Origin of the sequence: Niallia endozanthoxylica (assembly GCF_008710145.1) — a bacterium.
GTDB classification, from domain to species: Bacteria; Bacillota; Bacilli; order Bacillales; family Cytobacillaceae; genus Bacillus_BD; species Bacillus_BD endozanthoxylica.
This window is the reverse complement of record NZ_VYKL01000037.1, coordinates 57,672-115,342: the sequence shown is the minus strand read 5'-3', so window position 1 is coordinate 115,342 and position 57,671 is coordinate 57,672. Positions and strand designations below refer to the sequence as shown.

Below are 57,671 nucleotides of genomic sequence, written 5' to 3'. Positions count from 1 at the left end.
GATTCATTGTTCCACAGCCAATCATGCCAAGCCCGCCAGCTTCTGAAACAGCAGTACTTAAGACCTTATAGGTAATATTTCCTATCTCTCCTTGAACAGTTGGATACTGTATTTTTAATTGTTCACAGACTTAGTTCATTACAATTTCCACCTTATCAAGAATATTTTGTTATGTTATAATAATATGAAAATTATAATAATTAAAAAGGAGATTTTGTTATGCTTATTCCCTTTAAAGAAAAAAAACCGACTGTACACGAAACTGCATTCTTAGCTCCAGGTTCTTATTTAATTGGCGATGTTCAAGTTGGTAAAGAGACCTCTATTTGGTTCAACGCTGTTTTACGCGGTGACGAAGATGTAATTATTATTGGCGACCGCTGCAGTATTCAAGATAATACAACCATCCATTTATTTGAAGGCGCCCCGGTTGTTGTTGAAGATGAAGTGACTGTCGGTCACAATGTAATTCTTCACGGATGTACGATTAAAAAAAGATGCATTATCGGAATGGGCTCCACTATTTTAGATGGTGCTGTTATTGGGGAAGAATGTATCATCGGAGCAAATACACTAATACCATCTGGTAAAGTCATTCCACCACGATCGCTTGTCATGGGTTCTCCAGGAAAAGTTGTTCGAGAATTAGCCGATAAAGATTTAGAACTTATCCAACTATCAATCGATACTTACGTTGAAAAAAGTTACATGTACAATGATATTCTCAAATAAACTACTTACACAAATGATTGTAGTTTAACTAGTACTTTATACTACCATTAGTTCTATTAGTTTTTGATGCTATTAAGGTCTCGATACCATCATTTTCCCCCGCTATTCTTGACCTTTAGCGCTATCAGCAACCTCATTGCTTTTTAAAAAATTAAGGCATCCATAACACTACCCTTTATCTAGTATTATGATGCCTACTCAATCTATTTTCACAAAGCTTGTGCTTGTGATTCTGTTCCCCAATCCCACTAATAGAAAGAAATTCTTCTCCATTATAATCTGTATCCTTTTTTCCTAGATTATTATCTTCCTGAAAAACCGCTTAAAAGAAACGGCTAGTAGACTCCGCTAACAGTTTATAATATTGATTAAATATTTGTCTCTTCTCCTCGGGGATGTTATACATAATGGCTCTCTACTTTCCATCCCATTCATGTGGATCCAATTTATAAATTCTTTTCGCTGCCCCGTTGATTCGACTTACCCCTCTTTCCGTGAGCACAATAGCTTTTATTTCCTTTTCTCTCGTATTGAAGTAAACCTTATTTCATCATCCACGAAACCGCAATCGCAAAGTCACACAAGCAGATTAGGGGTAAGTGGCCATCTATTTGATACTCTTTTTCGCACTCCTATATATGATGGGCAATTACTTTTACATCCTCATCAAAAGTCAAATTTTATATTATTCATAAAATTTAAAATATTATTTACATCAATTTCCGCATATGCTATATTCATATCTATATTACACTTTTAAAACGAAACTTTATAATTGTGTATTATAAATTTTATAAATGGAGGTTAGATATATAATTTTTTTATTCAATCGTAATGGGCATCATAGAAATATACATAACTGATTGTCAGAAACAAAAATCAAAGTGTTATAGGGAGAGGGGATATGTATGAAAAGCCCAATTCAAGAATTATCTGTACCACTAAAAGAAAAAGGTATTCCTTACAACAGCATAATCCAAACAAATGAGTTTAAGGAATTATTACAAAAGAAAAGATCATTCATTATTCCAACAACTATCTTTTTTCTAATCTTTTATTTTTCATTACCATTACTAGCTGCATACTCCAAGGTATTACACACAGAAGTCGTTGGTCCTATTCCAGGCGCTTGGCTATTTGCCGCTTTACAGTTCTTAATTGTCTGGGTTTGTGGTTTTATTTACATCAAAAAGTCGGAACAATATGATAATTTATCTAAAGATATTTTGCAAAAATATAAAAAGGAGCTAAGTGAATGAGTACTATTTCAATCCTGCTTTTCATAGGTATTATTGCATTAACCCTGATTATCACATACCTCTCTTCAAAAAAGACAAAAAGCACCAGTGATTTTTATACAGCAGGGGGAGGACTTACCGCTACTCAAAATGGTTTGGCAGTTGCAGGTGATTTTATGTCTGCCGCTTCCTTTTTAGGAATAACAGGAGCGATTTCATTAATTGGATTTGATGGGTTTTATATGAGTATTGGAAATCTATTAGGTTTTCTATTTTTACTTTATTTAATTGCAGAACCTATGCGAAATTTAGGAAAATACACACTAGCCGATATGATTACATCTCGTTTTCCATCTAATAAAGTTCGTGGTACGGCAGCAGCTAGTACACTTGTCATATCCATTTTTTATATGATTGCTCAATTGGTTGGCGGCGGCGGTTTGATAAGTTTAATGTTGGGAATAGATTATTGGGTGGCTGTTGTCATTGTCGGTGTTTTAATGACTGTGTATGTTATTTTTGGAGGAATGACTGCAACAAGCTGGGTTCAAATCACAAAGGCGGTACTTTTACTTGGAGGATCCTTTATCTTAACCTTTTTAGTTTTTGCTAAATTTGATTTCAGTATCATACAAATGTTTGAACAAATCAAGTCAGCAAGTCCATTTGGAGCTGATTTAGCAAACCCAGGAAACAAGTATAGTAATAATTTAGATATGATTTCCCTTAATATGGCTCTTGTTCTTGGAGTAGCAGGATTACCTCATCTACTTATCCGCTTTTTCACTGTAAAAGATGCCGTAACAGCAAGAAAGTCTGTTTTCTACTCTACATGGTTTATTGGTGCTTTTTTCCTTATGGTTGTCTTCCTTGGATTTGGGGCTACCGCTTTTGTAGGATGGGACAATATCGTAGCTGCTAATCCAGCTGGAAATATGGCTGCTCCGATGCTGGCGCTAGCAGTTGGTGGCGATTTTTTATTTGCCTTTATATCAGCAGTTGCCTTTGCAACCATTCTTGCCGTCGTTTCAGCTCTAGTCTTAACATCCGCATCTGCTTTCGCACATGACATTTATGGACAAATCATCAAAAAAGGAAATATCACGGAAAAGCAGCAAATGAAGGTAGCCCGTATTTCTTCCATTGTTGTCGCAGTTACATCTATCGTTTTAGCATTAGCGGCCCAGAATTTAAACGTTGCGTTTTTATCCGTGCTTGCTTTAGGAATTGCAGCAAGTGCAAATCTCCCAGTCATGTTATTCACAATCTATTGGAAGCGATTTAATGCCACAGGTGCGGTAACAGGAATGTTAGTTGGATTAATTAGTTCAGTTATTCTTGTAATGCTAAGTCCAAATGTATGGAATCCTGAACCAGGTTTAGGCATTTTCACGGGAAATCCACTTTTCCCATTAGCAAATCCGACTATACTTACAGTTCCATTAGGTTTTATCGGAGCATATGTAGGAACAGTCCTATCTTCTAAGAAAAGTGTTAATACAGGCCGTTATGAAGAGGTCCTGTTTAAATCCAATACCGGTTTTGGAATAAGTGCCCCTGAGGAACATTAATACTTTTAACTTCATTCACCAATCTACTTCGGCAGGGAGAATCTGATTAAAGGCGGGAATAAACATGATTAAAGATTTAACAGAACAAGAAATACACCAGAAATACTATAATGAAATCTATCAGCATTTTGAACAAGAACCTTATGCACAATTTCTTGGTATTAAACTTCTAGAGCTTAAGGAAGGAACCGCAATGGCTGAATTAGAGATAAAAGACCATATGTTAAACACACACGGAACCGTGCATGGAGCGATTATCTTCGCCTTAGCTGATTATGTATTTGCCGCTGCTTGTAATTCATATGGAAAAACGGCTGTCGGTTTGAATACTGTGGTTAATTTCATGGCTGCAGGGATGAAAGGTTCCCGAATAAAAGCAATTGCGGTAGAAGAAAAGAAAAATAACCGTACATCATGGTATAAAATCCGCGTGGAAAGTAACGGAGAACTATTAGCTTCCATGGAAGCATTAGCCTATCGTAAAAACTCTTATTTTGTTCCGGTAGAATAGTAAACTAGTATCATAAAAGTGACCCGTTAAGTCAAAACTTAACGGGTCATCTATTACTATTATGGTTCGATTCTATAAAACTAACCCCTATTCAATGCTGCAAGACTTTGCATCGCATGATCCATTTGTGACTTTGCTTCTTCGATCATACTAGTAAACAATTCCTTGACGGTTGGAATCGTCGTGACTAGACCTGCAACTTGTCCGCTATTCATATAGCCATTCTCCATATCCCCGAAAACAGCTCCTTTAATATGGTGATCTTCTGAAGTCAACCTATTAAACTCTTCTAAACTTAGGCCATCATTTTCTGCTTGTCTGATTTTTTCTGCATAATCAGTATGCAGGACTCTCCTCACACGCCCGACAGATCGCCCTACCACTCTTGTATCGGTATCGCTTGCCTTGAGAATCCTTTCTTTATATATATCATGCAGCTGAGCTTCTTTCGTAGCAATTAAACGCGTCCCCAGTTGAACACCGGTTGCCCCAAGCATGAGAGCCGCAGCCAGCCCTTTCCCATCACCAATTCCACCTGCTGCAATGACTGGAATGGATACAGAATTCGTAATTTGCGGGATTAATGTAAATGTAGTTAATTCAAGATTTGAATTAATTCCAGCCGCCTCAAACCCTTCAGCTGCTAGTACATCTGCTCCTGCTGCTTCTGCTTTTTGGGCATGTTTCACAGAAGCAACTACCGCAATCACTTTGATTCCGTATTGATGTAGCAGCTGTATGAATGGAGCTGGATTGCCAGCAGATAAAGAAACAACAGGTATACAATGTTTAATCGCTAACTGAATTAATTCAGTTACATAGGGATTCACCGTTAATGCAATATTTAACGCAAAGGGTCGCTTAGTCTTTTCCTTTGTTTCCAAAATAATGGTTTCTACTTGTTGAGGGTCCATGGTTCCACAGCCGATTGTGCCCAGCCCGCCTGCTTCAGAAACAGCCGCCGTTAGCGCCGCATGGCTGATATTGCCCATTCCCCCTTGTATAATCGGGTACTTTATCGAAAACTGTTCACATATAGATTTCATTCCCATCTCTCCTCCTTTTAAGCGTTATGAAACAACAATAAACAACTATTAAATTACCAATTTTCAAACAAATAAAAGTCTGCGATTCTTTTAAATACTAAAATCCTAGGACAAATTGTCCTAGGGTGTTCTATCTTGATAACTAATTATAGAAGATTCTTCAGCATTATAGTCTTTATCTTTCATTCCTAAATCATGCTCTTCCTGAAAAATCGCTTCAAAGTAACGACTAGCCGGCTCTGAAAGCACTTTATAATATTGGTTAAACAATAATGCCGCATGGTTTCCAATCCAACGTTCAGGCAATAATTCTTTCGGAAGAAAAGGATCAATAAATAGAAACTTTCGATAAACATGAACCAAATTCGCTCTTTCGATAAAACATTCTTCATCAGTCATCTCACCGCTTTGAATAACGCTTTGATGAACAATATAATTTTTACTATATTTATCAATAAATTCTTCATATTTTTCTCCAATTTCATCCAGATGCCAACATTTCTCCACTAATTGGGAATCCGGCTGTGGACCAATATGTTGGGAAAGAAAAAGATGAACGTATTCTTCTATTTTATATTTACTGACTAATAAATGAATTTCTTTTTCAAAGTTATTAGGCGATACCCAGCAACCACTCGATAGATTACCAAAACCGCTCCATTGCAACTCTTTTCTAAAATCATCACGGACTTGTCTTTTTTCTTCGGGAATATTATACATGACGACTCTCCACTTACCGTCCCATTCGTGTGGATCCAATTTATAAATTCTTCTAGCGGCCTCATCTACACGACTTATCCCTCTTTCAGTAAGCTCATAATAACTCTTATTCCCTTTTCGTTCTGATTGAAGCAGCCCTTGTTTCATCATTCGCGAAACCTGCACACGTACAGCCTGCTCATTGTAGCCAAAGGGTTTTAATAGTTGAATTAAGCTGCCAATCCAAATTTGACTTCCATAATGGCGTATGTAATCACCATATAGAGTTAGGATCATTGATTGTGTCTTACTCATTTAACTCACTCTTTTCTATTCGCCTCTTTGTACAAACTGACAATGAAGCACAAAGAATTCTAACCCCCCTTTAGGAGCAACTCTTACGCTTACTCTTCGGAGTTACTCCTATCATATCTAACTTTTCAATAGTCTAGCAACTACTTCCCTATAAAAACCGGCGTTCTTTTTTCACTGAATGCGGCCAATGCCTCTAGACGATCTTCCGTAGGAATCGTTAGTTCATATGCTTTAGACTCAATCGCTAAGCCCGTTTGAATATCAACATTCATTCCATTATGGATTGCATATTTAGCCTGTTTTAACGCAACCGGTCCATTTTTCAGCATTTCGCCAGCAAATGATTTACAAGCTTCCACTACATTCTCATTACTTACGACTCTTGTTAAAATTCCCCACTCATATGCTTCCTGTGCAGTCAGTTTTTTGGCAGTGAAAATAAGTTCTTTTGCTTTCATTTCCCCGATTAATCTTGGCAAACGCTGGGTTCCGCCCGCACCAGGAATAATCGCCCAGCTAGTCTCTGTAAGACCTACTTTAGCATCCGGAACAGAGATGGCAAAGTCACAAGCCAAGATTAATTCAAACCCTCCTCCAAACGCGTATCCATTAACGGCCGCAATGGTCGGCTGCGGGAGCTCAGCAATATGATTAAAAACATCTCTTATTGCTTTTACATTTCTACGAACTTCCTGTTGTGATAATGTTTTGCGTTCCTTTAAATCTGCCCCCGCACTAAAAGCTTTGTCACCAGCACCTGTAAAAATAACGACTCGAACTTCTGGGTCCAATTCAATTCTATCTACGGTTTCTGCCAGTTGGTGTAACGTATCATAATCGAAACAATTTAACACCTCCGGACGATTGATTGTAACTAAAGCAATATGGTCTTCAACGCTGTATAATACTTTTGACATTCTTTAAAACTCCTTTCATACTTAATCGTTTTACGCTATAAAAATACCCTTATCCGACATCAGTCAAATAAGGGATATCAAATTCGCCCATCGAATTTGCGTCCGGATTTTTATCGAGCGAGCTCGATAAATTACCCTAAAAAAATCCGAGACATCCGCTGGAGACTTAACTTCATTCAGCCGGGGTTTGGCCCCCCACTGAATCGGAGAACTTTTTGCATTCCCTCCCCACTTATAGAAGTGAGGGACTTCTGTACCTACCGCAAGCTTTCGGTACAAAAAACATTTGCTGAATGAAGTTAAATTAGTCAGCAATATTTTCCACAATTGCAGCTATACCTTGACCTACCCCAATACACATGGTCGCAAGTCCGTATTGAACATCCCGTTTTTTCATTTCGTAGATTAAAGTGGTTAAAATTCTAGCACCACTTGCACCTAGCGGATGGCCGAATGCTATTGCTCCCCCATTTACATTGACCTTCGATTGATCAAGTTCTAATTGACGAATACACTCTAGCGATTGCGAAGCAAAAGCCTCATTTAATTCAACTAAACCTAAATCATTAACGGACAAATTAGCTCTTTGTAACGCTTTTCTTGAGGCAAAGATCGGGCCAAGCCCCATGACTCTCGGCTCTAGACCAGCGGTCGCACCGACAACATATTTGACTAACGGCTTTAGATTCAACTCTTTCGCTTTCTCAGCACTCATTATTAAAAGAACTGATGCACCATCATTAACCCCGGAAGCATTTCCTGCTGTCACGGTTCCACCTTCAAAAATAGGCCTTAATTTGCCTAAGGTTTCTAATGTAGTATCTGGTCGCGGATGTTCATCTTTATCAATAACGGTTTCATTTCCTTTGCGGTCTTTCACAACGACTGGAACGATTTCCTCCGCAAAGCGATTTTCTTCCATTGCTCTTTTGGCTCTTTGCTGGCTTTCAAAGGCAAATTGGTCTTGCGCACTCCGAGAAATCTGATAATCTTGCGCCACATTTTCAGCTGTTTTCGGCATTGTTTCAGCACCATACATTTTCTCTAATGCAGGATTGGTAAATCTCCATCCAATGGTAGTGTCCTGAAGTTCCATAGAGCCGCGCGGATAATCAATTTCAGGTTTTCCCATGACATAAGGAGCACGTGTCATGCTTTCCGTACCACCGGCAATATAAATGTCGCCTTCACCAATGGCAATCGCTCTTGCGGCATACATGACTGCATCAAGACCTGAACCACATAGACGGTTAACCGTCGTTCCTCCAACTGTAATAGGCAGACCTGCTAATAGAGCGGACATTCTCGCTACATTTCGATTATCTTCGCCTGCTTGATTCGCATTTCCTAATACCACTTCTTCAATTTCATCAGCCGGAAGATTTGGATTTCTTTCTAATAGTGCCTTAATGGCAACCGCTCCTAAATCATCCGGACGTACATTTTTGAATACACCTTTATATCTTCCAATCGGTGTACGAACCGCATCAACAATTACAACTTCTCTCATTTTGTCGCCACCTCTTTTTCCTTTACGCTGTAATCATATACCCCTTTACCTGATTTACGTCCAAGTCGTCCTGCCTTCACATATTGTTCCAGCAATGGAGCCGGGCGATATTTTTCACCTAATTTTTCATGCAAATATTTTAAATTATTTAAGCGGGCGTCTAATCCAACTAAATCTACCAGCTCAAAAGGACCCATTGGATAATTCAAGCCTAATTTAATTGCCTTATCAATCTCTTCCGGTGTTCCTAAACCCTCTTGCAGCATGTAGAACGCTTCATTTCCTACAAGGGCAGAAATTCGACTTGTTACAAAGCCAGGGAATTCATTAATCACAACTGTTTCTTTTCCCATTTTCTCTGCTACTTCCCTAATAGCCTGTGCTGTTTCATCACTTGTTTCAAGGCCGCGAACAATTTCCACAAGCGGCATTTTATGAACAGGATTAAAGAAATGCATAGCGATTGTTTTTTCAGGACGCTTTCCATACGATCCAATTTCTGTTGGACTCATCGTTGACGTATTCGTTGCAAATAAACACTGTTCCGGTACAATTTCTTCCAATGATTCGAATACAACCCTCTTAATCTCGGCCTTCTCCGGAACCGCTTCAATTACAAGATCTGCATCGCCAGCTGCTTCTTTCACCTGCGATGCAAAGAAAAGTTTACTCTTCGCAACTTCGACTTGTTCTGCCGTCATTTTCCCCCGGGCTAACCCCTTATCAAAAATTAGATATAGTTCTCTTTGAGCATTTTCTAACGCCTTTTCGTTTGTATCATATAGGGTAGTTTGAAACCCACCAACTGCAGCCACATAAGCGATACCTCTTCCCATCACACCGGACCCAACTACTACAATGTTATTAATCATCAGTCTTCCGCTCCTCTTCCAATTATGTAAAGGAGAGACTGTTCCCCAATGTCGTCGGTTACTGCCATCGCAGCAGCACCCGACTTTTTCATTAGTAACAGACTCTCTGGACGTTATGATCTTACAGACCTAGTGGATTTAATGGACGACTACCGTAGTAAGACACAATACTCTTCGTCTCTGTATATAAGTCTAATGTTTCAATACAAAGCTCTCTTCCAAAGCCGGATTGCTTATAACCTCCAAAAGGAGTTCCCGGCATAGCTGAAAATGGGCAGTTCACCATGACAATACCCGCTTGAATTTGACCCGCTACACGTTGCGCACGTGCTCCATCTTTCGTCCAAACAGCAGAGCCTAAACCAAATTCTGTATCATTTGCTAATTTAATTGCTTCTTTTTCATCTTTAAACTTCATAATCACGACTACAGGTCCAAAGATCTCCTCTTTTACCACTTTCATATCATGATTTACATTTGCAATGACAGTAGGCTCATACCAGAAGCCGTTTTCAAATCCCTCGACTACCGCCTTCTTGCCCCCTGCTAGAATTTCCGCTCCATCTTCAATCGCAGATTTTACATAACCATCGATAACCTCTACTTGGTTCTGATCAATAATCGCACCTACATGTGTTGCTTTATCAAATGGATCGCCCAGCTTTATTTTCTTTGTTTTCTCAACGAATTTGCTGACAAATTCATCGTAAATATCTTCATGAACATATAGACGAGAACGCGCTTCACAAGATTGACCTGTATTATAGAAAATTCCATATAATGAGCCATCTACTGCAGCATCAATATCAGCATCTTCAAATACTAGATTAGGAGATTTACCTCCAAGCTCTAATGTTACACGCTTCAACGTTTCTGACGCTCTTGCCATAATGTTCTTCCCAATTGGCGTAGAGCCAGTAAACGCTACCTTATCTACTTGCTTATGTTCTACTAAATAATTCCCTACTTCTGAGCCTGAGCCAGGAACGATATTGACAACACCTTCAGGTACGCCAGCTTCAAGACAAATTTCACCTAGAATAATAGCAGTTAGCGGAGTTAATGAAGCAGGTTTTACAACGATTGAACATCCTACTGCAATGGCAGGAGCAACTTTCCATGCTGCCATCATTAATGGATAGTTCCAAGGTATAATTTGCGCACAAACCCCAACTGGCTCTTTTTCTGTGTAGTTATGGAATTGCCCCGGCATTGGATTCACTCGACCGCCGTGCGAAACAATCGCACCAGCGTAGAATTCAAAGTCTTCAATCGCTTGGTTTACTTGACCTTGAGCTGTTTCTAAAGATTTACCTGTATCCAGTATTTCTAACTCTACTAATTCATTGAATCTTGAACGCATAATTGCCGCAATCTTGTTTAAAACGCGTGAACGCTTATTAACAGGGAACTTTCTCCATTTACCGTAATCAAATGCATGACGTGCGGCTTGAACTGCTTTTTCGGCATCTTCTTGTGTAGCTTTAGCAACCTCTGCAATTAACTCGCCTGTAGCTGGATTATACGTTTTAATTGTCGCTCCGTTGCTGCTTTCTACTTTTTCTCCATTTATAATTAAGTGATAGAAATCTCTTTTCAATGTATTCTTTTCTGTAATAGTTTGTTGAGTTGACATATTTTTCCGCTCCTTTTCGTATCCTGAATTAATTGCCCGTAAAAACGGGTTTTCTTTTTTCAATAAAGGCCTGAACGCCTTCCTGGTGGTCCTTTGTCAAACCGGCAATTCTTTGCCCTTGTGCTTCTACTTCTAAAAACTCTTCAAACGAAAGGGTATCGGCGTGTTTTAAATTTCGCTTGATTAAACCAATTGCTTTCGTCGGTAACTTCGCTAAATACCCAGTAAACTGAGAAACCTCTTCCTCCCAGTTTTCTGTTTGAATAACCTTTGTGACTAGCCCTAACTCTTTCGCCTTTTCAGCTGAGATTTTCTCTCCTAAGACGGAAATTTCCACAGCTTTCGCATAGCCAACAAGGTTTTGCAAGAAATAAAGATTCCCAGAGTCAGGAATTAAACCTATATTTATAAAAGCATTTATATAGCTTGATTTTTCGGAAGCAAGCCTGAAATCGCATGCTAGGGCTAAACTGAATCCAGCTCCTGCTGCTACCCCGTTTACTGCTGCTACAACTGGTTTTTCCAGGCTCATAATACTTTTCATCATTGGACCATATTGTTCTCGTAATACTTGGCCATGGTCCATATTTTCATCGACATCAGCTAAGTCCTGGCCTGAACTAAAGCCGCGTCCTGCCCCTGTAAACATAAGGCATCTTACATTATTGTCTTTTCCTGCTTCTTTCACTGCCGCTGTAATTTCGGCGATCATCGTTCGATTAAAGGCATTTAATTTATCTGGTCTTGATAACTCAATCGTTGCTACTCCATCTACAACCAAGTATTGAATCGTTTCGTACATTTCTCGCTGCCTCCCTATCTTCCTCTAAATTCTGCTTTTCTCTTTTCGATAAAAGCCTGCATTCCTTCCTTTTGATCTTGAGATGAAAACAATAGATAGAAGTTTTTCCTTTCATACTGCATTCCTTCGTATAAGGAATAGTCAACAGCTTTATTGATCGAGTCTTTAATTAGTCTTAAAGATAAAGGAGGCTGCTTTGCTAATCGTTTTGCGAATTTCATACTTTCTTCCATTAATAATTCTTCTGACACAATTTGGTTAATAATCCCATATCGCAAAGCCATTTCGGCTGGAATGCGATCACCTGTCCATACCCACTCTAACGCTTTTGCCCGGCCAACTATTTTAGTTAACCGCTGTGTACCGCCTGCTCCTGGCATCACACCAAGCTGAACCTCTGGGAAAGAAAATTGTGTTCCGTTTGCAGCGATGAGAATATCTAAACTTAAGGCCAACTCAAATCCCCCGCCAAATACAAATCCCTTAACAGCTCCAATAATTGGTTTTTTGATAAGAGAGATTCGGTCCCAATCGGCAAATTGGTTTAATAATTCCATTTGAACGGAATCATTCCCAGCCATTTCGTCAATATCTGCCCCTGCGGAAAAAGCTCGGCCCTTTCCAGTCACTAAAATGGAAACCACTTCATCATTTTGATCAAATTGTTCAAGGGCGGTCACAATTTCCCGAATCATTTTTCGATTTAAAGCATTTAACTGCCTAGGACGATTTAGTTGAATGACACCTACACCATCCTCTATAAATCTTTCAATATATTCAAACGTGTTCATTCTAAATCCTCACCGATCATAAAGGAGACAAGATCACCTGCAAAACTCATCACATCTTTTCCTGATGCCTTACCTTCAGGAGATTTCATTCCAGCCTTTAAATCCTCCAGACTGTCATAATACATTTCACAAATTAAATAATATTTCGCCTCTCCTCCCATTGGAGAACCAGTTCCTTTTGTCACTTTCATTTTGCGAAGACCAGGAATTTTTTCTGTGATTGGCACATGGACATTGAAATAGTGCTCATCAAATGCTGCTTTGTTTTCCGGTTGTTTATAAAATGCAATTAGTTTTATCATTGTAGTTCCCTCTTTTCACATCGTAGTTGAGATCAGCTTCATTGCTTCAAATGGATTTTTACAGCTTTTACAATAAAGGATGCTGCGACATGCTGTCGGTCCGAATATATTTTCTAATGTTACATACGTTGAGCCGCAATATGGACAATCCACATGCCATGACCCGTCTTCCTTCATATGTTTAGGCGGAGCGGCGATACCAAACTCTTTTAGACCTTGTACCCCTTTTTCCGTGATTCGCTCGGAAGTCCATGGAGGAGAGTTAATGAACGTCACCGTTGTCTCCTCCACACCCTCTAATTCATTGACAGCCTTTACAATATTTCCTCGAATGATTTCCAGAGCAGGGCACCCAACAAATGTTGGCAGAATCTCAATCTTCACCGTATGATTTTCGATTGTGATATCTTCTACCATTCCTAAATCGATAATGCTCACTGTATCAATTTCAGGATCTTTGACATAGGCTAATACTTGTAACACATCTTCTTTTGAACATTGAATAGTTGCGTACATGGTGTGACCCCTCTTTTCTTTATCCCTTACCAAGCAACCGCAGGATTTATATCGTACACTTCACTTAGGATAGAAAGTGCTCCCTGTAGATCTTTGGTGTGGTCCCCGTTTCTACCATTTAATTTGCCGGTATCAAAGGTCTCAGGTATTTCTAATTGAACGGATTCCAATACAGGAGTAATCGTATCAATCCATTTTTGTTTTAATACACTTTCTGTATCAATTAAGTTATAAATTTTTATTAATTCCGCATCTTTCCCAAAGGAAAAGACATCAGTGAAATCATTCATCACTTGCACATATGCATCTTTCATACGCGCTTTCGCTTCATCCGTTGAACTAAGTAATTGAATAAACCAAGTCTTCCAGTGCAGTAAATGATAATGTAATTCCATATCAACCTTTACAGCTACGTCAGCTAAAGGCTGATATGAGCTTTGTTTTAATGATTGTATTTTTACTTTTTTAGCCGTTGTATAAAGATAATTCCGAACAACCGCATATGCCCAATCATATTGTGCATTTTCCATATAATGTCCCGGCCCGTTTACTCTTTCTACTAAAATACAATTCTTTCTTTCATGAGATTGACGAGCATGGGCAAGATCATCAGCATTTCCTTCCCCTAACTCTTCAAGCAAACGATAAAACATCGCTGCGTGCCCCATGCTGTCCTGGGCAATGGAGGATGATGCCACATCTTCTTCAATATGAGGTGCCAGCCCTAACCATTCAGATCCACGATAGGCATAAAGAAAATCGTCGTCTGCTAATTGGTATAGAAGCTTAATAATTGCTTTTTTATTTTCTGGATTTAATGTAGTTACACTCATTTACTTTGCTCCTTTCCCCAGGACAGAATTTCTTTTTCATCAAACATTTTTTGCTCATAATGACGCCATTTTTTCTTTAAATAACCATACCCTTTTGTATTACGATACTCTTTGTTATCCAGTCGGTTTAAGATTTGCTTTTCCTCTTGATCTAACCCGCGGATATTTGTACGATTCACAACCCAAATATCATAAACCGGTTCTCTTCTCATAAAGTTTTCTTGTGCCATCACTAGTGCCATTTCTTCATTTGGTGCAAGAAGACTGAATTGGTGTTGAAATGAAGCGGTAGGCGTTCTTTTGCTGAATACTTCATATTCTTGGTAAAATGTTTTCGTTTCGTTTGCCATTTCTTGGTCCCCCTCCCGTTTTATCAGTTAATCACTGCCGCTAATGCATCTCGAACCCAAGCATTGTTTTCATAGGATGTACGACGCAGATTTAATCTTTCCTGAGAACGCGGCCCTTTATTTTTAATGATTTGCTTAAATTCGTTCCAATCAGGCTGCTGATAAATCCATGTTTGTTTTTCCTCATCAAAATGAATAGTCGGATCAGGAATGGTAAGCCCTAGCGATAAAATTCTTGGTATATATTTCGTGAAGAAGTCTTGACGAAGTTCTTCATTTGATTTTGGACGAATCTTATATCTAATTGTTACATCCTGTTTAGATGTCCCTGTCGTATCACTGCTTGCTGGACCGAAGAACATAAGAAGTGCCGGCCACCATCTGTTTAGCGCATCCTGGATCATTTCTTTTTGTGCCTCTGTTCCTTCCGCAAGCGCCATAATGATTGCTTCCCCGTGTTGAGCATGAAACACTTCTTCTGCACATATACGATGCAAGGCTCTGGCGTATGGGCCGTATGAAGCATTTAACATATTTGTTTGAGTAATAATCGCTGCCCCGTCCACAAGCCATCCAATTAAGCCTGCGTCACCCCAAGTCTTTGTTGCCATATGGAAGACATTATGGAATTTTAAATCTCCTTTAAATAAATCATCCATTAAATCTCCTCTGTTTTTTCCGTAAGGTTTTAATAAATCTTCTGCTACACGTAATAATAATTGTCCATGTCCCATCTCATCCTGTACTTTTGCCATAATGCCAAGCTTACGTTGTAGGGAAGGAGCTTTTGGAACCCACTCTTTTTCAGGCAGAGCTCCCATAATTTCACTAATTCCATGCATAGAGATTAATTTAATCAATGCTATTCTATATTCCTCAGGCATCCAGTCATCTACTTCGATCTTCTCACCATTTTCAATTCGCTGCATAAATTGTTCTAGTTTTTCAGATTCGTCAACAACCGAAGATATATTTATCATTTTTATTGCCTCCTTATCTATATAACAACTTTATAACGTAATTATAATTTATTGTTATATTAAATGCAACCATTTTCTGATAATTTTATATATTTAAAAATTGAAGCCGTTATATCCAGTGATATCAAGTGTTTGTCAGCCCTTATACCCCATTATATTTAGTCTTTATATACAAACTAAACAACAATACATAACCTATGTATTCCACATTTTCTACTTATTTGTTATACATTTTAGGACATAAGAGAGTCCTCATTTCAAAGAAAACTCTTGGACTTCTTATTTTGGGATTATCTCCTCGATAACTGGCCTATACTGATTTCACTTAGACAAAAAGAAAACAGGCATAACTCCATTGTTGTAGGAATTATGCCTGTTTAAGCGCAGTATATTTATTTCACATTATTACCAATGTTCGAAATTACTGAAATACTATTATTGCTATTATTTACTTAACTCTCATTTTCCCACTTAAAAGTCCTATTCTATACCAGTAATGCTTCTTCTCTCCGGTCAATGACACGTATAGCTTTCCCATCAGATCTTGGAATGCTTTTTGGAGATAACACTTTTACATTCATACTTACTAAACAATGGTTTTTCATTGAATGTTGAACCGCTTTCTTAATTAATGCAATAGATTCATGATCCATATTTCTATTTACTTGTTCATAGATTCTTTCAGTAATTTCTACATGAAGTTCTACAATATCAAGATTGTCATTTCTTTTCAGCTGCACTTGATAATGCGGGGCAATCTCATCCATTTGAATTAAATAATGTTCAATTTCCGACGGGAATACATTGACACCACGAATAATCAACATGTCATCTATACGACCTTTTACACGTGACATTCTTGTAGTGGTTCTGCCACATTTACACTTTTCTCTAGTAATTGATGCAATATCACCCGTACGATAACGTATAACAGGAAACGCTTCCTTCGTTAAACTAGTGAAAACTAATTCTCCTTCTTCCCCATCAGGAACTGGTTCAAGAGTATCTGGATTTATGACCTCTACGATAAAGTGGTCTTCTGCAATATGCAGACCATCTTGTGCTTCATGACATTCCATTGCCACACCTGGTCCCATGACTTCACTTAAACCATAAATATCACATGCTTTTATATTAAGTGATTCTTCCAATAATTTTCTCATTTCCTCTGACCATGGCTCCGCTCCAAAAATACCGAACTTTAATGAACTTTCGCGAGGATTTTGACCTTGAGCACTCATTTCTTCAGCCACTTTTAAAATATAAGATGGTGTTCCAGCAATAACTGTTGGTTTAAAATCCTCAATAACCGTTATTTGACGCTCTGTATTTCCTCCTGATATTGGAACGGTTGCCATTCCAAGTTTTTCTGCACCGTAATGAATCCCCAAACCGCCGGTAAACAACCCATATCCATAGGCATTTTGGAAGACTCCATCGGGCTCCCCGCCTGCAATGGCAATAGCTCGTGCAACTATACTTGCCCAGTTTTCAATATCATTTTGGGTGTATGCAACAACGGTTGGTTTTCCGCTTGTACCCGATGAAGCGTGAATTCGAACAATATCCTTCATATCAACAGCAAATAAGCCATAAGGATAGTTATCTCGCAGAGCCTTTTTCTTTGTAAAAGGAAGTTTCTTTAAATCTTCAATAGATTGGATGCTCTCAGGTGATAGATTTCTTTCTTTAAACTGATCTTGATAAAATGGTACTTTGTTATAGACCCTCTCAACTGTTTCTTTTAAGCGTTTTAACTGAAGCGCTTCCATCTCCTTACGCAAATAAGTTTCCTCTCTGTGGATAATCATCTTCTTCTCTCCTTCTCATAATTATTTCAATTTTCTAAAATATAATATAACAAGAATTTATGTATTTTAGTTTTTCTTGTTATATTTCGTATTAATAAAGTATCACACATCAAAATAGTTGTAAATATATTATGATTTTTCTAATAATTTAAAACCAATTACAAGCTTCTATTTTAGTATATTTATTTTCACATAAAAACCACTGTTTTATTAATATTTTAAATATTAAAAATAAATAACACAATAATATTTTACTAACTTTTCAATACGTTAATAGTGAAAAATAATTAAATTTTTTTATTTTTTTTTTGCAACTTGATTTGTTATTTAGTTGTTCTAAGCACATTTTCCCTCTGTAACATTAACCAAATGCTTTCCGTTATTTCAGTATTGTCACTGTCCGTCCAACAATAAAGCAAACCCGTCACAGGTTTGCCCTTTGAATTTTATTTTTTTTCTCTGGTCTGTCTATTCATTTTCCTCTTAAACTGTTACTTGCCCCTTTTTATTGGAGAAACCAAAACCTCCTTGTTTTTCACATCATATAAACCACTTGGGGTTAATCTAATATATGGTAAATGAGTGGCAGAGAAGAATAATAAGGAAAAGGCAGGGTCGTTATACTTATAGCCTCTTTCTTTTAGTAACTCTATCATTTTTTTCTCCTGTTTAATCAAAGAGCTCATATCAAGATTAGACATAATCCCCGTTAAAGGTAACGAAATTTCGTGTAGTATATGATTTTCTTCTGCCAAAACCATGCCGCCACCGATTGCTTTCATTCTTTCAAAAGCAATTAACATATCTGTTTTTCTTTTACCTATAATTAATATATCTCCCGTACCAGAATAGGAACTTGCAAATCCACCCAAATATTGAGCAAACCCTTTCAGTAACGTATTTATTCTCCAAGATCCATTTCGATCAACCATCATAAGAAAAGATTCGTCATGTTCAAGCGATAATTCCTCACTATCCAAATCGATACTACTTTCATACGGTTTGGTAATTACATTATTTATTAAATGAATTCCATTTGAGGTCGAAAATATCAAATCATCTTCAAGTAAAGTCCATTTTAAATGAAGGGGGGACATTTGATACTTTCCCCAATTGAGGGATGAAAACTCGTTAGTATCAATGCCATCTTGCTTAATCCACTTACCTTTTGCTAATACACTGATAGGCGTTGGGTTATTTTTGCTCTCCAAAAAATTAATATTAGCTATTCTCCCTGTAGCAATGGATCCATGTAAATGTTCCATATTATAGTAACGGGCAATATTATAACTTGCCATATTGTAAGCATCAATTAATGGTATTCCATAATTAATGGCCATTTTTATCAGTTCATCCGTCATTCCATTTTCATAAAAAAAAGGATGTGAACCGTCGGTAGTAAAGAAAAATCGATCAAATTTTTGGACACCTAACTCTATTAACTCTTTTATAAGAATGTCTAAATCAGGTCGAATAGATGAATGCCTAAGAGATACAGTATAACCCTGCATTAAACGTGTAAGTGCTTCCTGACCCGTCATTGCTTCATGATCACAATCCGCGCCCATTAACATTAATTTTGCTAAAGTACGTTCAGAGGCTCCTGGAAAATGCCCTTCTACTTTTTTATTTAACCTCTTTGTCTCTTGTACCCAGGATAGCATTTGGTTATCGCCATTTAATAATTTCGGCCACCCTGTTAGCTCTCCAGCTTGCAGTACTGATTCATGTTTGAGCCAAGAAATTACATCTTCATTATTAAAAATATTATGATTACTTTCCAGCTCAGTTTGTCCGTCAAAACGACACCACCAGTACATACTTGATGGAATGTTTTTAAATTCATTTAATAATTCAAATGCTGCTTTGATAGGGAGCTCAAGGAAAATGGTTAAGTTATCATTAATTAAAGTCGTTGTGCCGAATTGCCCCGCATGTTTTGCTAATGTAAGAGGGTTATATAGCTGATCTGGGTGGGCATGCGGTTCAATATATCCAGGGACTAAATATTGTCCCTGACAATCAATCTCTTCATATTCATTTGAATTCTCAGGAAGATTCTCCCCTACATACACAATACGATCTTCATATATCCAAATATTCGCAACTAACCATTGATGTAGATAAGTATTTAAATAGGTTGCGTTTTTTAGAATAATATGAGGTTTTTTATCTTCATTAAGTACCTGTACATGATTTCTGATTTGTTTGTTGCTCCATCTATAATTTGTATTATCCACTTGTAAACCCCCATATATGATATTAAATATAAGTTCTATTACCACAATAAAATGGCTGCCATCGCATTTATTGGATTCATTACAAAAAAAATGCTTCTACTACATCAAGATGATGCTGAGATCATTTCCTTCACCATATGTATCCAGCTCTAATAAATACTTATTATATCATTTCGTGTACGCTCACTAAAGTAGTTGATATATATATATTTCTGAAAACTTATATATCTCTTTTACATAATCCCTAGAATAGTTAAGCTGCTGGTTCTTAAACATCTCTATAATTTACCGGATAGATATATTGGGATTAGTTGTGACAATAGCAATATTTTTACTTGGTGTTTCTATAAAGTTACGCACATCTTTTGGACTTTGACTTGTCTTGGAGTCTCATCCCTTTATAAAGCCTTAATATCAGATTTCTGTACGGCGAGCCAAGATTTTATTCCACGATTCCTCCAGCCCCTACCTCACGATAAGTACCTTGCGCTTCCTTAGTGGTTGGCCGATGTGTACCCCCACAGTGGACTTTCACCACCAAGATAGTTGCCATGCCTGGCACACAAGAAAAGGTGAGCCATAGGGACAGGTCCTTTGTCCCACACAAGAAAGGCACCGTGACCCAGTTTTTCTCAACCAACTGGGGCACGGTGCCTGACACCAATTTTTATGGATTTATCTATTAAACTATTCTATGATAATACTAACAATCCATATTAATAGGTTGGGGGTTTGGATATTCATGTATATTAAACTCGATAAGAAGGATAAGAGAACACTTTGGTTACAGATTGTGGATCAAGTGATTGAATATATAACAAATGGACAGCTTTCACCGGGGGATCCGCTCGTTCCTACGCGGCAGCTGGCACAGGAGCTTTCGATTTCCAGGTCAAGTGTGCAGATTGCCTATGAGGAGCTGCAATCGCGCGGATATGTTATAACCTCTCGACGAGGCGGAACCCGCGTGTGTGATATTATGCCTGACAAGGATGAATCTACTGAACATACTGTTCCAGCCATTCCGTCAAAACCTTTTCTTGAGGAAAAAACAGAGGGTGTAGACCACTGGCCTGAAGTAGCTCAAGAGGAAAAAGCCGAAATCGATTTTCGTCTGCATGTGCCTTATATTGATCCAATCTTTCAAAAGCTATGGAGGCGTGCTTCCAATACAGCGATGAGGGAGGAAAATGTTTTTGACTGGGGCTACAGCTCTTCTTACGGCTTGTATTCTGTTCGGGAACAAATCAGCCGCTATTTAGCCATTGAAAGAGGCATTCATGTTCAGCCCAATCAAATTCTTCTCACCTTAGGAGCAAGGCAGACAATGGATATTATTGCTCAAGCTCTCTTACAGGAAGGTGATTTAGTTTCTGTTGAAGATCCAGGATTCCCGGTTGCCTGGACATCGATGCGCTACCGTAATATGCAGATTGAACCTATTCCCATTGATAATCAAGGAATATGTGTAGGAGAAATCTCACCTCATACAAAAATGATTTTTACAACGCCCTCACACCAATTTCCAAGCGGTGTGTTGATGACGGCGAACCGCAGACAAGAATTGATTCAGTTTGCTCAACAAAATCAAACATGGATTATTGAAGATGACTATGACGGAGAATTCCGCTATCGGGGCGGTCCTATCCCAAGCTTATATTCACAATTACCAACAAATATTTTATATTTATTAAGCTTCACAAAGCTGCTCGCTCCAGGAATACGTTTAGCTGCGGTCATTGGACCAGAGGAAGCTATTGCTCGAATGGCGAAAGTACAGGAGTTTGTTTGTCGTCACTTACCTGTTATGGAGCAGCTTGCACTGGGGCAATTTTTCGAAACGGGTGACCTTTTAAAGCATGTCAGAAGAATGCGCTCGATCTATCATAAACGTCATCGCCATATTATTCAGACCTTAACGGCTTCCGGTTTAGCTGAGAAATTTCATATTCTTGGAACAGAATCAGGACTCCATGTATTATTGGAAAGTCATGACCAATTTGATGAATACGAGGCAGTCAACGCTGCTTTAAAAGCAGGTGTGGGTGTTTTCCCGCTCAGCCCTTATTGCTTGGAAAGCTCTCGGAAAGGGTTGCTGCTTGGCTTTGCCCATCTTGAATCTACAAGAATTATTGAGGGAATTAAAAGATTAGCAAATATCCTGATTTAGACAGACAATGATCTAAAAAAAGGAATTCATCACCTTATGTCAAAAAAAGCGATGAATTCCTTTTTTAGACTCTATTCCGCCGCTCTGTAATATATATTCCCATTTATTTCCTCGGACTTTACCTTTCCAATGGACTCTAGGTAAATGAATCGTGTAATAGTAGCCATTAATTGAGGAGGCCCTTTCAATGCCTTTCCCTTGGCATAAATCTCCTGGGTAACGGTGAAAGAGGTTTTCTTCTCATCCTTTACGGCATGAACCATTTCCTCCAAACGGTGATGATGTCCAGACCTAATTTCTTCCATTCGTTTATTTACATTTTCAATGATATTCCCATGACCAGGCAGTGCAATAGAAACAGGATGCTTCTTCACTCTTTCAAAAGAAGCAAAATACTCCTTTAGAGGATTGACATCATGATGGGACTCAATTAACACAATCGGAGATATCTTATTCAATATAAGATCACCAACAATCATCATCTGTTTCCCGTGATGGTAAAAACAAAAATGATCGGCAGAGTGGCCAGGCGTCCATAGAGCTTCATATATTTCATCACCCAACTTAATCTGCTCACCATCTTCAAATAGGCCATCCGGTTCAAAATTATAAATGTATGAATCAAATTTTGTTTCAGGTTTTGAATACTCCAAGCAGCCATGCTGCTTAAATAAGCTAATAACATAATCCGCATAATCGTCTTTTTGCCGTTTTTTCATTTCTCGGTACCCGAGCTTAGAAATATAAACAGGTACTTTATACTTCTCTTGAAACCATCTGGCAAGTCCTAAATGGTCAATATGATAATGAGTCAAAACAATCTTTTCAAAGGTTACTCCCGTTTCCACAATTTTATCCCAAATATTCATTGATTCTTTTGAATACATACCGGTATCAACTACTGTGAAACCTTTTTCTCCCCGCAGTAAATAGCAATTTACTTGCACCATTCCAAAAGGAACAGGTAAGGATACCAAATAGATATCTTCTGTAATTTTTGTTACCATCGATAATTGATTAAGATTTTCTAAACATTTATTCATTAGACATTGCTTCCTTTTACCGGATTTATGAATCTTCTGATAATGATTTTAGCATATGCTATCCGAGCATACCATCAACTTGCGTGGATAGAAATCATTCTACCTAAATATCCCCTACATGAAAAAGCAGGGTTAACCCTGCTCCTGCATTCCTTCTTGCTGTTTTCTCGCTTTCTAACTTAACAAAATAAGTTAACGATTAAGATAACTCTAACGGTTTTTTTAAAGCACTCATTGTTATCTTCCGGACATATCTCATCGTTTCTGCTGCAGCATCTTCGGGATTACAATCTCGGCGATTATTTAGAAAAGTTGTTAGCATTCCACGCCATATCAAAATAGTCATATTAACAATATCTTCACTCTCTTCATTATCTAGATAACCTTCTTCCACAGCTTTTTGCAAAACCGCTTTACTTCTTTTCGTAATATTATGTTCAAAGATTAAAGGTTTCACTTCTTCAGATAGTCCTGTTAAATCGTCCTGATAAACTTCGAAATAACGAGCTAGTAGTTCTTCTGGTTTGCTTCCTAAATCAGCATTAAAAATAGCATTATAAATCTGTGGATTATTAAAAGAATGTTTACAAAAACATTCCCAGCTTAATATATATTTTTCTATTGTATTTTTTCCTGTAGTCATGTAAAAAGATAGTTCCTTAATATACTCATTAAGATATCTCATCGAAGCGAAAAAAATCAGATGGGATAGTTCTTCAAAATAATTATATATAGTTGAACTAGTATACCCGGCAATATCGGCAATTTTCCTTATTGTAACGTTTTCCACGCCTTCTTCTTCAATTATTTGAGCTGTTGCATCCACAAAATATTTCCACATACGATTCATCTGTATCTTTTTACGACTCATAAAAATCTCCCCCTTGTCCTAAATTTTCACAGTCTTAAATAAATAGTTATTTTACCTATAATTCCCCATTTATAAACCTATAATATTTATAAAATTCGGTCAATTTAAATATTGAAAATGATAAGATGTTTTTTCTTTTACCTTTTTAAAATTAAAAAATTTCACTAATATTTAACACTTATATTATAATATAAAATAAGATTATGAACAAATTCATATTATGAATGTGATTTTTAATAAGAATATCTACTCTACTGATTAGCTAAAGGTCCCTTCAAAAAAGTAGAACCTTTCTTGGATATAGCCATATCTATTAAAGGAATTGGGGATTATAGCAAATCTAAGCTCTCAATAGGAAATATTTCTCTAGCCATTACAAAAGACGGCCCAGAGAAAATGTCTGTATTAAGACGATTTCCTTGAGCCGTCAGTTCGCATATAAAACCTTCACTTTCCAATTTTTACCTAGTGTCCCTCGAATTCTATAAATGACATTCCCTAATGTTTTTTGATGGTCCGATTTACTCATGGCATATTCATTTGGCGGTCTATAACAGAAATAAGATTAGGTGATTGAGTAAGCATATGTAAAGCGTCTGAAACTTCAACTCGGCGATATGTCTCCATCACACGACCTTTAGAAAATAAGGCATGCCGACTCTTCCGTAATTGTTCCCTTACTTCTTCTGTTAACTCTTCCGACATCTCTAATGATGCAAGGACACAATCTTCTGCAGCAGCGCAACTCATAATACTCACATCCCCTTGATTAACTCGACCTGTCGGTGAATATGCTAGAGCACTAACAAGCCGATGTTGTGCACTACTAATTGTTTCGCGTAAAAAAGTCGCTGGTGATGATGGAATGTCCTCCACAAGCAAGCGAGTTATACCACGATCATTAATAGCCTCCAATATATGCTCAGGATTGTTCTCAACTATAACCTCTTTATGAGAAGGCCATACATCCATCCAGTAATGATTCATATGGCTCTTTCCCACGTGGAATATAAAAAAATCAGGGTAGATTCTCAGTTTGCCACTTTCATTACCTAGCTGTGGACGATAAAAATCATAGAACCTCGTTATAGCAGCCATGATTAAAGCACTCGCACCAATACCTCCCGCAGACTTTCGTACCACAATTCCAATCCGATCTTTCTCATTAAACTCTGGAAATACAGCATCAAAGGAGGCCTTGCTCCCATCAATATTGAATACAAAGTCATTCGAATTCAGCATTTTAGTAGTGTGCACCTATTACTAGCTCCTCTCTATTAGTCGGATTGTTTTTTACTTTATAATCTGAAAGGAAGAAGATTTCTTACTAATTGAATCTCAGAAGATTAATGAAATGATTGCTCCTTACTAAGCGGCGAACCAGCAATAATAGTAGCCCGATACCATGCTAAAAATAAACAGAAGCCAGTAGTAACGCTATATTTAATATTCGTTACATCCTGACTCCCACTTATTTACTCTTTTCATATTACTCTACAGACTGGCTGCTAGCTCCAAACCTTCAAGAATAGCTTCTTCCACTGTTCGCGGAATAAGACTATCCCCAATACGGTGTAAATTAGGTACATATTCTTTTAGCTGATGATAGAGATCATTCTCTTGAAGGAGACCATAGGCTAGGACAACCGTATCAATATTATCACGTCGAAGTTCTTGACCCGTGTAAATATTCGCAAAAGAAACTGAGGTTGTATCGACTCCCGAAAGCTTATATTGTGAAGTCATCTCAATCTCCTTTAAGAACAATTGAGTTAAAGCAAATGTTCTGACCTTTTCCTGAAGAGAGTGTCCTACTTGATAACAAGAAGTAACTAATTCAACATCACAGCCCAGTTCCTTTAAATATAGAGCAACTCCAACCCCTGTCATATCTCCCTTCCAATCGGCAACCACTACCTTTTTCCCGGCTTCCTTCCTGCGTGTCAGGATATCCCAGGCTGTTACAACATGAGGAAAATCTATCCCTTTCATATGAGGAATATATGGATTGGCACCTGTAGCAATAATGACTTCATCCGGCTTCATAGCAAGAACCATTTCTTTTGTTACTTCCTTATTCAAATGAACTTGAACACGATAGTAATCCAAATCACGTTTCAAATTGGAGACAAGTTCCCCAAACTCCTCTCTTCCAGGAATTTTACGGGCCATTTTGACTTGTCCACCCAATTCATCGCTCTTTTCCAAAAGTGTCACTTGATGACCACGTTCCGCAGCAATAACTGCCGCCTTCATTCCAGCTGGCCCTCCGCCAACCACCACGACACGCTTCATTTTCTTTGCTTTCGGCATTTCGGCGTATTGAAGTTCTCGTCCTGTAACTGGATTTTGTAAGCAGCTAATTGGAATATCTAGCTGCATATGTCCGATACAAGCCTGATTACAACCGATACAAACTCGAATGCGTTCCATTTCCCCACGCAATGCCTTGTTAGGCATGTGCGGGTCGCAAATCATGGCTCGTGTCATACCAACCATATCTGCTTGACCATTTGCGAGAACATTCTCTGCAATGACAGGATCATTGATACGCCCTGCTACAAAAATAGGCACAGATACTTGTTTTCTTATTTTCGCGGCATGTGAAGCGAAATGCGCAGGCGGGATTGGAGCAGGAGGAACGATAAAAGCTGAACTTGCATAGGTTGCCGAACTCCCACCGGTTAAATTGAAATAATCAAAGCCTCCAATGTGTTTATCGATATACTGCAAAATTTCTTGTATTTCTCCATACTCTGCCCCTTCATCTTCTAAATCATCGACACTAAGACGTAATCCAACGACAAAGTCTGGCCCGACCTTCTCACGAACAGCTTCCACAATTTCCTTTAAAAAACGTAACCGATTTTCAATAGATTGCCCACCATACTCATCTTTTCTTAAGTTCAAGCGCGGCGACCAAAATTGACTTGGCAAATAGCCATGAGAAGCGACGACTTCTACACCATCTAGCCCTCCTGTCTTTACCCTTACTGCTGTATCTGCATATCCTTTAATGATGTCTTTAATCTCTTCCCTCTCGAGCTCCTTTGGAATAATTCGGAAGCGATCTGCCGGAACAGCGGATGGCGCTACCGCCACTGAAGTTCCTGAAGGGAATACCTCTCTTCCTGGATGAAAGAGCTGAACAAACATTTTCGTATCGTACTCATGAACCGCTTCCGCTAGTTTTTTATAATATGGAATGACCTCATCTTTAAACGCACAAATCGTATCCGCTGTAAAAAAGGCTGTTGGATGGACAGCATTCGCTTCAACGATGATTAATCCTGCTCCTCCTTTTGCTCTTTCTTTATGGTAAGCGATTAGGCGGTCTGTAGGGATTCCATTTTCCACATAAGAAGTCATGTGACCAGTACTTAAAATTCGATTTTTTATCCAAGTAGATCCAATTTTCTTTGGTGTAAACAAATATTTGAATGTTGTCACGTTCTATCCCTCCTTTTCATCATTTGCTTCCACTTTCTACTAACGAGTTAACCACTTCAGCAATATCCCTTGTGGCTACATTAGAACCACTTGTCTGGTTTAGCGATCCTATCGCTTCTTCCATCATCACGAGGCAAAAAGGACACGCAGTCATTGTCGTGCAGGCTCCAGTTTTGACAGCCTCTTCCCCGCGAATAGAGTTAATCTTTTCTCCACGTTGAGTCGTTTCAAACATGGCGCCTCCACCGGCACCACAGCAGAAAGACGTTTCTTTGCTTCGTTCCATTTCAACAATTTGGTATCCAAGCATTTCCAAAATATCCCTTGGTGCTTCAAAGATTCCGTTTTGACGTCCTAAGTAGCAAGGATCATGATACGTAACAATTTCTCTTTCCTGTTTTTCCGGTATTTTCAACCGTCCGTCGCGTATAAGATTATAAATAAATGTGGTATAATGTGTGACCTCATAATTACCGCCAAGAACAGGATATTCATTTTTGAACATATTAAAACAGTGTGGACAAGTGGTGACAATGGATTTCACTTCATGTTCATTGAGTGTTTTAATATTATGCTGAGCCAATTCCTGGAATAGATTTTCATCCCCCATTCGACGGGCAACATCTCCTGTACATCTTTCTTTTGTACCCAAGATTGCATAATCAACATTCGCTTTATTCATAATATCTGAAAACGCACGAGCTATCGCTTGAAGTCTTAAATCATAAGCTGCAGCACATCCTACCCAAAATAAAACCTCCATCATTAAGCCCCCTCTTTCTTTTTCTCTGTCTTTTTCTTTTTACTCTCCAACACTGGAACATTAAGTCCTTTGCTCCAGTCCTCTCGGTCAGACCACGGTTTTCCAAAAATATTATGTTGTTCTTCCAGTTTCACTAAGGTTTTTTCTGCTTCTTCCTCCATCACTTGATTTTGAATAAGACCTCTGCGCATCGATAAGATTAAATCAATGTGATTGATGGATACTGGGCAGGCTTCTACGCAGGCTCCACAGGTTGTGCAGGATTGAAGTTCTTCCGGAGAAATAAAAGAACTTATTTCTTGATTTTCGTGCATATTGTCCCTGATTTTCATTACAATTGAACGAGGAGCTAATGGCTTTCCGCTGTTATGAGCTGGACATTGGCTATCACAGCGGCCACATTCTGTACACGCATCGGTACTAAGGAGCTGCCAGCCAGTAAAATCCGTTACTTTATTAACTCCTTGTATTCTCATCGATTCATATCGTTCTTCTTCTGTCATTTCCTCTAAGTTATAAGGAGTCCCAACTTTTCCTGTACGCTTGACAGGCTGGAAAAGGATATTGATAGGAGCTGTCAGAAAATGAAACAATTTAGTATAGGGAATAATCGCAATAAGCATAAATGCTAAAAGAGCATGGCTTAACCACCAAATAGGATAGGCTTCCGCACCAAAGAGCGGATTCCCTTGAAATAAGCCCGCAAGACCATAGCCAACAGGTGACCACACCGCGTGACTGATTTGTGTCTCAGATAACCGAATTCCTTCTATTATATAGCCGCCAATTCCTATGAGAAATAATAATAAAAGAAAGGCTTGGTCAGCTATTCTATTTCTTAATCTTGAACGTGACTTTCGTGCTCGAACCACCATAGCCAGCAATAAACCGATTAGGAACAAAACACCAAATACATCTAAAACCAGCTCATATATAAGGTAAAAGTTCCCCTGAAGCAATGGAATTTTAAAGTCATAATCGACTACGACCAACACCGTGCCGATGAACAATATTACAAAGCCGTAGCTTGTAAAACGATGCATAAACCCAAACAATCGATCCCTTTTTATCTTCTTTTGCTCAACTGCTGTTTTATAGAAAAACTGAAAATTCGTTTTTACATCATTCCAGCTTACCTTTTCTTTGACTCCTTTTCTCCATAAGCGAAATCGTCGATAAAAACCATAAACAAAGATAGCTATCGCAATGGCACCGAATACGTACATCGCAATTTTGTAATCAAAAGAAATCATCCAAAAGGTATCCCGTTGCACTGTCTGCATTATCTATCCCTCCTTTAGCCATTTCTGTATTTTTTGTGATAGGAAATGAATATTCCTTTCATTGACCTCTGGAGTTACCTTTTCTCCTAACTGTTCATTTTCCTCTTTAGACAGTCCCATAATTTTTAGCAGTCTCTGCTCTGTTGATAAGCTATCATCTGGTATGTCAAAATAACGAATATTGGGCTTAGGTTCAGATACCTCTAATATTTTCACGCTCGAATTTCCAATCGGCTCTTTCAAATTATGAATCTCCATTTTTCCTTGCACTTTGGATGAACGTAAATAACGCGGGATATAGCGTTTTCTCCCTAATGAGTTGATGACGCCAATCAAAATAGGTAATTGAACTTCATAGGTCTGAACAATTCCTCTTCCTTCGCTGCGCTTTACCTTCCAGATTCTTTCATGCTCAATATCTATTTCCTGAATGTGTGTTAAGGATGGAATGTGTAATAGTTCAGCCACCATTGTTGGCGTCATTCCTAAATTTTCATCTTCGCTGGAGGAACCGCTTAAGATTACATCAAAGGGATGTTTTTTCAGTTCATTTGCCAGTATGTTTGCCGTTTCGTTTCGCCATTTTTTTAAGTTCGGCTGCTGGATGACTATACATTGATCCATACCGTATTTTAACAATCGGTTACTATCGATATCCATGTTCGTATCGGCTGCCATGATAACCGTAATATTCGCACCCTTTTTTTCTTTATAGTCGCAAGCCCACTGCAAAGCCTGAAGGTCAGCGGCATTAAAGGTATTACTTATATACGAAAACTTTTGATTAAAGTAATCCCATTTAATAGATGCTGAATCTATCACCGGCTTAACCAATATGCAAATATTCAACATTTTCCTCACTCTGCCTTTCTACTTGAAGAGATTGCACGAGTTCTGGTAAAACCTCCTGGTAATCACCGATGATGCCAATGTCACAGCGCTGGAAGATAGCAGCGGATGGATCATTGTTAATAGCAATGACATGCTTTACTCCTTTAATCCCTTCCAAATGCTGTGAAGAACCAGAAATTCCTATAGCTACATAAATATCAGCCTCAATCGTTGTACCACTGGCCCCGATTCGTTTCTCTCTTGGAATCAGACCCAACTCATCGGCTACTTTGCTGCCTCCAATTGGTGCATTCAAAACTTCTGCCAATTGCAAGATAGAGTCGAAGGCTTCTCTACCGTGCACACCTCTTCCAATTCCTATTACTGCTTTTGCTTCCGTTATTTTTAACTCTTTCCAATCGACTTGAGATTCGGAAAGAAACCTAATAGGGCTATTGACTAAATCTATTTCAATCTCCTGTACGAAGCTGGGTTTGCCAGATTGTTGTTTTCCGTACAGAATCGATCTTTCAAAGGTTAAAAATTGCTGTCTAGCTTCTGAAAAAGCAGTAAATTCATGAGCCTTTTCATTATAAATTTCACGTTTTGCAAGCAATGATGAGGATTTATGTTCAATCATAATTTCCATAACGTTCGTTATAATGGGCATGTTTGATTGCATGGCTGCACGTACAGCAAGATCTTGGTATAGCGGATGGGAGGAAAATAAGTAAATTTCCTTTTGATGATTAAAACTTGCTAGCAACTTGCGAAAAACTTGGAAGTGGTAATCAGTCACTTTCCAATGTTCTATTTCTAAATGGGCATGATAAATTTCATCAAAAGGTAATTGTCTTAAGTCATCAGTGGACAATCCGGAATGGACAACAACAGCTATTTTTCTGTCATTTTCTGTGGCAATAATGTTTGCTTGTTCGATTAATCCCCATGTTTCTTCCGTGAAGGTTGCCCCATTTTTCAAAGGAAGATAACAAATGATATTTGTTTCCATTACAGCTTTCACCTCACTCAATTAAAGAGTAGTAATCTTGGAGTAGTCCCAGAAGGAATCAGGAATCAGGCATCCACCATTTATCTATATTCAGTGCGACTTTACGCAAAGCGATATTAGATACTGTATTGTGATGCCTGACACCTTTGCTTTTGAGACAGTCCCTAGTAATCTTGGAAGCTAGTTCTTCAACTCACGCCAATTCACAGGATACAGAGTAAAATAGAATTCTACTTCTTCATCTGTTCCATAAGTGATTTCTGCGCCGTCTTTCATAAAGTAGATATCTCCTTGCTTGGCCTCTATCTTTTTTCCATCATGTGTAATGTACATACTACCTTTAGAGACATAAATCATTTCATCATATTTAATCTGCCAATCGAAATGACATTCTTTCATCCGGCAGATTCCGCCGCCCATATTCATAGAAAGCTTATTAATAACGGGAGCTATTTCTTGAATCTCCCCCTCAATGCCTAATGGATTATATTCAATTTGAGACCCCTTAATTAGAGTGACTAAATCTTCGCCGGTCTCCTTATAAATCACATCCTTTTTAGACTCTTTCCAATCTACAGGGTAAGTAGAGAAGAAAAACTCAACCTCGTCATCAGTGCCATAGGTAATCACAGCTCCTTCTTTCATAAAAAAGATATCACCTTGAACCGCTTCGATTTTCTTTCCCTTATGGCCAATGTACATGCTGCCTGATTGAACAAAGATGATTTCATCGTATTTAAGCTGCCAGTCGAAATTACATTCCTTCATCCGGCAAATTCCACCACCCATTGTTTTTGACAATGGATTAACAGCTAAGGCTATTTCTTGCACTTCAGCATCAATTCCTAACGAACTGTACTCAATCTCCTCTGCTTTAAGTAATGTGACTAAGTTTTTCACTGCATTTGTCATTTCTTTTCCTCCCTATGATTTGAATTTGTTCATTTAATAGTGTTATAATAAATATTGATTGGAGTCAGCCTGAAATATTAATGTATGCAACGGAAATCTTTCAGGCTGATTTTTGATGGAACTCTTTTTAGCTTTAATACGATTGAACCGTCAACTTCTTGAACCTCGTAACTTCCAATAGAAACTTTCTCAGGGTTAAACAAGGATTTTCCTGTTTTCATATCAAATTCCCAACCGTGTAATGGGCATCTAATAATTTGATTATCAAAACCATAATTAAATTCTCCCGGGTCAGATGGGAGCATGGCTCCAGTAACAGGTCCATAAATCATCTCTACACCTTGATGGGGACATCGATTTCGAAAAGCATATAATTGCCCATCAACATTGACCATAGCAATTTCGACTCCGTCTACAGATACTAATTTTCGCTGCCCTGGTTTTAATTCCTCAGCCGAACAAACGACTACACTAGTTAATTGTTGATTCCTTTGCATTGTTTCCATCAGGTTTTCCTCCCTTCAAATCATTAAAGTCTATAACTCTTTTTAGCATTTTCGTAAAAGATTTTGTTTTTTAAGTCATCTGGAAAATGTAAGAATGCCTTGTCACTTTCATCGCCGTCCCAATGAGGATAGTCGCTTGCAAATAAAAGCATATCTTCTGCTTTCACCATTTTGATTAACTCCACAATATCTTTCGGACGGAAGGATTCTTCTATTGGCTGTGTCCCTAAACGAACGTTTCTTCTGATATACTCACTTGGCAATTCCTTAACCCATGGAATTTCACTTCGGAGCGCTTTCCAGTTTTTATCCAATCTCCACATAACCGATGGCAGCCAAGAAAATCCATATTCAATAAAATTGAATTTCAAATTTGGAAACTTCTCAAATACCCCTTCACAGACGAGACTCATGATTTGTCTCTGGGCAATCAATGATAATGTTGTATGCCATTCTGCATATGTGGAAGCAGGTCCTACTGCGCCAGGCGGGGCATATTCTGCCGTTCCTTCGCAATCAGGATGCAAAACGATTGGAAGATTATATTCTTGAGCTACCTCATAAAGCGGCCAGAAATGGCGCTTTCCTAATGGTATATTGATACACTGCAAATTGATTCCTGCAATGCCTGGTTTATGTCCAATTCTCCTAATCTCTTGAATAGCCAAATCGGGAGCAAGCGGTGTAACAGACATTGTCATTTTAAATCGTGGGTCACTCTCTACCCATCGATCATATAGCCAATCATTTGAACCTGATGTATAGCCGGCTGCAATTTCAACATTATGGTAGCCTGCCATCGTACCATGCCCGATATTTAAAATTCCAAACGTGTGATTATGGCGATCTAACAAATCCTTTACAGCGAAAACTGGATCTGATCCAGGAACCCCGCCTTCAGGTGTGATTGCATCTAAACGAAGGACATGGTTAGGATTCGCATATCGTGCTTTCGGGAATGTAAAGGAACCTGCATTCATATCTTCAAGCATGCTTTTTTCAAACTTCCCAATATTCATATGTCTTTGAATACCCTCTTCTAAATATGGGATAAGTTCATTGAAATCATCCAAATAAGGATGTACATCGCAATCAATTAGTCCTTTTACATTTTTCTTAGGTACTTCATTTTCCTTTAGAATTGTTTCCAATTTTCCCTCACCTCTTTAGATATTTAGAAAGTATAGTTTTAATTAAATTGAAGCTGAAGTTTTTCATTATAATAGACTACATTTGAAAGCACTGTATAACCCTCTAAGGATTGAATCCTTTCTCTCGCCTCATTCTCACTTTCAAATTCATACATGGTAACATTTTGGCCGGCAAATACGGTAATCACCCACATTTTCTTGTTTCCCCCAATTTGAATTAAAGCTACACGCATAGCAACAATCGGAATCATATAATGAACATGATCGTAAAATTGACATTTCAAGGCAGAAGTAATAGATAAGTAGTTAGTACAATACTTCTGACTTATTTTTCAATTACTCCTTCAGTCTTCTGTTCCATAGCTAGTTTGTTTTTGGTTAATATTTGTGGTTTTTTTAGAAAGACTATCACGGTTCCTATAAAAATAAGAAACCCGCCAACAAGGAAACTACTAGAAATAACTTCTCCTAAATAGAACCAGCTAAATATTCCTCCAATAACCGGAACAAGGAAGTAAAAGATTGAACCTATTCCAGCTTCCATCCATTCCATTCCTTTATTCCATAAAAAGAAAGCAATAGCTGTCGCAACTACTCCAAGATAAAGAATCCCCAGCCAAATTGACATTTCTTTCAGGCTGTACAGATCTTCCATGCTTAAGTCCATAAGCATCACGGGTGTTGTCACTAGGAGGGCAGCTCCTGTCGCATAAGTTGATATGGCTAAAGTAGAATATTTCCCTGTAATCTTCTTTACATATACGCAATATAATGCCCAAGCTAAAGCGTCAAGTACTAGAAACAAATTTCCAAGCATTTGGCGGCTGCCTTCCGTTGTTTCCATCCCAACAGCAATAACTACCCCGCATGTTGCAATTGTAAGCGATATAATTTTTTTGAAGGTCAATTTTTCTTTAAGAACCAAATAAGCTAAAACAAGTGTAAAAGTAGGCGATGAAGCGGTAATTAATGAACCCATATGTGCCGTTGATAAATACGTACCGATAAATCCGCTGCCATTTGAAACAAGGTAGCCGATAAACCCAAGCCAAACCATAAACAGCCAATCACTACGCTGTACCTGTTCTTTATTCTGAAGCTTAAAACAAGCACCTAATACGATGAAGGCAATCAAAAAGCGAAGCCATAAAAGAACGAATGGCGATACATACTCTAACAAATATTTGCTGATGACATACATTCCTCCCCAAATACCTGAAGCAGCCATCAAGCAAACACTACCTAAAATCAGTTTGGACATTGGCCAAGCTTCCCCCTCGGGCAACAGATGATATAAGCAGAATATGCTATTCCACTTATATCAAGGTATTCACCATAATTAAGGCTTAACAAACACTGTTTTAATTGATGTAAAGAACTCAATGGCTGCCTGCCCCTGCTCTCTTGAATGAGAACTTGATTGCTTCATACCGCCAAATGGTGCCTGCAGCTCCACTCCCGCGCTTTCTGCATTAATGCGAACAAGACCTGCATCCATATCTTGAATAAACGTAAGCATATTGCCTATGTTTTTAGTAAAAATTGAAGCACTAAGTCCAAACTTAACATCGTTTGCCACTTCTACAGCTTCCTCTAAGCTATTAACTTTAATTAACGCTAAAACAGGTCCGAAAATTTCCTCTTGGGCAATGGTCATACCAGACTTCACATTTTCAAATACAGTCGGTTGTACATAGAACCCTTTTTCAAGGCCATCTTCTACTAATCTTTTCCCTCCGTATAGAAGTGATGCACCCTCCGCAACTCCCTTTTCAATATAGGATAAAACTGTGTTCAGCTGGCTCTCGCTTGCACAAGGCCCCATCCACGATTCACTTTCCAACCCATTTCCTACTTTTATTTCTTTTACTTTTGCCAGCAATCTTTGTTTAAACTCTTCATACACATCGCTGACAACAATTACTCTACTTGTTGCCGTACATTTTTGTCCCGTAGAACGGAGCCCTCCGCTAATAGTTGCCTCTACAGCTAAATTAAGATCTGCATCGGAAGCGACGATTACCGGATTTTTACCGCCCATCTCCAGTTGATATTTTGCTCCTCGTGAAAAGGCACCTTGTCCTACTCTTTTCCCGATTTGGTCTGATCCTGTAAAAGTAATCCCGTTAATATCTGGATGATCAATAAGTCCTTGGCCAATCACACTTCCAGAACCTGTCACTACATTTATTACCCCGGCAGGCAGTCCCGCTTCATGAAAGCATTCAACCACCTTAATAGCGGTTACACTTGTTTCTATAGCAGGCTTCAAGACAACTGTATTACCATAAATAAGGGCTGGGGCCATTTTCCAAATAGGAATAGCCACCGGGAAATTCCAAGGAGTGATAACCCCTACCACCCCTAAAGGAGTACGGGTTGTAAACATTAAAGCTTCATTATCTGTAGAAGGAATGATATCCCCGACTTTTCGCATCCCCTCTCCTGCATAATAACGAAGAATGGCAATACCGCGAGCCGTTTCACCTTTAGCCTCTGGCAGTGTTTTACCCATTTCGCGCGTCATTGTTTCTGCAATCTCTTCTATTTTTTCTTCCATAACGGCAGCTACTTTATAAAGATACTCCCCTCTAGCAGCACCTGATAGCTTTCGCCAAGATACTTGAGCCTCCTTAGCCGAAGCAACAGCCTCATTCAACTCTTTTTCTGATGATTTCTGAACATATCCTACGATTTCATCCTTATTTGCTGGATTTATACTAGCGTATAATTCCTCTGTAACCGAGGGTTTCCAGCCTCCATTAATATAATTGCAATAAGTTTTAGTTTTAATGGTCACTCCCATTGTTCGTTCCCATCCCTTCTAAATTAGTTTTCACTAATAAAATCACGTTCATAAATAAATCATGATTTATTACGATTTTTATCATACCACGCGCTATTTTATTTAACAATCACAATTTTCAAAATTTTCTAATGAATTTTATTTCCCCCTATTAACCTCCTATTAATATATTTGCAAGAATTTGTTTTATTTTCTTAATTTTTATAAAATTAAGAAAATTAATGATTGTAAATTTTCAATATTTTGTACTATAATAACGTTGTCAAATCGTCTATTGAACATGGTCATTTAATGAACTAGATTTTTAATTAACCAGATTGTTGTCAATTGACGAAATTAAAAAAGGAGGGGTTTTATTGGTAGGAAAAAATGTCGTTTCTATTGTTTCGTTGGGGCTCACCTTGGTTTTTATTATTCTAGGTATTTTCTTTAATGAATGGCTGAACAGTGTATTCTCGTCCCTCTTGAACGTAACCATTGATTCTTTTGGTTGGTTTTACCTTGTGGCTTGTTTCTTATTTCTTGTTCTCTGTTTATACTTCATGTTTTCTAAATACGGCAATATTAAATTGGGAAAGAGCTCAGATCGACCCGAATATAGTACTAAATCGTGGCTTGCTATGTTATTCAGTGCTGCGATGGGCTGCGGGTTAGTATTTTGGGGAGTATCAGAACCTGTACTGCATTATGTCACACCTCCAATCGGATCAGGTTCATCAGCTCAATCTGCCGATACATCCATGAAATTTGTTTTTTTTCATTGGGGATTAAATGCGTGGGCTATTTATGCTATTGTCGCACTAGGTTTAGCTTATTTTCAGTTTAAAAAAGATTTACCTGGATTAATCAGTTCCATCTTTTATCCTGTTTTAAAGGATAAAATTTATGGACCTCTTGGAAAAACTATAGATATTTATGCTACTTTCATAACTGCTATCGGAGTTTCTACCGTTTTGGGCGTAACAACCCTGCAGTTAGCTGGGGGACTTAATACTGTGTGGGGAGTCCCTAATAAACTATCGACCCAGATAATCATATTATTAGTTGTAACCGCTTGCTTCCTAATCTCAGCTTATTCTGGTTTAAATCGGGGAGTTAAGATATTATCAAACTTAAATATGATCATAGCATTCTCCCTGATGCTTTTACTCTTCATCCTTGGACCGACATCGCAAATCATGAGAATTTTCGTGAATACTACTGGAGAATATTTACGTGACATCGTACCTATGAGTCTTCGATTACAAACCTTTGCAGAAGATAAATGGATTGGGGCATGGACGATATTTTATTGGGCTTGGTGGAGTACATGGGCTCCTTTTGTGGGTACCTTCATTGCCAGGATATCAAAAGGAAGAACAATCAGAGAATTCCTTGTAGGAGTACTAGTCATACCAACACTCATCAACTTCATGTGGTTCTCCGTTTTTGGCGGATCAGCTCTTCACATCATTCAAGATTTAAAGCAAACTGCCTTAGTTGAAGCTATTAACAATGATATGACAGTTGCTTTATTTTCATTTTTTGATTATTTTCCTTTCAGTTCAGTCTTAAGTTTCATTGCTATCCTATTAATTACTAGCTTCTTCGTTACCTCTGCAGATTCAGCTACTTATGTATTAGGAATGTTTGGTGGAAATGGAACGTTAAATCCGTCAAATAGAATAAAGATGATTTGGGGGATATTTATTTCAGCTTCCGCTATCGTCCTTCTTATTAGCGGCGGTGTAACAGCAGTACAAACTGTTGCTACTGCTATAGCGTTTCCTTTTTATATTATGATGGTCATCATGTGCTTCTGTCTGCTTAAAGCAGTGTCACAAGAGAACAAAACCGCTTCTCAAGAAAAACGAGCAAGCATTATAGAATCCCATAAATATGCTAAAGGTGAAATTACCAAGAATAGTAACACTATTTAATTAGTTTAAAAAAAGAGTGACTTTATTCCGTACTGAACGGTTATAAGGAGTCACTCTTTTTTAATACAACCTTTTTTGGTACCGGAAGGATTGATGGGTTCGTGTTATTTTATTACTTTAGCATTTAAGGAGAATCAACATATGAAAATGACAAAATCAATGGCAAACATACTTCTATTATTAGCTTCTATTCTTTGGGGCTCTGGGTTTGTTGTAACAAAGATAGCTTTAGATGCAAACGCGTCTCCGGGTTTCATAAATTTTATCCGAGGCTTTCTCTTTCTTATTTTGGTACTTATGTTTTTTTATGAAAAGATATTTAGAATGACCTTTAAGGATTTTAAAATTGGGTTCATTGCGGGATTACTTAATTTTGGGGGATATATTACACAAACGATTGCTGTCCAGTATACAACTCCATCGAATAACGCCTTTATTACCGCAACATATGTGGTAGTTGTTCCTTTCATAGCATGGGGTATATACCAAAAAAAACTCCAATTAAAAAGCTTTATTTCCATTTTCTTTTGTTTACTTGGAATGACTATATTAACTGGAATATTAAACAAAGCACTAACTATAAATATAGGTGACGTATATTCTTTTATCTGTGCGTTGTTTTATGCAGGCGCTATTGTCTATCTCAGCTATGGAGTAAGAACAACAGATGTAAGCGTTGTAGCTTTTATGCTTGCAGTTGTACAAGCAATAGGAGGATTGTTTTTTTTCCTATTCTTAGAGACAGGACAGCTTACAGATGTCAATTGGTCTGCTGCAATTATGCCCTTGCTTTATATGGGAATAATATGTTCATTTGTTGGCCAAACGGTTCAAGTTTTATCTCAAAAGCATACTTCCGCAACATCTGCTGGATTAATTATGATGCTTGAAGGAGTTTTTGGGAGTATTTTTTCAGTAGCTTTTGGCTTTGAAGAATTTACGGATAAGTTAGTTGTTGGAGGAATGCTTATTATGTTTTCTATTATTATTATGGAAGTGGATTTTGAGCAGATGTTGGCCAAGAATAAGAAGCAGCTTAGAAAGCAATAATCGTAAGCAGTATTGGTAAAAAAAGAATTCTTATATAAAGAGAGTTACTAATCCTTATGTAGTTCTTGAACTCTGTAATAAAGGAGAAAAATCACCAACACAACTTAATCACGACTATATAACCCAAAACGCCCAACCATTCGAAAATGGTTGGGGTTTTAATATGCTATATTATCTAATATATAAATTGGTAGGCAACAAGCCTTTTCCATTAATAATTAACCTATAATTGCAACAGACTCTCTAACCATTTCCATAAACAATTCCGTTATCCGATGATCCTCTGTCAATTCTGGATGGAAGGAGCAGCCAAGAAACTGTCCTTCACGGGCAGCGACAATCCGACCTTCATGTTTGGCAAGAACCTCAACATGCTCTCCTACCTTCACAATATGTGGTGCACGAATGAACACGCCTACGAAAGGTTCGTCCAACCCTCGGATGAACAACTCCGCTTCAAAACTTTCCTTTTGGCGGCCAAAGGAATTACGTTCAACGGTTACATCAAATAAACCAAGATGGTGCTCTCTATATCCGACCAGCTCCTTAGCAAGCAGGATTAGTCCAGCACAGGTTCCAAACATTGGTTTACCCTTAGCAGCAAATTCCTTCAATGGCTCCATAAAGCCATATTTATCAAGCAGCTTTCTTATCGTTGTACTTTCACCGCCAGGGATAATTAGTCCGTCAATCTCCGCTAATTCCTCCACTCTTTTCACAACGACGGCTTCCGCACCGCATGCTTCAACAGAGCGAACATGCTCTCTCACAGCTCCCTGCAGTCCTAACACACCAATTGTTATCATGGGCACAACTCCTTCTCCTTACCAGCCGCGTTCCTGCATACGGTTTTCCGGCGCAAGTGTTGAAATTTCGATTCCTTTCATAGCAGCACCAAGTCCTTTTGAAAGCTCAGCGATTAACTTATAGTCTTGGTAATGTGTGGTTGCTTCCACAATCGCTCTTGCAAATTTAGCTGGGTTTTCTGATTTAAAAATACCTGAACCCACAAATACTCCGTCTGCTCCTAATTGCATCATTAAAGCAGCATCAGCAGGAGTTGCCACACCGCCTGCAGCAAAGTTAACAACAGGAAGCTTGCCTAATTCTTTGATTTGCAGCAAGATTTCATACGGTGCACCAAGAATTTTTGCTTCCGTCATTAATTCATCTTCGTTCATATGGACTACTTTACGAACTTGAGCATTCACCTTACGGATATGACGAACCGCCTCAACGATATTACCCGTTCCAGGCTCACCCTTTGTACGAAGCATTGAAGCACCTTCGCCAATACGGCGTGCGGCTTCGCCTAAATCGCGGCATCCGCATACAAACGGAACCGTATACTCTTTTTTACTTAAATGGTATTCTTCATCTGCTGGTGTCAATACTTCACTTTCGTCTATATAATCAACGCCAAGAGACTCAAGTACTCGCGCTTCCACGATATGTCCGATTCTCGCTTTTGCCATAACAGGTATACTTACTGCATTCATTACCTCTTCAACGATAGAAATGTCAGCCATTCTTGCTACACCGCCGGCCGCACGAATGTCAGATGGAACACGCTCTAACGCCATAACGGCAACTGCACCGGCTTCCTCTGCAATTTTCGCCTGCTCCGCATTCACGACATCCATAATGACGCCGCCTTTTTGCATTTCCGCCATACCTCTTTTTACACGATCAGTACCTGTAATCATTCTTATTCCTCCAATATTCTTTCTTTCCGCTTACCGCGATAGACAGAATATATCAACATTATGGATTTTTCACCACATCCATAACATTCAAATAAATCAGTCCATATATCCCTAGGCGCACTGCTTTTAAAATGCAAGTGTTTACAATATAATTAAAAATAAGAATAATCCACCTCTTCTACTAACTATATTTTTTATGAATACATGATAATCTTTTTAAAAAATATGGTTAAGTTTTGGTGACTTTTTTGATAAAATGATAGTATATCAATTAAATGTAAACGATATCATTAATAAAATTTTTAGGTAAAATTCCAGGGGAGAAATTATAATGATTAAAGATAAACGTATTAATAAAATCCACGAATACGTTCTTGAACACAAATCAGTATCACTAGATGAACTAGTAAAAGTATTTAATGTGTCTAAAAATACGATAAGAAGAGATGTTCAGGAATTAGTTGAGCAAGGAGACCTCAAAAAAGTATATGGCGGGGTCGCAGTAAATGATGACAATCGCGCCAAACTGGAATCCTTCACTGATCGCCAGGTACGAAATCAAGCTGAGAAAGTAATGGTCGCAAAAGCAGCTGCCCAATTTGTGGAGGATGGCGATATTATTTTTATTGATTCCGGCACAACTACAATAGAAATGTTTGAATTTATCAAAACAAAACATCTGAGCATCATTACAAATAGTCTTGATTTTATTGTTCGTGCACTGCTTTATGAAAATTTAAATATTATTTCATTTGGCGGGATTCTTGAACGGAAAACGAATTCCTTCGGCAGTCTGCAAAATAAAGAACTACTACAAACCTATAATATTAACAAAGCTTTTATGGCCTCTACAGGTATCTCGCTGACAAATGGTGTAACGAATGCTTCACCACTTGAAAGCGAATTAAAACAAACGATTGTTGAAAGAAGTGCAGAGGTCTTTTTATTGGTAGATCATGATAAATTTGATAGATACGGGTTGAAAACCTACTGTGGTTTAGACGAAATCGATTATTTAATTACTGACAAAATGCCAAATGAATCTTATCAGGACTATACCAAAAATAACGATATTCAACTTATTGTTGCAGAGTAACCAACTTCTTTCTTGATTTATTTATTTTTCTATACGTAAAAGCTCCTAAAGTATTATAAGTAGATGCCAATCACTTTAATACCTTAGGAGCTTTTTGGTTTTGGTCTATTAAACGCAGTTGTTTTTTTCGTTCCATTCATATGCGCAGTAACATTCGACATGACCATAAGACATCATGCCAAATTTCATCTATTCATTATATTGTTTTGATTATCATTGAATTTCCTTTAAATGTTCTTCCGCATTCTCTTTTGTAACAACTTTGATTGGTGTTGGGATTCGGTTTTCTACTTTCTCTCCTTTAATCGCTTTAACGGCATTTTCTACTCCCATATACCCAATATCATATGGACTCTGAGCAACTGAAGCAGCTAATTTCCCCTCATTTATTAATTTAGTTGCTTCATCCCCTCCATTGATTCCAACGATTGGAATATCTAACTTCAGTTGGTTTGTTGTACTTAAAACACCAATTGCCATATCATCATTAGCTGCAAACACCCCAGCTAAGTCACGATGGTTTTGTAAAACTGCATCAATAACACCGGCTGCTTTAAATTTATCACTATCAGCTGGTTGCTGTGCCACAATCTTCATTCCTGCTTTTTCTAACGCCTCTTTTGCACCTCTAATTCGTTCGTCAGTGGCTAAATTTCCTTTTGCTCCTTCAACTAAAGCTACTTTGTCTCCCTTTTTTAACTGAGAAGCAAGATATTCTCCACCCTCTAAACCTGCCGTGTAATTATCTGTTCCAATAAAGGATACCTTATCCTTCCAATCTGCATCTGTATCTACAAGAAGAACAGGAATATCTTTCGATTTAGCTAAATCAAATACATTTGATACAGTCGACGGTTGAGATGGAGAAACCACAAGTGCATCCGTACCTTGACTTATCGCATTATCCATCATGTTAACCTGTTCAATAATATCACCCTCTGATGGCGGACCATTTACTTCGACACTAACCCCTAAATCTTCTGCTGCTTTCTTAGCTCCTGCCTCTACACTTTTCCAATAAGGATGACTTAATGTTTTTAAAACCACGTGTACTTTTAAATCTCCTGAATTTTCTTCCCCTGATGCAGTTGTTTCGTTGGATTGATTACTACAACCTAATAATAGAAAAATACTAGTACATAATATTGCTATGAATACTGATAGTTTTTTCATTCAAAATCCTCCCCAAAATTAATAAATAACTGTAATGAATACGCTTACAATGGATTTTTGTTCATTCGTGAGAAGACCTTTTCTCACGAATGAACGATAGCATCAAATTTAGTTTAATATTGAAAATTCAATCAATTTATTTTATATCTGCCTTTTTACCTATTTTATCCAAATACTCTTTTGTTCTTTTCGCAATTGGAAACGGCTTATCAAATGGTGCAGGATACATATCCTGCTCAACAATGGCCCAGCCATTATATTGAATGTCGTTCAGTACTTCAAAAAATGCCTCCATATCTACTACTCCCAGCTCAGGTTCACACATCACATCTTCACTAACCGCCTTAGCAAATGACCATCCTTCTTTTTGCATTTTTTCTCTTACCTGTAGGTCACAGCTTTTAATATGGAGATAAGGAATACGGGCATGATGTTTGCGCATGAATGCTACCGGGTCTCCATCAGCATACGCATGATGACCTGTATCCAGGCATAAGTCTATATCTGTATCACGCAACAACCTTTCAATCTCTTCTTCCGTCTCTACATGACTTTGTGCATGTGAATGAAAGACCACCTGAAGACCATATTTAGCTTTCGCATGGTTTTTAATTCGATTGATATTCTGAATGAACTTGTCCCATTCAACATCATTTAATACTTGAGGTCGAATCTGTTCACCGGTAAAAAGATCCGTATAGCAGTCATCAATCAATACCGCATATTTTGCAGTTGGAAATCGCAGCTGAAGTCCTGCCATTTCATCGAGAAGCGCAATCAATTCGGACGTTTTTTCATCAGAAGTAAGATCACCGACAAGTGTCGTAGCCGTAAGTTTTAAGTTTCTTTTATCAAGTTCCTCTTTTAATTGATTGTAGTCATTAGGAAGGTAGCCCCAAGGTCCAAGCTCAATCCCTTCATAGCCGGATTGTGCCATTTCATCCATGCAGCGTTCCCATGGAGTTTGTTTTTCATTTTGAGGAAACCATACTCCCCATGAATCTGGCGCTGTACCGATTTTTATATTCATACCGTGACGCCTCCTTTGTTCTTTACTTGAACCCAATTTTGTTTAGCAGCAGATTCCAAGATTGCATCCACCGTTTGATCAATGTTAGCACCAAATTCAAAGTCACAAATATATGGAGTGTTGTTTGTAACAGCTGAAAGTAATTCGTGTGCTTCAATTACTTTCATATCGTTATAACCGATGGCAATTCCAGCCGCTGGATAAAATGCACTGTATCCCTTATGATCCGGACTTAAAAATACAGTTCGGAAGCCTCTGTCGGCACTATTATCAGACGTAAAATACACATTTACTTCATTCATACGCTCTAATGAATAATGAACCGTTCCTTCCGTACCCTGGATTTCATAGGTTAAATAATTTTTTCTTCCTGCAGCGATACGGCTTGATGAAATGGTACCTGTCGCACCATTTTCATAGTTTGCTAGAATAGCAATTAAATCATCATTTTCAACATCTGCAAGTTCAGTAGATCCAGGTGATACCGGTCTTTGTTTGATTACTGTTTTAGACAAGGCGTTAACGCTTTCAATATTCCCTAAAATATACTGAGAAACACTCAATAGATGCGAACCAAGATCGCCAAGAGCCCCTGAACCTGAGAATTTATTAATATGTCTCCAAGTAATCGGCAGGCTTGGATCAAGCAGACTATCCTGAGCATATGTTCCGAAAAATCCAATAATTTGGCCGAGTTTCCCTGATTGAACAAGGTCTTTAATATATGCGTTAGCTGGATTCATGACATTATTGTAGCCTACATAATTCACAACCCCTTTTTGCTTAGCAAGTTCGGCAAGTTCGATTGATTGTTCCGCAGAAAGCGTAAGTGGTTTCTCACAATATACATGCTTTCCGTTTTCTAACGCAGCTTTAGCTACTTCGTAATGGAATGCGTTCGGTGTAGCGATATCAACCATATCAACTCTTTCATCCTGAACCACATCTTTCCAATCAGCTGTCCATCTAGAAAACCCAAGCTGCTCGCACGCATTTTTTGCTGCCTGTTCACTAACATCCGATACTACTTCAAAAACAGGCTTCCCTGCTTCAGGACCAAAAGTCATTAAAGCATTATTAAAAGCATTAGTATGTGCCTTCCCCATCCATCCTGCGCCAACAAGTCCAATTCTAATTTCCATCATCATTTCTCCTTTAATAATTAATGAATATTGCTGCTATGGGTTTATTGTATTAAACTATAGATACAATGTCATTACTGAATATTGGCAAAAAACATAATATTCTTGCTCTATATTCTATTAATCTATTCCTGCTTCAAAATTTCATAATAGGAACGAAAAGGATGGGGTTTCACGATGATTGAAAAAGGAGTTTTACCACAATCGAAGATGTTTTTCCATATGCCAAGTGAATTTGCTAAGAAAGCGCTCTTTCACTTAATTTACTCAGGGTTCTTCTATTGTACAAAAGAATATATCGTGGAGCGGGATAATTGGAACAGTTATCTGTTTATCTATGTTAGGAAAGGAAGTATGAAGATTCAATATGATCATAAAGAATATATCGCTGCTGAAAACTCATTTGTCTTCCTGAACTGTAATAAACCACATCTCTATCAAGCAGAGGAAGATACAATATTTGATTGGCTTCACTTTTCAGGAAATGCAAGTGAAGATTATTTTGACTATCTCTTTCATAACAGTGGATGCGTATATTCCATTTATAATAATTTTGTGATTACTGATTGCATGTCTAGTATTCTAGACATGGCTGAAAAAGACAATGTAGATGAAGATGATGCATCCATTATGATTCATAAGATTCTCTATGAATTAAAGCAGCTTTCCAAGCATGCAGAGGAAACCCATATCAATTCAATTAGGAGCGCTATCAAGTACCTTGAAAGTCACTATCAAGATCAAATAACCTTAACGGATTTAGCTAAATGTGCTAATTTAAGTCCTTTCCATTTTTCACGGGTCTTTAAGAAACACATGAATTGTTCACCTTATCAATACCTAATCAGCTATCGTATTAATAATGCAAAAAAGCTTTTACATAATACTAATTTATCAGTTCAGGAAATTTCCTTTGCCTGCGGTTTTAACAGCGTTCCCCATTTTATAAAAATCTTTAAGCAGCATACAAATGTATCTCCGAAAAAATTTAGAGACCTACAATTTTAAGCAATTTCCCTTCTAAAATATCACTCTGCAAAGGAGTCGAAATCAGAGAAGCTTTTCACCATGCAATTAAAGAATAATATCATTTCTTAAAAACTCGAAATACACAAAAAAAGTAAAAAAGATTGAGCTGAAACTCAATCTTTTTTACTTTTAAAAGTGATATTCTATTATTATGCTTTAACTAACGGTTTAAGCTGTACTGGCACACCCGTTTCAAGGGATTGTTTCGCAGCCTTCGCAATACGTTCAGCTTGCAATCCATCAAAACCACTGCAGCTAACCTCACTATCCTTTAAGCAAACAGAGATAAATTCATTTACTTCCTCAACATAAGCCTGTGTATAACGTTCAAGGAAGAAGTACAATGGTTTTTCTTTTTCAACACGCTCAACAGTTGATAATTCAACAGTCGTTTCGCGGACATTATCAGCCTGCGCAGTACCTTTATCTCCAAATATCTCAAGGCGCTGATCGTAACCATACACAGCTTGTCTGCTGTTATCGATGACACCTAGAGCACCGTTTTCAAACTTCAAAGTAATGATAGCTGTATCAATATCTCCAGCTTCGCCGATTGCCGGATCTACGAGCACTGCACCATGCGCCGATACCTCAACGACCTCACTGCCCATAATATAACGTGCCATATCAAAGTCATGAATGGTCATATCCATGAATAATCCGCCTGATGATTTAATATAATCCACACCTGGCGGCTGCGGGTCACGAGATGTAATTTTTAATACATGCGGCGTACCAATCGCGCCCTCTTTAACAAGGTTATGTACTTTACGGAAGTTAGCATCAAAGCGGCGGTTAAAGCCAACTTGCAGCTTTACTCCTGCTTTTTCAACGACAGCAAGTGCTGCTTCTGTTTCTTCTACTGAGAAGCTAACCGGCTTTTCGCAGAAAATGTGCTTGCCAGCTTCAGCTGCTTCTTTAATAATCGTTGCATGAGTGGTTGTTGGTGAACAAATAAATATTGCTTGGATTTCTGAATCATTAAGAAGATCATGATAATCTGTTGTCACTACTTCAATTTGTTTTTCTTCTGCCCATGCTTTTAGCTGATCTGTTACAAATACATCTGAAATACTCTTAATACGAATCTGAGGGATTAACCGTAAATTATCTACATGCAATCTTCCAATTCTACCTGCTCCAATAATACCGATAGTCAATGTTGTCATCAACCAATTCCTCCTGTTCTTACGGCTAACTAGTTAAATTAATAGAGTTCTGCCTATTACATAATCTGACTTGCAGCGGATTTATTCCATCTACTGCAAGCCTTCTTTCACCTGACTGATTTGCTTTATTATTTTGAAATACTCTTTAAGAAGTCTAACTGTTCTTTAGCATTTTCTTTTGTAATTAAATCAATTCCACTGTCAATACGTTCTTCAATCTTTTCACCATTCATGGCTTTAACTGCATTTTCAACGCCTTGATAGCCCATGTTATATGGACTTTGTGCAACAGATGCCGCTAGTTTTCCGTCAAGAATGGATTCAACAGCTTCCATTGTACCGTCAACACCCATTACTTTAACATCCTTTAAGCCTTTTGCTTCAATTGCACGTAATGCTCCAATTGCCATATCATCGTTAGCGGCGAAAACACCCTTTACATCTTTATTATTTTGCAGGATATTTTCCATAACGGACATTGCTTTCGCTTTATCACTATCTGCAGGCTGTTCTGCAACAACTTCCATACCTGCTGCTTCAAGGGCCTCTTTAGCACCTTTGATACGTGTATCTGTCGCAGGGTTTCCAAGGGCACCTGCAATTAATACCACTTTATCTCCCTTTTTAAGCATTGAAGCAAGTAATTTTCCACCTTCTTGACCAGCAGAATAGTTTTCTGTTCCAATAAAGGTTGTTTTTCCTTCGAAATTTGCATCACTATCAATAAGAAGAACTGGCGTATCCTTTGCTGCTTTTTCTAATACAGGTACAACGGTTTCAGGCTGTGTAGGAGATACGACAACTGCACCAGGTCCTTGACTCACTTGGTCTTCAAGCATGTTAACCTGTTGAATAACCTCTGCTTCTGAAGATGGTCCAACAACCGTAACATCTACTCCAAGCTCTTCACCTGCAGCTTTTGCTCCTGCTTCAACATACTTCCAATATGGACTTGACAACGTTTTTAAGACAACCGCTACGCTCTCGCCGCCCTTTTCACCACTAGCTTCAGAACTAGCCCCTTCACTGCTATTTCCGCAGCCTGCTGCAAATACCATACTTGAAAGTGCTACTGCCATACCAAATAATTTAACCTTCTTATTCATACTAATGCCCCCAGTAATCATAGTTTGTATAATTATTTTAATAGAACCCTAACTTGATACTGCTATAAAACTCTTTTTCTAGTAACCTAGTTTCTATCTATTATTTTTTCTTTTTACGGTTACGAAGTACATCTACAAACACAGCTCCGATAATAACCATACCGATGATTGCTAGCTGGGAATCAGCTGAAACATTCAATAGATTCAATCCGTTACGAAGAACGGCGATTGTCATTGCTCCGATTAATGTACCTGATACTGTACCGACACCACCCATAAAGCTAGCACCGCCGATAATAACTGCTGCAATCGCATCTGTTTCATATTGAAGTCCAGCAAGAGGAAACGCTGAGTTAACACGTCCTACCATTACTAAACCTGCAAGTCCAGCCATTAAGCCGCTGATTGTGTATACGATTACTAAAACGCGGTCTACGTTAATACCAGAAAGGCGAGCCGCTTCCGGATTTCCACCGATTGCATAAATATAACGACCTGTTTGGGTTCTAGTTAAGAAAATATGCATGATTACATATACAACAATAACAAGCAAGAAGCTGACCGGCATTGGTCCGATAAACTCACTGCCTAAAAATTGAATCATGTACGGAAAGCCTGCGATAGGTGCTGCTGCTGTAACGATTAAGGCTAAACCACGCGCAATGAATTGTGTACCCATAGTTGAAATGAACGGATGCGGCAAACGTAATTTGGTTAATAAAATTCCGTTGAAGAATCCAAATCCTGCACCAACAACAAGTACTGAAAGGATTCCCAGAATAGGGTGCATACTCCAAGTGACAGATACAAGACCCATAATCATAATGGACAATGCTAGAATAGAACCTACAGATAAGTCAATTCCCGCTGTTAAGATGGCTAAAAGCATTCCAACTGCCAATAAAGCATTAATCGATGATTGACGGAAAATATTTGTGATATTATCAAGTGTTAAGAATTTATCCGATAATACCGCAAAGCCAATACATAAAATAACTAGTGCTAAAAGTGGTGCAAACTTACCAAGATAACTTTTTATTGTTTTCTTTTCCTTGACGGTTTCATTTACTGGATTTACCGCAACTTGACTCATTTTCTCAACCCCCTGTAGCTGCTTTCATAATTCTTTCTTGCGAAGCCTCTTCAATTGGTATATTTGCAGTAATCTTTCCTTCATGCATTACATATACCCTGTCACACATACCGAGTATTTCCGGAAGGTCTGAAGAGATCATAAACACAATGGCACCATTTTCAACAAGCTGATTCATTAAACGATAAACCTCTACTTTTGCTCCTACGTCTATTCCTCTTGTCGGTTCATCAAAGATAAAGACTTTTGCTTGTGTACAAAGCCATTTGGCAATAACTACTTTTTGCTGGTTCCCTCCACTGAAGTTTCTCGCATGTAAATCAATGCTGCTTGGACGGACCTTTAACTCTTTAATGTAATCTTCTGCTTTCACACGCATAGATTTTAAATTAAGCAGTTTGCTCTTATTTCTAAAGCCCTTCATGTTAGCGAGGGCAATGTTCATATCGACCGGCTGATCAAGCAGAAGTCCTTCACTTTTTCTGTCTTCTGTAATAAAAGCAATACCAGCATCAATTGCGTCACGAGGCGATTTTATGTTTACCTCTTTTCCTTCGATAAATATTTTTGCATCCTTATTTTTACCGTCGGCGCCAAAAATAGCTCTGGCCAATTCTGTTCTTCCTGCTCCAACAAGTCCCGAGAATCCTACGATTTCACCATAATGAACTGAAAAGCTTACTGGTTCTTTTGTCCCTTCTACGAGTAGATTTTCCACTTTAAAACCTACTTCACCAAGTGTAAAGGATTGTTTCGGGAACTTTTCATCCAATGTCCGGCCAACCATTAGCTCAATCCAGTAATCAGGATCTGTTGTAGCAACCGGTATCGTCTCAATTTTGTAACCATCACGAAGAATCGTTAATCGGTCACCCATTCGTTTGATTTCTTCAAGACGGTGGGAAATAAATACAATGGCAATCCCTTTTGATGTTAACGTTTCCACGCAGTCATATAGCTGCTCTACTTCTTGAGCACTTAAACTTGACGTTGGTTCATCCAAGATAATTAGTTTCGCATCTAATGCGAGCGCCTTCGCCACTTCAACAAGCTGCTGTTGCCCGATACCGAGCTCTCCAACGGGCTTATCAGCTAAATCAGGACTTTGCCCCAATAATCCTAAACAGCGTTCAGCTTCTTTTCTCATCGCGTCATGGTCGAGCAAGGACATTTTCCCACCCTTTTTTAGCTCTCTTCCAAGAAAGATATTTTCATAGACCTTTAATTCTGGAATTACATTTAGCTCCTGATAAATGGTTGCAATTCCTAACGCGATGGAATCAGATGGTTTTTGAATATCAACCTTTTGTCCATTCCAGTAAACCTCTCCAGCATCCTTTTGATAGGCACCAGTTATAATTTTAATAAAGGTAGACTTTCCTGCACCATTTTCCCCTAATAGTACATGTACTTCTCCAGCTTTGACTTCAAGATCAATCCCTTTTAATACGTGGTTTTGACCAAAGCTTTTTACAATCCCTTTTAACTCTAGGAGACTCCCTGAAGATGCGACCATGAACAGGCTCCTTTCTATTACTCCCTTTAATAGTGGGAAGTTTTTATATTTTTTTATTCATAGAATCTATTAGATAGAGCAATTTCAAACTAATTTATACTAGACTTTGAAGCATTTCCAATTTTACTTTTTGTCCCCTTTGATACGATTTTCTAGCAGCATAAGCAATTTCTAATGCCTTTACCCCATCATCCACTGTGATTTGAGGTATTCCTTTTGCAAGCACCACTTTGTAAAACTCTTCAAGTTCGATCGTATAAGCATCTTTAAATCGAACCGGGAAGTCAGGTAAAATATCGTGAGTATTTCCTGCCTTAGTTAAAATTTGAATATCATGCTCCCTCAAGTTGCCAATAAAGATTGATCCTTCTGTCCCGATTACTTCTGCACGAATATCATATCCATAATAGGCATTTCGACTTGCCTCTATATCCCCAGCAGCCCCTGAAGCAAATTCAATATAAGAAAGCGCTTGGTCAACATCATCATATTTCTTAACAAAAGGATATTTTAAAACATTGCCATGGGCACTTACGGAAGTTACTTCTGAGTTCATGAGATAGCGGGCAATATCAAAATCATGAATGGAGACATCAATAAATATTCCGCCGCTCTGCTCAACAAACGATTCATGCGGTGCCTGCGGGTCACGTGAAATACCTCTGAAATAGATGGGGTTCCCAATATCACCAGCAGCAATTCTTCTTTTTGCTTCTGCATAAGCAGGATCAAATCGACGCATAAACCCAACCTGGCAGATTGTATGATTGGTATGTACAATTTTCTGGATTTCTCTTGCATCGTTTAAATCAGTTGTCAGAGGTTTTTCTACAAAAATAGCTTTGCCAGTTTCTGATGCTCTTTTTAACAATTCAAAATGTGTACTCGTTGGAGTGGCAATAATGACAGCTTCAATGGTTTCATCTTGAAAAACATCTTCTGGATTATTCGTATAACTCTGAACTTCAAGTTCTCTTGCTACTCGTTCTGCCGTTTCTAAACTCATATCACACACAGTAACAAGTTCAGCATGACGATTTTTTGTAACATTTACAGCGTGCCAGTAACCAAGTCTTCCAAGTCCAAATACAGCTGTACGGACTTTCCTTGCCATACCTTTCACCTCTTTATTGTTTTATTTGCATTAAGCAATAATAACTCATTCCTAATGTCTGAAAATTCTATGAAGTAAACGTTTTCATTGTTGTTGATTTTAATGCCAAACTAGTACTTACATTCATTTTTATTTGGTTAACTAAAATCAGATAAAAACCTCATAGACTAGATTGGGCTTCTTTTGGTTAATTAATTGACTATAAATCCATAAGTACAAATAAATTAATCGAATATAATCATAACTTAACGATAAAGTCAATTAATAACCTATTTTTTATGTTACATTTTGGTTAACTTTTGATAACCTCTATGAATAGATAATAATCTTAAAAGCGTTTTCAGTCAATATTTTTTTATTAATCTAAAAAAAATTTATATTAAACACTATTAACACGTTACAAATAGACTTTTATCCCTTTACACAAAATGAATACCTGGATCAAAAACCAATACTTTTTAAATAATCAACACTTTGCTTAACATCTCGTAAACTTGTATCTGAATTTCTAGGATCTCGTTCTTGTTCGATTGTGATATATCCATGGTAATTAATTTCCTTTAATAACATATGAATCGCTTCATAGTCAATAATCCCTTGTCCAATTGGACACATAACTCCTTTTGCACAAGCATCGAAAAAGCGAATGCGCTCCTCCATGACTCGATTATAAATTTCCAGATTAATATCTTTAAAATGAATATAATCTAACCGGTCAGCACATTTTCGAAGCCACTCAACCGGGTCCATTTTTGCATAATATAGATGTCCTGTATCAAGGCAAAGACCAGCTGTTTCATACGGAATATCTTCTAAAAGTTTATTGATTTCATCCTCATACTCGATGTATCCTCCTGCATGAGGATGAACCACGGCACGTACCCCGTACGTTTTTGCACGTTCAGAAATTAAACGAATATGTTCCATCATCTGTTTCCAATCTTTATCAGATAACCTTACTGCTCTATCTGGATGACCTGCATAATAATCACGTTCATCATGTCCCCAATCCATAACAGTTAAGTATGGAGTTGGAAATTTTTGAGCCTCTGCTTGCGGTGCTGAAGGCAGCTTTGTTATTAAAGAGCAAATATCATCAACTTTCTTTAGTACTTTTTCTATATTAGAAGCTGCAAGCAGATCATCAAAAATAGTACCAGCTATAATAGTCAAGTCATTTTTAACAAGTTCCTCTTGTACTCGTTCAATATCCAACGGTATATAACCATATGGCCCTAATTCAATGCCCTTATACCCAGCCTGTGACGCTTCACCTAACACTCTTTCCCACGGTGGAAGGTGGGGATTTGTTGGATCATCTACGCCCCAGCAGCATGGTGCTCCTGATATACTAATTGTCATCAAAAATCATCTCCTGCTCTATTAAATATTTATAACAAAGGGAGGGTGTCAAAAATCTTTAGACCCCCTCCCTTAATTACTTCAAATTACGATAATTTCTTTACTTTTACCGGCTGTCCGCTTTCTAATGATTCTTTAGCAGCCATAGCAATTCTCTGCGCCATAATACCGTCTACAAAATTACATGTAACTTCGGAATCGTTCTCAATTGCATCAAAGAATTCCTTTACTTCACGAATATATGCATCATTGTATCTCTCTAAGAAGAAATGCAATGGATTATCTTCCTTCACACCATCTTTAGAAAAAACTTCTACTCTTGATTCCGTTTCATTCTTTACATTAGCTGAACCCTTTGATCCAAACGCTTCTAGACGTTGATCATAGCCATAGACAGCTTGACGGCTGTTGTCAATGACACCGATTGCTCCATTTGCAAACTTCAAAGAAATAATCGCTGTATCAATATCGCCTAGTTCAGCAATTTTCGGATTAACTAATGCAGCACCTTGAACATACACTTCTTCCACTTCAGAACCCGTGATAAAACGTGCCATATCAAAGTCATGAATGGCCATGTCAACAAAGATTCCTCCAGAACGGGATACATAATCCAATGAAGGAGGCTCAGGATCCCTAGAAGTTATTTTTAATACATGCAAATCACCGATTTCCCCCTTTTCTACCAAGGTTCTTACCTTGCTGTAGTTACGGTCATATCTTCTGTTAAAGCCGATTTGAAACTTTACACCTGTCTTCCTTACCACTTCATACGCCTCTACTGTTTCTTCATCGGAGAAGCTTATTGGTTTTTCACAGAAAATGTGTTTTCCGCTGTTTGCTGCCTCTTTTATAATACTAGTATGGGTATCAGTCGGAGAACAAATAAAGATAGCGTCAATTCCCGGATCATTGATAATTTCATGATAATCTTTTGTCATGTTTTCTACACCAGAGGATTGAAACCAATCTTCTAACTGGTCTGCAAATACATCAGAAACTGATTTTAGACGTACATTTTTCATATTTTTCATATTATCAATGTGTAATTTACCGATTCTGCCAGCTCCAATAACGCCGACTACAATTTTAGATTCAGCCATATTTAATACTTCCTTTCATAAAAAAGCAATAATTTGTTTAAACTGCAATACCAATTGGAGAGAACAGGATATACATACCAACCATCACGATAATGACTAGTGCGGATACCCACTTTCTATGTTTCCATGGTGTTAAATCAACCTTATTAATATTTTCTTGGAACTCAAATGGAGTATCCAATGGTTTTATCTTTCCGATTAACCACATAACAAGAACATCTGCTAAGAATAAGAACCCTAATACATATAGATAATGAATGTCCGCTAAAAAGACTTTGGATAGCCCATAAATAACAATATGGAAAACAAAAGTAGCTTTTGCCGCCAGCGGTGTCACATGTTTTGAATAGAAACCAAGTAAAACAAGTGCCAGTAACGGCATGCTGTACACCCCGTTAAACTCTTGTACCACTGCATATAGACCTGCCGGTGCAAAAGAAATAAACGGAGCGATTAGAACGGATATAAAACCTACTAAAATCGTAACGAATTTTCCTGCTCTTGCTACCTGACTGTCTGTAGCATCTTTTTTAATAATCGGTTTGTAGAAATCCAGTGTAAACAATGTAGCTGTTGCATTTAGTGCTCCTACAAATGAACTTAAGATTGCACCGAAAATAACTGCTCCGAAAATTCCGAATGCCCATTCAGGTAATACAGCCGTAACTAAAGATGGATAGGCATCATCCGTTGTTGCAAGTGTGTCACCAAACATATTAAAGGAAATGATTCCAGGGAACACAAGGAATAAAGCGCCAAAAATTTTAAAGAACCCTACATATAGAGCTCCTTTTTGCCCTTCCTTAAGACTTTTTCCAGCCAGCGTTTTTTGTACAATCATTTGGTTTGTACACCAAAAGAAGAGATTATTGAATAACATCCCCATAAAAAGAGTTGGCCATGGAACAATCTTTGAATCCACTTCTCCAATAGCATTTAATAAATGCGGTGTTTGATCTTTAATTGTTTCCATACCACTGAAAAAGCTGCCGTCTCCAAGTATCGTAAGACCAATAATCGGAATGGAAAGGCCTCCGACAAGCAAACCAACTCCATAAATAGTGTCACTAAAAGCACTTAAGGATAATCCGCCGATTAATAAATATAAGAGACCTACAATACCAATCACAGCAGATATAAGCCCAACTGCTACTAGCGAATTAATTCCCAAAATTTTATCAATATGAAATATTTTATTGAATACTAACGAACCTGAATATAATACAACAGGTAAGAAAGAAGTCATATAAGTAAAAATAAATAAGGCCGAAACAATCCTTTTAGTCGTCGTGTCATAACGGATTTCAATAAAATCTGATACAGTATTCACACCGTATTTTAAATACTTAGGAAGAAAAACAAGTGCTAAAAACACACATGCAATCGCAGCTGTTACCTCCCAAGCCATAACTTCCATACCGCCTACAAAACTTTGTCCATTCTGCCCGACAATTTGCTCTGTTGACAAATTGGTCATAATAATTGTACCGGCGATAGTGATACCGGTTAAGCTTCTTCCACCAAGGAAATAACCCTCTGCTGTAGAATTATCAACGGCTCTGCTTCTCTTAAAAGCATAAAACCAGACTAATCCTATAATGACAATAAACGAAATCACTGAAAATACACCCAATATAACCCCTCCTGATTTGAAGGTAAACAAACAAAAACCTAGAACAAACTAATGCCCACCTATTATTCTTATTTAGTAGTATTCATATATATTTACTTGCATTTATTCCGTAACAATACCGGCCCATTCCTGTGTAGAAATGAGCCGAATCAACTGGTCTAGTAATCAGTTTTTTAAACTAATTGTGTTCGGGGTAACACTTCGTTCAAATATTTTTTTGCTTTTAATGCGTACTCGAATGGATTTGCCTTTGCAGGATCCTGCTCTGCCTCAACCACAATCCAGCCTTCGTATCCGCTTTCAGCAATCGTTTTCATAATAGGCACAAAGTCTATCATACCGTCTCCAGGAACGGTAAACACACCTTTTTTTACACCAACAAGGAAACTATCCTGATTTTCTTTAACCTCTTTTGCAACAGTTTCGCGAATATCTTTAAAGTGGATATGCTTAATACGAGATTGATATTTTTGGTAGATTTCAATTGGATTTTCACCAGAAAATACAAGGTGACCTGTATCAAATAACAACGATACCTTTTCAGGAGAAGTATTTTCCATTAGACGTTCAATTTCAGCAGTTGTTTGAACGCCGGTACCCATATGGTGATGGTATACAATTTCCATATCTTTTTCGTGCGCTAATTCTCCTAATTCCTCTAATCCCTTTGTAAGTTTATCCCAGTCGGCGTCAGTAAACACTGGTTTTGCTTCAAACACAGGTGTTTCCATTTGTCCTTGGATGCTGTGTCCTTGCTCAGAAACGACGATTACTTTTGCACCCATTGCATAAAGGAAATCACGATGTTCAATAAATGCCTTCTTTGTTTCTTCAAATGGTTTTGTTGTTAAAAAAGAACTGAACCACGCGCTTGCTACTTGAAGATTTCTTGGTTCTAAATAGCTCTTTAATGTTTTAGGATCACGGGGATATTTATTGCCAATTTCCGTCCCAGTATAA

The 57,671-nt window shown here is 38.0% G+C and carries 53 protein-coding genes (2 of these 53 cut by a window edge); 9 read left to right on the top strand and 44 right to left on the bottom strand.

Annotated elements, in window-relative coordinates:
- On the bottom strand, window positions 1-76 hold the start of the coding sequence (locus F4V44_RS21365; protein ID WP_263406673.1) for a nitronate monooxygenase. Its footprint begins 110 nt before the window's first position; only the first 76 of its 186 coding nucleotides appear in the window; it begins with the start codon at window positions 74-76; the stop codon falls past the left edge of the window.
- 143 nt (window positions 77-219) lie between these two features.
- Between F4V44_RS21365 and F4V44_RS21360 the strand changes: the two genes are divergently transcribed.
- From F4V44_RS21360 to F4V44_RS21345, 4 genes are all read left to right on the top strand, one after another.
- Complete coding sequence (locus tag F4V44_RS21360) at window positions 220-732, top strand: gamma carbonic anhydrase family protein (protein WP_150442035.1); 513 nt, start codon at window positions 220-222, stop codon at window positions 730-732.
- A gap of 908 nt (window positions 733-1,640) precedes the next feature.
- On the top strand, window positions 1,641-1,991 hold the full coding sequence (locus tag F4V44_RS21355) for a DUF485 domain-containing protein (RefSeq protein ID WP_150442034.1): 351 nt from the start codon (window positions 1,641-1,643) through the stop codon (window positions 1,989-1,991).
- Window positions 1,988-3,541, top strand: coding sequence for a solute symporter family protein (locus F4V44_RS21350; protein ID WP_150442033.1), 1,554 nt, complete (start codon window positions 1,988-1,990; stop codon window positions 3,539-3,541). Before F4V44_RS21355 ends, F4V44_RS21350 begins: the two co-directional genes overlap by 4 nt.
- Before the next feature lie 64 nt (window positions 3,542-3,605).
- A complete protein-coding gene (locus tag F4V44_RS21345; protein WP_150442032.1) occupies window positions 3,606-4,052 on the top strand; it encodes a PaaI family thioesterase in 447 nt (148 codons plus the stop codon).
- 80 nt (window positions 4,053-4,132) lie between these two features.
- On the opposite strand, the gene F4V44_RS21340 is transcribed toward F4V44_RS21345, so the two are convergent.
- From F4V44_RS21340 to F4V44_RS21270, 15 genes are all read right to left on the bottom strand, one after another.
- Window positions 4,133-5,098 carry an NAD(P)H-dependent flavin oxidoreductase gene (locus F4V44_RS21340; protein WP_150442031.1) on the bottom strand — a complete coding sequence of 322 codons (966 nt, stop codon included), beginning with the start codon at window positions 5,096-5,098 and terminating at the stop codon, window positions 4,133-4,135.
- 120 nt (window positions 5,099-5,218) lie between these two features.
- Window positions 5,219-6,112: a phenylacetic acid degradation operon negative regulatory protein PaaX gene (gene paaX / locus F4V44_RS21335; protein WP_150442030.1), complete on the bottom strand. Its 894-nt coding sequence runs from the start codon at window positions 6,110-6,112 to the stop codon at window positions 5,219-5,221.
- Window positions 6,113-6,252: 140 nt separating this feature from the next.
- Window positions 6,253-7,029, bottom strand: a complete 777-nt coding sequence (locus F4V44_RS21330) for an enoyl-CoA hydratase-related protein (RefSeq protein ID WP_150442029.1) — start codon at window positions 7,027-7,029, stop codon at window positions 6,253-6,255.
- 304 nt (window positions 7,030-7,333) lie between these two features.
- Complete coding sequence (locus tag F4V44_RS21325; protein ID WP_150442028.1) at window positions 7,334-8,539, bottom strand: acetyl-CoA C-acyltransferase; 1,206 nt, start codon at window positions 8,537-8,539, stop codon at window positions 7,334-7,336.
- The gene (locus F4V44_RS21320; RefSeq protein ID WP_150442027.1) at window positions 8,536-9,411 is read right to left on the bottom strand and encodes a 3-hydroxyacyl-CoA dehydrogenase; all 876 of its coding nucleotides are present in this window, start codon (window positions 9,409-9,411) and stop codon (window positions 8,536-8,538) included. The genes F4V44_RS21325 and F4V44_RS21320 overlap by 4 nt, the downstream gene beginning before the upstream one ends.
- A 121-nt stretch (window positions 9,412-9,532) precedes the next feature.
- Entirely contained in the window at window positions 9,533-11,047 is a 1,515-nt protein-coding gene (locus F4V44_RS21315) for an aldehyde dehydrogenase family protein (protein ID WP_150442026.1), read from the bottom strand.
- A 28-nt stretch (window positions 11,048-11,075) separates the two neighbouring features.
- A complete protein-coding gene (locus F4V44_RS21310) occupies window positions 11,076-11,849 on the bottom strand; it encodes an enoyl-CoA hydratase-related protein (protein ID WP_150442025.1) in 774 nt (257 codons plus the stop codon).
- 14 nt (window positions 11,850-11,863) lie between these two features.
- On the bottom strand, window positions 11,864-12,640 hold the full coding sequence (locus tag F4V44_RS21305; RefSeq protein ID WP_150442024.1) for an enoyl-CoA hydratase/isomerase family protein: 777 nt from the start codon (window positions 12,638-12,640) through the stop codon (window positions 11,864-11,866).
- The gene (locus F4V44_RS21300; RefSeq protein WP_150442023.1) at window positions 12,637-12,942 is read right to left on the bottom strand and encodes an EthD family reductase; all 306 of its coding nucleotides are present in this window, start codon (window positions 12,940-12,942) and stop codon (window positions 12,637-12,639) included. Before F4V44_RS21300 ends, F4V44_RS21305 begins: the two co-directional genes overlap by 4 nt.
- Window positions 12,943-12,957: 15 nt before the next feature.
- The gene (paaD, locus tag F4V44_RS21295) at window positions 12,958-13,458 is read right to left on the bottom strand and encodes a 1,2-phenylacetyl-CoA epoxidase subunit PaaD (protein WP_150442022.1); all 501 of its coding nucleotides are present in this window, start codon (window positions 13,456-13,458) and stop codon (window positions 12,958-12,960) included.
- Between the two features lie 26 nt (window positions 13,459-13,484).
- Window positions 13,485-14,291, bottom strand: a complete 807-nt coding sequence (gene paaC / locus F4V44_RS21290) for a 1,2-phenylacetyl-CoA epoxidase subunit PaaC (protein ID WP_150442021.1) — start codon at window positions 14,289-14,291, stop codon at window positions 13,485-13,487.
- Entirely contained in the window at window positions 14,288-14,641 is a 354-nt protein-coding gene (gene paaB / locus F4V44_RS21285; protein ID WP_150442020.1) for a 1,2-phenylacetyl-CoA epoxidase subunit PaaB, read from the bottom strand. The genes paaC and paaB overlap by 4 nt, the downstream gene beginning before the upstream one ends.
- A 23-nt stretch (window positions 14,642-14,664) precedes the next feature.
- A complete protein-coding gene (paaA, locus tag F4V44_RS21280; protein ID WP_150442019.1) occupies window positions 14,665-15,621 on the bottom strand; it encodes a 1,2-phenylacetyl-CoA epoxidase subunit PaaA in 957 nt (318 codons plus the stop codon).
- A gap of 485 nt (window positions 15,622-16,106) precedes the next feature.
- Window positions 16,107-17,432, bottom strand: a complete 1,326-nt coding sequence (locus F4V44_RS21275) for a phenylacetate--CoA ligase family protein (protein ID WP_150442018.1) — start codon at window positions 17,430-17,432, stop codon at window positions 16,107-16,109.
- Window positions 17,433-17,923: 491 nt separating this feature from the next.
- Entirely contained in the window at window positions 17,924-19,672 is a 1,749-nt protein-coding gene (locus tag F4V44_RS21270; RefSeq protein WP_150442017.1) for an adenine deaminase C-terminal domain-containing protein, read from the bottom strand.
- Between the two features lie 742 nt (window positions 19,673-20,414).
- Here F4V44_RS21270 and pdxR point away from each other — a divergent pair.
- The gene (gene pdxR / locus F4V44_RS21265) at window positions 20,415-21,842 is read left to right on the top strand and encodes a MocR-like pyridoxine biosynthesis transcription factor PdxR (protein WP_150442016.1); all 1,428 of its coding nucleotides are present in this window, start codon (window positions 20,415-20,417) and stop codon (window positions 21,840-21,842) included.
- A gap of 71 nt (window positions 21,843-21,913) precedes the next feature.
- Here pdxR and F4V44_RS21260 read toward each other — a convergent pair whose 3' ends face one another.
- The 14 genes from F4V44_RS21260 to gucD all read right to left on the bottom strand — a co-directional run bounded on the left by F4V44_RS21260 (window position 21,914) and on the right by gucD (window position 36,470).
- A complete protein-coding gene (locus F4V44_RS21260) occupies window positions 21,914-22,885 on the bottom strand; it encodes an MBL fold metallo-hydrolase (RefSeq protein WP_150442015.1) in 972 nt (323 codons plus the stop codon).
- A gap of 199 nt (window positions 22,886-23,084) precedes the next feature.
- Window positions 23,085-23,756: a TetR/AcrR family transcriptional regulator gene (locus F4V44_RS21255; RefSeq protein WP_150442014.1), complete on the bottom strand. Its 672-nt coding sequence runs from the start codon at window positions 23,754-23,756 to the stop codon at window positions 23,085-23,087.
- 525 nt (window positions 23,757-24,281) lie between these two features.
- A complete protein-coding gene (locus F4V44_RS21250; protein WP_150442013.1) occupies window positions 24,282-25,013 on the bottom strand; it encodes a hypothetical protein in 732 nt (243 codons plus the stop codon).
- Between the two features lie 237 nt (window positions 25,014-25,250).
- Window positions 25,251-27,206, bottom strand: coding sequence for an oxidoreductase (locus F4V44_RS21245; protein WP_150442012.1), 1,956 nt, complete (start codon window positions 27,204-27,206; stop codon window positions 25,251-25,253).
- A gap of 19 nt (window positions 27,207-27,225) precedes the next feature.
- Window positions 27,226-27,969 carry a (Fe-S)-binding protein gene (locus tag F4V44_RS21240; RefSeq protein WP_150442123.1) on the bottom strand — a complete coding sequence of 248 codons (744 nt, stop codon included), beginning with the start codon at window positions 27,967-27,969 and terminating at the stop codon, window positions 27,226-27,228.
- 2 nt (window positions 27,970-27,971) lie between these two features.
- Window positions 27,972-29,252 carry a (Fe-S)-binding protein gene (locus F4V44_RS21235; protein ID WP_150442011.1) on the bottom strand — a complete coding sequence of 427 codons (1,281 nt, stop codon included), beginning with the start codon at window positions 29,250-29,252 and terminating at the stop codon, window positions 27,972-27,974.
- 3 nt (window positions 29,253-29,255) lie between these two features.
- The gene (locus F4V44_RS21230; RefSeq protein WP_150442010.1) at window positions 29,256-30,104 is read right to left on the bottom strand and encodes an adenine nucleotide alpha hydrolase family protein; all 849 of its coding nucleotides are present in this window, start codon (window positions 30,102-30,104) and stop codon (window positions 29,256-29,258) included.
- A complete protein-coding gene (locus F4V44_RS21225; protein WP_150442009.1) occupies window positions 30,079-31,095 on the bottom strand; it encodes an electron transfer flavoprotein subunit alpha/FixB family protein in 1,017 nt (338 codons plus the stop codon). The genes F4V44_RS21230 and F4V44_RS21225 overlap by 26 nt, the downstream gene beginning before the upstream one ends.
- A 180-nt stretch (window positions 31,096-31,275) precedes the next feature.
- Window positions 31,276-32,007, bottom strand: a complete 732-nt coding sequence (locus tag F4V44_RS21220) for a cupin domain-containing protein (protein ID WP_150442008.1) — start codon at window positions 32,005-32,007, stop codon at window positions 31,276-31,278.
- Between the two features lie 77 nt (window positions 32,008-32,084).
- Window positions 32,085-32,513 carry a Rieske (2Fe-2S) protein gene (locus tag F4V44_RS21215; protein ID WP_150442007.1) on the bottom strand — a complete coding sequence of 143 codons (429 nt, stop codon included), beginning with the start codon at window positions 32,511-32,513 and terminating at the stop codon, window positions 32,085-32,087.
- A gap of 23 nt (window positions 32,514-32,536) precedes the next feature.
- Window positions 32,537-33,664 (bottom strand): amidohydrolase family protein, encoded by a 1,128-nt coding sequence (locus tag F4V44_RS21210; protein WP_150442006.1) that lies wholly within the window; start codon window positions 33,662-33,664, stop codon window positions 32,537-32,539.
- Window positions 33,665-33,702: 38 nt separating this feature from the next.
- Window positions 33,703-33,915: a hypothetical protein gene (locus F4V44_RS21205; protein ID WP_150442005.1), complete on the bottom strand. Its 213-nt coding sequence runs from the start codon at window positions 33,913-33,915 to the stop codon at window positions 33,703-33,705.
- Window positions 33,916-33,989: 74 nt separating this feature from the next.
- Entirely contained in the window at window positions 33,990-34,925 is a 936-nt protein-coding gene (locus tag F4V44_RS21200) for a DMT family transporter (protein ID WP_150442004.1), read from the bottom strand.
- A 78-nt stretch (window positions 34,926-35,003) separates the two neighbouring features.
- On the bottom strand, window positions 35,004-36,470 hold the full coding sequence (gucD, locus tag F4V44_RS21195) for an alpha-ketoglutaric semialdehyde dehydrogenase GucD (RefSeq protein ID WP_150442003.1): 1,467 nt from the start codon (window positions 36,468-36,470) through the stop codon (window positions 35,004-35,006).
- 356 nt (window positions 36,471-36,826) lie between these two features.
- Between gucD and F4V44_RS21190 the strand changes: the two genes are divergently transcribed.
- Window positions 36,827-38,389, top strand: a complete 1,563-nt coding sequence (locus F4V44_RS21190) for a glycine betaine uptake BCCT transporter (RefSeq protein ID WP_150442002.1) — start codon at window positions 36,827-36,829, stop codon at window positions 38,387-38,389.
- A 141-nt stretch (window positions 38,390-38,530) separates the two neighbouring features.
- Entirely contained in the window at window positions 38,531-39,439 is a 909-nt protein-coding gene (locus F4V44_RS21185; protein WP_191090797.1) for a DMT family transporter, read from the top strand.
- A 218-nt stretch (window positions 39,440-39,657) separates the two neighbouring features.
- Here the strand turns inward: F4V44_RS21185 and pdxT are convergent, their stop codons facing one another.
- Window positions 39,658-40,245 carry a pyridoxal 5'-phosphate synthase glutaminase subunit PdxT gene (pdxT, locus tag F4V44_RS21180; protein WP_150442000.1) on the bottom strand — a complete coding sequence of 196 codons (588 nt, stop codon included), beginning with the start codon at window positions 40,243-40,245 and terminating at the stop codon, window positions 39,658-39,660.
- A gap of 18 nt (window positions 40,246-40,263) precedes the next feature.
- Window positions 40,264-41,145: a pyridoxal 5'-phosphate synthase lyase subunit PdxS gene (gene pdxS / locus F4V44_RS21175; protein ID WP_150441999.1), complete on the bottom strand. Its 882-nt coding sequence runs from the start codon at window positions 41,143-41,145 to the stop codon at window positions 40,264-40,266.
- A 331-nt stretch (window positions 41,146-41,476) separates the two neighbouring features.
- On the opposite strand from pdxS, the gene F4V44_RS21170 reads away from it, so the two are divergent.
- Window positions 41,477-42,241, top strand: coding sequence for a DeoR/GlpR family DNA-binding transcription regulator (locus tag F4V44_RS21170; RefSeq protein WP_150441998.1), 765 nt, complete (start codon window positions 41,477-41,479; stop codon window positions 42,239-42,241).
- 213 nt (window positions 42,242-42,454) lie between these two features.
- Here F4V44_RS21170 and F4V44_RS21165 read toward each other — a convergent pair whose 3' ends face one another.
- The 3 genes from F4V44_RS21165 to F4V44_RS21155 form a co-directional block, all read right to left on the bottom strand.
- On the bottom strand, window positions 42,455-43,414 hold the full coding sequence (locus F4V44_RS21165; protein ID WP_150441997.1) for a sugar ABC transporter substrate-binding protein: 960 nt from the start codon (window positions 43,412-43,414) through the stop codon (window positions 42,455-42,457).
- Between the two features lie 136 nt (window positions 43,415-43,550).
- Window positions 43,551-44,444, bottom strand: coding sequence for a sugar phosphate isomerase/epimerase family protein (locus F4V44_RS21160; RefSeq protein ID WP_150441996.1), 894 nt, complete (start codon window positions 44,442-44,444; stop codon window positions 43,551-43,553).
- On the bottom strand, window positions 44,441-45,586 hold the full coding sequence (locus tag F4V44_RS21155) for a Gfo/Idh/MocA family protein (protein WP_223881995.1): 1,146 nt from the start codon (window positions 45,584-45,586) through the stop codon (window positions 44,441-44,443). Before F4V44_RS21155 ends, F4V44_RS21160 begins: the two co-directional genes overlap by 4 nt.
- A gap of 177 nt (window positions 45,587-45,763) precedes the next feature.
- Here F4V44_RS21155 and F4V44_RS21150 point away from each other — a divergent pair, with 177 nt between their 5' ends.
- A complete protein-coding gene (locus F4V44_RS21150) occupies window positions 45,764-46,594 on the top strand; it encodes an AraC family transcriptional regulator (protein WP_150441994.1) in 831 nt (276 codons plus the stop codon).
- Between the two features lie 170 nt (window positions 46,595-46,764).
- On the opposite strand, the gene iolG (F4V44_RS21145) is transcribed toward F4V44_RS21150, so the two are convergent.
- From iolG (F4V44_RS21145) to iolE, 9 genes are all read right to left on the bottom strand, one after another.
- Window positions 46,765-47,784, bottom strand: coding sequence for an inositol 2-dehydrogenase (gene iolG / locus F4V44_RS21145; protein WP_150441993.1), 1,020 nt, complete (start codon window positions 47,782-47,784; stop codon window positions 46,765-46,767).
- 128 nt (window positions 47,785-47,912) lie between these two features.
- Window positions 47,913-48,890, bottom strand: coding sequence for a sugar ABC transporter substrate-binding protein (locus tag F4V44_RS21140; RefSeq protein ID WP_150441992.1), 978 nt, complete (start codon window positions 48,888-48,890; stop codon window positions 47,913-47,915).
- Window positions 48,891-48,990: 100 nt separating this feature from the next.
- Window positions 48,991-49,983, bottom strand: a complete 993-nt coding sequence (locus F4V44_RS21135; RefSeq protein ID WP_150441991.1) for an ABC transporter permease — start codon at window positions 49,981-49,983, stop codon at window positions 48,991-48,993.
- A gap of 4 nt (window positions 49,984-49,987) precedes the next feature.
- A complete protein-coding gene (locus F4V44_RS21130) occupies window positions 49,988-51,499 on the bottom strand; it encodes a sugar ABC transporter ATP-binding protein (RefSeq protein WP_150441990.1) in 1,512 nt (503 codons plus the stop codon).
- A gap of 94 nt (window positions 51,500-51,593) precedes the next feature.
- A complete protein-coding gene (iolG, locus tag F4V44_RS21125; protein ID WP_150441989.1) occupies window positions 51,594-52,613 on the bottom strand; it encodes an inositol 2-dehydrogenase in 1,020 nt (339 codons plus the stop codon).
- Window positions 52,614-53,054: 441 nt separating this feature from the next.
- Entirely contained in the window at window positions 53,055-53,975 is a 921-nt protein-coding gene (locus F4V44_RS21120; RefSeq protein ID WP_150441988.1) for a sugar phosphate isomerase/epimerase family protein, read from the bottom strand.
- An 86-nt stretch (window positions 53,976-54,061) separates the two neighbouring features.
- Window positions 54,062-55,078, bottom strand: a complete 1,017-nt coding sequence (gene iolG, locus F4V44_RS21115) for an inositol 2-dehydrogenase (protein WP_150441987.1) — start codon at window positions 55,076-55,078, stop codon at window positions 54,062-54,064.
- 37 nt (window positions 55,079-55,115) lie between these two features.
- Entirely contained in the window at window positions 55,116-56,711 is a 1,596-nt protein-coding gene (locus F4V44_RS21110; protein ID WP_150441986.1) for a solute:sodium symporter family transporter, read from the bottom strand.
- Between the two features lie 173 nt (window positions 56,712-56,884).
- Window positions 56,885-57,671: the 3' portion of a myo-inosose-2 dehydratase gene (gene iolE, locus F4V44_RS21105; RefSeq protein ID WP_150441985.1), read on the bottom strand. It continues 122 nt past the right edge of the window; only the last 787 of its 909 coding nucleotides appear in the window; its start codon lies off the right edge, out of view; the stop codon is at window positions 56,885-56,887.

Coding starts and splice junctions, on each gene's coding strand:
- F4V44_RS21360 (WP_150442035.1), top strand. CDS start 220: ATGCTTATTCCCTTTAAAGAAAAAAAACCGACTGTACACGAAACTGCA.
- F4V44_RS21355 (WP_150442034.1), top strand. CDS start 1,641: ATGAAAAGCCCAATTCAAGAATTATCTGTACCACTAAAAGAAAAAGGT.
- F4V44_RS21350 (WP_150442033.1), top strand. CDS start 1,988: ATGAGTACTATTTCAATCCTGCTTTTCATAGGTATTATTGCATTAACC.
- F4V44_RS21345 (WP_150442032.1), top strand. CDS start 3,606: ATGATTAAAGATTTAACAGAACAAGAAATACACCAGAAATACTATAAT.
- F4V44_RS21340 (WP_150442031.1), bottom strand. CDS start 5,098: ATGAAATCTATATGTGAACAGTTTTCGATAAAGTACCCGATTATACAA.
- paaX (WP_150442030.1), bottom strand. CDS start 6,112: ATGAGTAAGACACAATCAATGATCCTAACTCTATATGGTGATTACATA.
- F4V44_RS21330 (WP_150442029.1), bottom strand. CDS start 7,029: ATGTCAAAAGTATTATACAGCGTTGAAGACCATATTGCTTTAGTTACA.
- F4V44_RS21325 (WP_150442028.1), bottom strand. CDS start 8,539: ATGAGAGAAGTTGTAATTGTTGATGCGGTTCGTACACCGATTGGAAGA.
- F4V44_RS21320 (WP_150442027.1), bottom strand. CDS start 9,411: ATGATTAATAACATTGTAGTAGTTGGGTCCGGTGTGATGGGAAGAGGT.
- F4V44_RS21315 (WP_150442026.1), bottom strand. CDS start 11,047: ATGTCAACTCAACAAACTATTACAGAAAAGAATACATTGAAAAGAGAT.
- F4V44_RS21310 (WP_150442025.1), bottom strand. CDS start 11,849: ATGTACGAAACGATTCAATACTTGGTTGTAGATGGAGTAGCAACGATT.
- F4V44_RS21305 (WP_150442024.1), bottom strand. CDS start 12,640: ATGAACACGTTTGAATATATTGAAAGATTTATAGAGGATGGTGTAGGT.
- F4V44_RS21300 (WP_150442023.1), bottom strand. CDS start 12,942: ATGATAAAACTAATTGCATTTTATAAACAACCGGAAAACAAAGCAGCA.
- paaD (WP_150442022.1), bottom strand. CDS start 13,458: ATGTACGCAACTATTCAATGTTCAAAAGAAGATGTGTTACAAGTATTA.
- paaC (WP_150442021.1), bottom strand. CDS start 14,291: ATGAGTGTAACTACATTAAATCCAGAAAATAAAAAAGCAATTATTAAG.
- paaB (WP_150442020.1), bottom strand. CDS start 14,641: ATGGCAAACGAAACGAAAACATTTTACCAAGAATATGAAGTATTCAGC.
- paaA (WP_150442019.1), bottom strand. CDS start 15,621: ATGATAAATATATCTTCGGTTGTTGACGAATCTGAAAAACTAGAACAA.
- F4V44_RS21275 (WP_150442018.1), bottom strand. CDS start 17,432: ATGATTATCCACAGAGAGGAAACTTATTTGCGTAAGGAGATGGAAGCG.
- pdxR (WP_150442016.1), top strand. CDS start 20,415: ATGTATATTAAACTCGATAAGAAGGATAAGAGAACACTTTGGTTACAG.
- F4V44_RS21260 (WP_150442015.1), bottom strand. CDS start 22,885: ATGAATAAATGTTTAGAAAATCTTAATCAATTATCGATGGTAACAAAA.
- F4V44_RS21255 (WP_150442014.1), bottom strand. CDS start 23,756: ATGAGTCGTAAAAAGATACAGATGAATCGTATGTGGAAATATTTTGTG.
- F4V44_RS21240 (WP_150442123.1), bottom strand. CDS start 27,969: ATGGAGGTTTTATTTTGGGTAGGATGTGCTGCAGCTTATGATTTAAGA.
- F4V44_RS21235 (WP_150442011.1), bottom strand. CDS start 29,252: ATGCAGACAGTGCAACGGGATACCTTTTGGATGATTTCTTTTGATTAC.
- F4V44_RS21230 (WP_150442010.1), bottom strand. CDS start 30,104: ATGTTGAATATTTGCATATTGGTTAAGCCGGTGATAGATTCAGCATCT.
- F4V44_RS21225 (WP_150442009.1), bottom strand. CDS start 31,095: ATGGAAACAAATATCATTTGTTATCTTCCTTTGAAAAATGGGGCAACC.
- F4V44_RS21220 (WP_150442008.1), bottom strand. CDS start 32,007: ATGACAAATGCAGTGAAAAACTTAGTCACATTACTTAAAGCAGAGGAG.
- F4V44_RS21215 (WP_150442007.1), bottom strand. CDS start 32,513: ATGGAAACAATGCAAAGGAATCAACAATTAACTAGTGTAGTCGTTTGT.
- F4V44_RS21205 (WP_150442005.1), bottom strand. CDS start 33,915: ATGATTCCGATTGTTGCTATGCGTGTAGCTTTAATTCAAATTGGGGGA.
- F4V44_RS21200 (WP_150442004.1), bottom strand. CDS start 34,925: ATGTCCAAACTGATTTTAGGTAGTGTTTGCTTGATGGCTGCTTCAGGT.
- gucD (WP_150442003.1), bottom strand. CDS start 36,470: ATGGGAGTGACCATTAAAACTAAAACTTATTGCAATTATATTAATGGA.
- F4V44_RS21185 (WP_191090797.1), top strand. CDS start 38,531: ATGAAAATGACAAAATCAATGGCAAACATACTTCTATTATTAGCTTCT.
- pdxT (WP_150442000.1), bottom strand. CDS start 40,245: ATGATAACAATTGGTGTGTTAGGACTGCAGGGAGCTGTGAGAGAGCAT.
- pdxS (WP_150441999.1), bottom strand. CDS start 41,145: ATGATTACAGGTACTGATCGTGTAAAAAGAGGTATGGCGGAAATGCAA.
- F4V44_RS21170 (WP_150441998.1), top strand. CDS start 41,477: ATGATTAAAGATAAACGTATTAATAAAATCCACGAATACGTTCTTGAA.
- F4V44_RS21165 (WP_150441997.1), bottom strand. CDS start 43,414: ATGAAAAAACTATCAGTATTCATAGCAATATTATGTACTAGTATTTTT.
- F4V44_RS21160 (WP_150441996.1), bottom strand. CDS start 44,444: ATGAATATAAAAATCGGTACAGCGCCAGATTCATGGGGAGTATGGTTT.
- F4V44_RS21155 (WP_223881995.1), bottom strand. CDS start 45,586: ATGGAAATTAGAATTGGACTTGTTGGCGCAGGATGGATGGGGAAGGCA.
- F4V44_RS21150 (WP_150441994.1), top strand. CDS start 45,764: ATGATTGAAAAAGGAGTTTTACCACAATCGAAGATGTTTTTCCATATG.
- iolG (WP_150441993.1), bottom strand. CDS start 47,784: ATGACAACATTGACTATCGGTATTATTGGAGCAGGTAGAATTGGAAGA.
- F4V44_RS21140 (WP_150441992.1), bottom strand. CDS start 48,890: ATGAATAAGAAGGTTAAATTATTTGGTATGGCAGTAGCACTTTCAAGT.
- F4V44_RS21135 (WP_150441991.1), bottom strand. CDS start 49,983: ATGAGTCAAGTTGCGGTAAATCCAGTAAATGAAACCGTCAAGGAAAAG.
- F4V44_RS21130 (WP_150441990.1), bottom strand. CDS start 51,499: ATGGTCGCATCTTCAGGGAGTCTCCTAGAGTTAAAAGGGATTGTAAAA.
- iolG (WP_150441989.1), bottom strand. CDS start 52,613: ATGGCAAGGAAAGTCCGTACAGCTGTATTTGGACTTGGAAGACTTGGT.
- F4V44_RS21120 (WP_150441988.1), bottom strand. CDS start 53,975: ATGACAATTAGTATATCAGGAGCACCATGCTGCTGGGGCGTAGATGAT.
- iolG (WP_150441987.1), bottom strand. CDS start 55,078: ATGGCTGAATCTAAAATTGTAGTCGGCGTTATTGGAGCTGGCAGAATC.